At 68.5% G+C, this 53,939-nt stretch carries 49 protein-coding genes; 22 read left to right on the top strand and 27 right to left on the bottom strand.

The features are described from left to right. Positions 1-527: 527 nt before the first annotated feature. Complete coding sequence (locus ABZ412_RS34060; RefSeq protein ID WP_357288857.1) at positions 528-1,061, bottom strand: hypothetical protein; 534 nt, start codon at positions 1,059-1,061, stop codon at positions 528-530. Between the two features lie 204 nt (positions 1,062-1,265). On the opposite strand from ABZ412_RS34060, the gene ABZ412_RS34055 reads away from it, so the two are divergent. After that, on the top strand, positions 1,266-1,565 hold the full coding sequence (locus tag ABZ412_RS34055; protein ID WP_357288854.1) for a hypothetical protein: 300 nt from the start codon (positions 1,266-1,268) through the stop codon (positions 1,563-1,565). Between the two features lie 451 nt (positions 1,566-2,016). Here ABZ412_RS34055 and ABZ412_RS34050 read toward each other — a convergent pair whose 3' ends face one another. Both ABZ412_RS34050 and ABZ412_RS34045 read right to left on the bottom strand, forming a co-directional pair. Beyond that, positions 2,017-3,303 carry a hypothetical protein gene (locus ABZ412_RS34050; RefSeq protein WP_357288851.1) on the bottom strand — a complete coding sequence of 429 codons (1,287 nt, stop codon included), beginning with the start codon at positions 3,301-3,303 and terminating at the stop codon, positions 2,017-2,019. 74 nt (positions 3,304-3,377) lie between these two features. After that, a complete protein-coding gene (locus ABZ412_RS34045; protein ID WP_357288868.1) occupies positions 3,378-4,202 on the bottom strand; it encodes a class I SAM-dependent methyltransferase in 825 nt (274 codons plus the stop codon). 204 nt (positions 4,203-4,406) lie between these two features. Between ABZ412_RS34045 and ABZ412_RS34040 the strand changes: the two genes are divergently transcribed. Next, positions 4,407-5,738 carry a metallopeptidase gene (locus ABZ412_RS34040; protein ID WP_357288848.1) on the top strand — a complete coding sequence of 444 codons (1,332 nt, stop codon included), beginning with the start codon at positions 4,407-4,409 and terminating at the stop codon, positions 5,736-5,738. 27 nt (positions 5,739-5,765) lie between these two features. Here ABZ412_RS34040 and ABZ412_RS34035 read toward each other — a convergent pair whose 3' ends face one another. From ABZ412_RS34035 to ABZ412_RS34025, 3 genes are all read right to left on the bottom strand, one after another. Beyond that, complete coding sequence (locus ABZ412_RS34035; protein WP_357288845.1) at positions 5,766-6,605, bottom strand: lysophospholipase; 840 nt, start codon at positions 6,603-6,605, stop codon at positions 5,766-5,768. Positions 6,606-6,831: 226 nt separating this feature from the next. Then, positions 6,832-8,295, bottom strand: coding sequence for a M20/M25/M40 family metallo-hydrolase (locus tag ABZ412_RS34030; protein WP_357288842.1), 1,464 nt, complete (start codon positions 8,293-8,295; stop codon positions 6,832-6,834). A gap of 3 nt (positions 8,296-8,298) precedes the next feature. Continuing rightward, complete coding sequence (locus tag ABZ412_RS34025; protein WP_357288839.1) at positions 8,299-9,957, bottom strand: CocE/NonD family hydrolase; 1,659 nt, start codon at positions 9,955-9,957, stop codon at positions 8,299-8,301. 262 nt (positions 9,958-10,219) lie between these two features. Here ABZ412_RS34025 and ABZ412_RS34020 point away from each other — a divergent pair, with 262 nt between their 5' ends. Together ABZ412_RS34020 and ABZ412_RS34015 are read left to right on the top strand one after the other, a co-directional pair. Beyond that, a complete protein-coding gene (locus ABZ412_RS34020) occupies positions 10,220-11,203 on the top strand; it encodes an alpha/beta hydrolase (RefSeq protein WP_357288836.1) in 984 nt (327 codons plus the stop codon). Positions 11,204-11,224: 21 nt separating this feature from the next. Then, entirely contained in the window at positions 11,225-12,526 is a 1,302-nt protein-coding gene (locus tag ABZ412_RS34015) for an ABC transporter permease (RefSeq protein WP_357288833.1), read from the top strand. 3 nt (positions 12,527-12,529) lie between these two features. Here the strand turns inward: ABZ412_RS34015 and ABZ412_RS34010 are convergent, their stop codons facing one another. Next, positions 12,530-12,664 (bottom strand): helix-turn-helix domain-containing protein, encoded by a 135-nt coding sequence (locus ABZ412_RS34010; protein WP_357288865.1) that lies wholly within the window; start codon positions 12,662-12,664, stop codon positions 12,530-12,532. A 170-nt stretch (positions 12,665-12,834) separates the two neighbouring features. Between ABZ412_RS34010 and ABZ412_RS34005 the strand changes: the two genes are divergently transcribed. Further along, the gene (locus ABZ412_RS34005; protein WP_357288831.1) at positions 12,835-14,040 is read left to right on the top strand and encodes an MFS transporter; all 1,206 of its coding nucleotides are present in this window, start codon (positions 12,835-12,837) and stop codon (positions 14,038-14,040) included. Here the strand turns inward: ABZ412_RS34005 and ABZ412_RS34000 are convergent. Further along, on the bottom strand, positions 14,021-14,932 hold the full coding sequence (locus ABZ412_RS34000) for an oxygenase MpaB family protein (RefSeq protein WP_357288828.1): 912 nt from the start codon (positions 14,930-14,932) through the stop codon (positions 14,021-14,023). The genes ABZ412_RS34005 and ABZ412_RS34000 overlap by 20 nt on opposite strands. A 316-nt stretch (positions 14,933-15,248) precedes the next feature. Here ABZ412_RS34000 and ABZ412_RS33995 point away from each other — a divergent pair, with 316 nt between their 5' ends. Both ABZ412_RS33995 and ABZ412_RS33990 read left to right on the top strand, forming a co-directional pair. Beyond that, positions 15,249-16,082, top strand: coding sequence for a hypothetical protein (locus tag ABZ412_RS33995; protein ID WP_357288825.1), 834 nt, complete (start codon positions 15,249-15,251; stop codon positions 16,080-16,082). 27 nt (positions 16,083-16,109) lie between these two features. Then, the gene (locus ABZ412_RS33990; protein ID WP_357288822.1) at positions 16,110-17,288 is read left to right on the top strand and encodes a hypothetical protein; all 1,179 of its coding nucleotides are present in this window, start codon (positions 16,110-16,112) and stop codon (positions 17,286-17,288) included. A gap of 140 nt (positions 17,289-17,428) precedes the next feature. On the opposite strand, the gene ABZ412_RS33985 is transcribed toward ABZ412_RS33990, so the two are convergent. The 6 genes from ABZ412_RS33985 to tsaA form a co-directional block, all read right to left on the bottom strand. Next, a complete protein-coding gene (locus ABZ412_RS33985; protein WP_357288819.1) occupies positions 17,429-18,688 on the bottom strand; it encodes a dihydrolipoamide acetyltransferase family protein in 1,260 nt (419 codons plus the stop codon). A gap of 15 nt (positions 18,689-18,703) precedes the next feature. Next, positions 18,704-19,687, bottom strand: coding sequence for an alpha-ketoacid dehydrogenase subunit beta (locus ABZ412_RS33980; protein WP_357288816.1), 984 nt, complete (start codon positions 19,685-19,687; stop codon positions 18,704-18,706). Between the two features lie 19 nt (positions 19,688-19,706). Next, positions 19,707-20,861 carry a pyruvate dehydrogenase (acetyl-transferring) E1 component subunit alpha gene (gene pdhA / locus ABZ412_RS33975; protein WP_357288813.1) on the bottom strand — a complete coding sequence of 385 codons (1,155 nt, stop codon included), beginning with the start codon at positions 20,859-20,861 and terminating at the stop codon, positions 19,707-19,709. An 11-nt stretch (positions 20,862-20,872) separates the two neighbouring features. Next, positions 20,873-22,330 carry a dihydrolipoyl dehydrogenase gene (gene lpdA, locus ABZ412_RS33970; RefSeq protein WP_357288810.1) on the bottom strand — a complete coding sequence of 486 codons (1,458 nt, stop codon included), beginning with the start codon at positions 22,328-22,330 and terminating at the stop codon, positions 20,873-20,875. Positions 22,331-22,505: 175 nt separating this feature from the next. Then, positions 22,506-23,708 (bottom strand): helix-turn-helix domain-containing protein, encoded by a 1,203-nt coding sequence (locus ABZ412_RS33965; RefSeq protein ID WP_357288807.1) that lies wholly within the window; start codon positions 23,706-23,708, stop codon positions 22,506-22,508. A 49-nt stretch (positions 23,709-23,757) separates the two neighbouring features. After that, positions 23,758-24,192, bottom strand: a complete 435-nt coding sequence (gene tsaA / locus ABZ412_RS33960; RefSeq protein ID WP_357288804.1) for a tRNA (N6-threonylcarbamoyladenosine(37)-N6)-methyltransferase TrmO — start codon at positions 24,190-24,192, stop codon at positions 23,758-23,760. A 145-nt stretch (positions 24,193-24,337) separates the two neighbouring features. On the opposite strand from tsaA, the gene ABZ412_RS33955 reads away from it, so the two are divergent. Beyond that, complete coding sequence (locus tag ABZ412_RS33955) at positions 24,338-24,787, top strand: hypothetical protein (RefSeq protein WP_357288802.1); 450 nt, start codon at positions 24,338-24,340, stop codon at positions 24,785-24,787. A 56-nt stretch (positions 24,788-24,843) separates the two neighbouring features. Here ABZ412_RS33955 and ABZ412_RS33950 read toward each other — a convergent pair whose 3' ends face one another. Beyond that, on the bottom strand, positions 24,844-25,716 hold the full coding sequence (locus ABZ412_RS33950) for a tyrosine-protein phosphatase (protein WP_357288799.1): 873 nt from the start codon (positions 25,714-25,716) through the stop codon (positions 24,844-24,846). 645 nt (positions 25,717-26,361) lie between these two features. Between ABZ412_RS33950 and ABZ412_RS33945 the strand changes: the two genes are divergently transcribed. The 7 genes from ABZ412_RS33945 to ABZ412_RS33915 are packed head-to-tail and all read left to right on the top strand — an operon-like array spanning position 26,362 to position 31,591. Continuing rightward, complete coding sequence (locus ABZ412_RS33945; protein WP_357288797.1) at positions 26,362-27,534, top strand: 4Fe-4S dicluster domain-containing protein; 1,173 nt, start codon at positions 26,362-26,364, stop codon at positions 27,532-27,534. Next, positions 27,521-28,030, top strand: coding sequence for a cyclic nucleotide-binding domain-containing protein (locus ABZ412_RS33940; RefSeq protein ID WP_357288794.1), 510 nt, complete (start codon positions 27,521-27,523; stop codon positions 28,028-28,030). Before ABZ412_RS33945 ends, ABZ412_RS33940 begins: the two co-directional genes overlap by 14 nt. Then, positions 28,027-28,875 carry an FAD/NAD(P)-binding protein gene (locus tag ABZ412_RS33935; protein ID WP_357288791.1) on the top strand — a complete coding sequence of 283 codons (849 nt, stop codon included), beginning with the start codon at positions 28,027-28,029 and terminating at the stop codon, positions 28,873-28,875. Before ABZ412_RS33940 ends, ABZ412_RS33935 begins: the two co-directional genes overlap by 4 nt. Continuing rightward, complete coding sequence (locus ABZ412_RS33930) at positions 28,875-29,648, top strand: oxidoreductase (RefSeq protein ID WP_357288788.1); 774 nt, start codon at positions 28,875-28,877, stop codon at positions 29,646-29,648. Before ABZ412_RS33935 ends, ABZ412_RS33930 begins: the two co-directional genes overlap by 1 nt. Continuing rightward, the gene (locus ABZ412_RS33925; protein ID WP_357288785.1) at positions 29,632-30,924 is read left to right on the top strand and encodes a nickel-dependent hydrogenase large subunit; all 1,293 of its coding nucleotides are present in this window, start codon (positions 29,632-29,634) and stop codon (positions 30,922-30,924) included. Before ABZ412_RS33930 ends, ABZ412_RS33925 begins: the two co-directional genes overlap by 17 nt. Next, positions 30,921-31,397 carry a hydrogenase maturation protease gene (locus ABZ412_RS33920; RefSeq protein WP_357288783.1) on the top strand — a complete coding sequence of 159 codons (477 nt, stop codon included), beginning with the start codon at positions 30,921-30,923 and terminating at the stop codon, positions 31,395-31,397. Before ABZ412_RS33925 ends, ABZ412_RS33920 begins: the two co-directional genes overlap by 4 nt. Before the next feature lie 59 nt (positions 31,398-31,456). Continuing rightward, complete coding sequence (locus ABZ412_RS33915; RefSeq protein ID WP_357288780.1) at positions 31,457-31,591, top strand: hypothetical protein; 135 nt, start codon at positions 31,457-31,459, stop codon at positions 31,589-31,591. Between the two features lie 21 nt (positions 31,592-31,612). Here the strand turns inward: ABZ412_RS33915 and glnA are convergent, their stop codons facing one another. Further along, positions 31,613-33,049, bottom strand: a complete 1,437-nt coding sequence (gene glnA, locus ABZ412_RS33910) for a type I glutamate--ammonia ligase (RefSeq protein ID WP_357096934.1) — start codon at positions 33,047-33,049, stop codon at positions 31,613-31,615. 438 nt (positions 33,050-33,487) lie between these two features. On the opposite strand from glnA, the gene ABZ412_RS33905 reads away from it, so the two are divergent. Continuing rightward, a complete protein-coding gene (locus tag ABZ412_RS33905; RefSeq protein ID WP_357288777.1) occupies positions 33,488-34,018 on the top strand; it encodes an RDD family protein in 531 nt (176 codons plus the stop codon). Between the two features lie 272 nt (positions 34,019-34,290). Next, positions 34,291-35,202 (top strand): alpha/beta hydrolase-fold protein, encoded by a 912-nt coding sequence (locus ABZ412_RS33900; RefSeq protein WP_357288774.1) that lies wholly within the window; start codon positions 34,291-34,293, stop codon positions 35,200-35,202. Between the two features lie 122 nt (positions 35,203-35,324). On the opposite strand, the gene ABZ412_RS33895 is transcribed toward ABZ412_RS33900, so the two are convergent. Further along, complete coding sequence (locus ABZ412_RS33895) at positions 35,325-36,068, bottom strand: DUF4191 domain-containing protein (protein ID WP_357288771.1); 744 nt, start codon at positions 36,066-36,068, stop codon at positions 35,325-35,327. Between the two features lie 161 nt (positions 36,069-36,229). After that, complete coding sequence (locus tag ABZ412_RS33890) at positions 36,230-37,666, bottom strand: MFS transporter (protein WP_357288768.1); 1,437 nt, start codon at positions 37,664-37,666, stop codon at positions 36,230-36,232. A gap of 90 nt (positions 37,667-37,756) precedes the next feature. Between ABZ412_RS33890 and ABZ412_RS33885 the strand changes: the two genes are divergently transcribed. After that, on the top strand, positions 37,757-38,446 hold the full coding sequence (locus ABZ412_RS33885; protein WP_357288765.1) for a TetR family transcriptional regulator: 690 nt from the start codon (positions 37,757-37,759) through the stop codon (positions 38,444-38,446). A gap of 3 nt (positions 38,447-38,449) precedes the next feature. On the opposite strand, the gene ABZ412_RS33880 is transcribed toward ABZ412_RS33885, so the two are convergent. The 6 genes from ABZ412_RS33880 to sucB all read right to left on the bottom strand — a co-directional run bounded on the left by ABZ412_RS33880 (position 38,450) and on the right by sucB (position 46,049). Next, positions 38,450-40,648, bottom strand: a complete 2,199-nt coding sequence (locus ABZ412_RS33880; protein ID WP_357288762.1) for an elongation factor G-like protein EF-G2 — start codon at positions 40,646-40,648, stop codon at positions 38,450-38,452. A 213-nt stretch (positions 40,649-40,861) separates the two neighbouring features. Then, a complete protein-coding gene (lipA, locus tag ABZ412_RS33875; RefSeq protein ID WP_357288759.1) occupies positions 40,862-41,902 on the bottom strand; it encodes a lipoyl synthase in 1,041 nt (346 codons plus the stop codon). A 22-nt stretch (positions 41,903-41,924) separates the two neighbouring features. Next, positions 41,925-42,677, bottom strand: a complete 753-nt coding sequence (lipB, locus tag ABZ412_RS33870; protein WP_357288862.1) for a lipoyl(octanoyl) transferase LipB — start codon at positions 42,675-42,677, stop codon at positions 41,925-41,927. A gap of 38 nt (positions 42,678-42,715) precedes the next feature. Further along, entirely contained in the window at positions 42,716-43,228 is a 513-nt protein-coding gene (locus tag ABZ412_RS33865) for an N-acetyltransferase family protein (protein WP_357288860.1), read from the bottom strand. 132 nt (positions 43,229-43,360) lie between these two features. Then, positions 43,361-44,260, bottom strand: coding sequence for a TIGR01777 family oxidoreductase (locus tag ABZ412_RS33860; RefSeq protein ID WP_357288756.1), 900 nt, complete (start codon positions 44,258-44,260; stop codon positions 43,361-43,363). A gap of 34 nt (positions 44,261-44,294) precedes the next feature. Continuing rightward, positions 44,295-46,049 carry a 2-oxoglutarate dehydrogenase, E2 component, dihydrolipoamide succinyltransferase gene (gene sucB / locus ABZ412_RS33855; protein ID WP_357288753.1) on the bottom strand — a complete coding sequence of 585 codons (1,755 nt, stop codon included), beginning with the start codon at positions 46,047-46,049 and terminating at the stop codon, positions 44,295-44,297. 460 nt (positions 46,050-46,509) lie between these two features. Between sucB and ABZ412_RS33850 the strand changes: the two genes are divergently transcribed. After that, positions 46,510-46,845 carry an oxidoreductase gene (locus ABZ412_RS33850; protein ID WP_357288750.1) on the top strand — a complete coding sequence of 112 codons (336 nt, stop codon included), beginning with the start codon at positions 46,510-46,512 and terminating at the stop codon, positions 46,843-46,845. Between the two features lie 324 nt (positions 46,846-47,169). Here the strand turns inward: ABZ412_RS33850 and ABZ412_RS33845 are convergent, their stop codons facing one another. Next, entirely contained in the window at positions 47,170-48,675 is a 1,506-nt protein-coding gene (locus ABZ412_RS33845; protein ID WP_357288747.1) for a leucyl aminopeptidase, read from the bottom strand. 115 nt (positions 48,676-48,790) lie between these two features. On the opposite strand from ABZ412_RS33845, the gene ABZ412_RS33840 reads away from it, so the two are divergent. Then, positions 48,791-49,105, top strand: coding sequence for a hypothetical protein (locus tag ABZ412_RS33840; RefSeq protein WP_357288745.1), 315 nt, complete (start codon positions 48,791-48,793; stop codon positions 49,103-49,105). 139 nt (positions 49,106-49,244) lie between these two features. Beyond that, on the top strand, positions 49,245-50,441 hold the full coding sequence (gene tuf / locus ABZ412_RS33835; protein WP_357288742.1) for an elongation factor Tu: 1,197 nt from the start codon (positions 49,245-49,247) through the stop codon (positions 50,439-50,441). 21 nt (positions 50,442-50,462) lie between these two features. On the opposite strand, the gene ABZ412_RS33830 is transcribed toward tuf, so the two are convergent. After that, entirely contained in the window at positions 50,463-51,890 is a 1,428-nt protein-coding gene (locus ABZ412_RS33830) for a sugar porter family MFS transporter (RefSeq protein ID WP_357288738.1), read from the bottom strand. Positions 51,891-52,163: 273 nt separating this feature from the next. Then, a complete protein-coding gene (locus ABZ412_RS33825; protein WP_357288735.1) occupies positions 52,164-52,370 on the bottom strand; it encodes a hypothetical protein in 207 nt (68 codons plus the stop codon). 124 nt (positions 52,371-52,494) lie between these two features. Here ABZ412_RS33825 and ABZ412_RS33820 point away from each other — a divergent pair, with 124 nt between their 5' ends. Further along, positions 52,495-53,595: an FAD-dependent monooxygenase gene (locus tag ABZ412_RS33820; protein ID WP_357288732.1), complete on the top strand. Its 1,101-nt coding sequence runs from the start codon at positions 52,495-52,497 to the stop codon at positions 53,593-53,595. Positions 53,596-53,939: the final 344 nt, after the last annotated feature.

Raw genomic sequence — 53,939 nt, 5'->3', positions numbered from 1 at the left:
CGCCTGCACGCGAGGAATCTGGGCCGGGAGTAGGGGTCTCGATCGCCGAACGCTGGGATGTGCGCTTGGGACCGGCAGAGTCGAGACACCTACCCCATCATCTCCGGGTGAACCCCCAGCACTCGGAGACGACGACCACTGTAGACGGGAAAGACGGCGTAACAGCGCTGAGAGGTATGACCTTTCGTGCCAGAAGCCCGCGCCTCGGCAACCTCATAGTGAACCTCTACCCGGGCTGGCTCGCGCCGGATGCCGGTCGGCGAACAAGCCCGGGCAGGCGAACTCCCCGTGCCGGTCTTTCACCGGTGATGGCGGGGCGGGGCCGGGTGGATCGGGAGTCGGAGCGATCCCCCGGCGGGCGATCCACCCGGATCGCGTTGTCGCGCGGTGAATCCACCACGCCGCGCGATTCGCGTGCCGTGGCGTTCGGAAAACAATCAGGCGGTCCTCTCGACCGCCTCGGTGCCGCGGGGACCCAGGTTGGCGGGGCGCGCCAGAACGGAATGATTCGACCGCGAGTCCATCGACTAGTTCATCCCGAACGTCACGGTGTGGCCGCCGGTGCTGCCGGTTTGAAAGCCGTTCAGGATCGTTTGGATCGGGTTCGGGGTGAAGGAGGAGCTTCCAGTGGTGCCGTTGGACCTGACGTCGGTGGACTTCTGGCTGATCGTGCCATCCGCAGCCTTCTGCGAGGCGACGATGTGCTGGTCACCGGCTGCCAGGCTGAGTTCGACGGTGACGGTGTACTTGGCGCCGTTGGTTGGCTTCAGCGCAAATGGACTGCCCCCCAGCGTGACTCCATTGACCTCGATCGTCACCGGGGTCGAGGTCGTCGCTTTCACGGAGATGTAGGCACCCTGGAACCCGCCGTTGAGAGTCCGGCTAAACAGCTGGACGGAGACGATGTCGGCCGATGCCGGGGCTGCTCCCGCCATGAGCGCGGCCGCTGCTGCGGCCGGGACGGCGATAGTTCTGAGACCTCTGATGGGCAGTGTCTTGACGTTCATGAATGGAGCGAGGGCTGTCAGTCGGGTCCAGACGGCCCGGTTCTCAGTGTTCACGGGCCGAAGCTATGTGAAATAGGCTTGTTCTAAACGAGATTGAGCGCCCTCTGTTTCTTTGGCGGCATTTCTAGGGGCTGCCGCGTCTGAACCTTAGCGTGCTGCGCCGACAGAACGACTGAGCCCCACCCAGGCTGCGTGGTATGAAGCGCGCCATTTCGGCGCGGAGGCTGTCCGATGCCAGCGCAAGCATAGGCTCGCACCGTGTTCGAGTTCGCGATGCAAGATCTTCGCCATGTCCGCCTTCGGATCGGACGATGGCATTTTCGCACCTGGAGTACCTGGGCGATAAAGCTGCCCAACGGGTACCGCGAACCAGAATCGGTCTACGCCATCGAAATGCTCGACAAGGATGACAGGAGTCTGGGCCAACTGGGCGCGTTCATCTCGAGGGAGACGGCTGAGGCTTGCGTGGCGCAGCTCGAGGCCGAGGGTCGCACGGGCGTGGTTATCAATAGGATCCCGGTCCACTCCCGGCTGGAGGACTGGCAGTTCGATAGGTAGATGCCTGAATGCCCGCGTCGCAGTTCGGTGGCTGTCGGTCATTCGATGATGTCGCAGCGCCTTGTCGGACCGACGGCACAAACGTCCTGAATTGCCGCATACCGCGCTGACCTAACCGGCCGCAGGCTGCGGTCTGCCGCTGGAACTGTGCCGAGTCGGCTCCGATGCGAGCTCGATGTCTTCGAGCGTTTTGCCGAGCAGTTGGCGGGGCCCGCGCCATGCTCGAGGCGTCGAACAGCAACAGTGCCCGAATGCGGTCGCAGCGCATCGGCACGAACAGCTCATTCCACAATGGATCCGGGATCGATCGGCGCCGCCGACTCAAAGAGCGTATTGATGATCGTCTGGCGGCGGGCCCATGGGCGCTCGGTACGAGCGCACGCCTTCCGGGTCGGGCGGCGAAAACCCGTTGGGCGGAGAATTTCGCGGCAGGCACTTCTCGGCCTGCGGGTCACAGGTGGTCGTCCGGCGTGGGTGCGGGGTCGATTCGGGCGGAGGGGAATTCGGCTCCGAGAGTGGGTGGGACGTGCGGGAGTGGGTTGCCGAGTAGCTCGACCTCGCGGTTGCGGATCAGCCAGGGTGGGCAGGTGTGGGCTGATTCGGGCGTGGTCGGGCGGGTGCCCGGAGCGAACATGCCCGGCGGCATGGCGGTGCCGGGAGATTCGGGGCGAAGCTGTGGTGTGAGGGGGCGGGGCTGGGTGGTCGGATCGGGCACGGTCGGGCCGCGGACGCTGTGGGCGAGGTCGGGAAAGGGGTTGGGGGAGTATCGGTTCGATGGGGCGCCGGTGGGGGAGCTGGGCTGGCTTGCACGGGTGGGATCGTCGGTGGGCGTCGTCGAGGTCGGGAGGATCGCCGTGGGGTGGGTTTCGGTGGTGGTCGAGCGGTGATCGGGATCGGTGTCGGGTCGCCACCGATCCGCGCCGGGGTCGGTCGCGCTTCGATGGCGTGCGTCCGGCTCGTCGGTGGCGGCTTGATCCTGGGGGATGTGCTGTTCGAATGGGGAATTGGTCGCCGTGGCGGTCTCCTCACCTGCTTGTGGCCGGTGGGTGTCGAGGTCGGTCGGATTGCGCCACGCGTCCAGGTTCGGAGTGAACCCTGGCGTGGTAATGGCTCGCGCATCGGAGGCGGGGCTCGGATCCTTTGCGCCACTGCTGTTCCCGGAGGCATCGGCAGCGCCCGGTGTGGTGATCGTGAGGAACGCCGGGATTCCTGAGCCTGCGGGCGGGTAGATCGGGGTGTAGTTGGCGTCCAGGGCCGCGAGGGCGAGTTGATATTGCTCGTCTCGGTCGGATTGGGGGCCGTGGGTAACCGGTGGGGGCACGGTTTTGCGGAGGGCTTCGGCCCCGAAGGCGGCGGCGATCATGCGGTGGCCGGTGCTGTGGGTGATCTCGGCGGTGTCGGTGGCGTCCTGGACGAAGCGGCGGGCGGCGGCCGCGGCGGCGTCGGCGAGGTGGCCGGTCATGCTGTCGGCGAGGGCGGTGTGGACGGCGGCGTACAGGGCGGTGACGGCGCCGAAGATGCTGTCGGCGATGGTGACCCAGGTGTCGGCGGCGGCGTGCATGTCGCCGGGGTTCATGGCTTGGACGGCGTCGTGGATCTGCTGGTGGGAGAGCCGGGTGAAGTCTTCGACGTGGTCGATGTAGTCGGGGTCGGTGGTGCGATCGGCGAGGCGGGCCTGGTCGTGTTCGGCGCCCGATTGGCTCAGGCGGGCGCTGCGCCGCAAGGCTTCCGGTTCCATCGGCGTCCCTCCCGTCGTCCAGCTTCCGAGTACTTGGACGCGGGAGGGTCGGTGCGGGTTCCCGCTGCCGCCGCTCAGCCCTTGCGGGCTTGCAGGGTGTAGCTGAGGGGCAGGCGTTCGGGGCGGTCGATCAGACGCCATTCCCAGTGTTCGTCGTGGACCATGCGGCCGGGCAACGGGTTCGACGGGACGCTGTCGTGTTCGATTAGCTGGGTGAGGGTGAGGTCGGCCTGCAGCAGGGCTTCGACGATCTCGCCGAGGCCGTGGTTCCACTCGTGCGTGATGGTGTTGGTCACCGTGGAATCGGTTTCGACATAGGTGGTCTCGTCGTTGAACACCATGGGCTCCGCGGTCTCGAAATACGGGTAGCCGATCGTCAGAGCGTCGGTGCGGGTCTCGTCGATCGACCACAGCACCGGGTGGTACTCCCGCAGGAACAGGCGGCCACCGGGGCGCAGCAGCGCGGCCACGGTCGTGGCCCAGCGGCGGATGTCGGGCAGCCAGCACAGCGCGCCGACCCCGGTGTAGACCAGCCCGAACCGCCTCCCGCCGAGCGCGGACACCGCCTCGTAGATATCGGATTCGACGTACTCGATCGGCGTGGCGGCGGCGTCGGCCAGCTTGCGAGCCTCGGCCAGTGATGCGGGGGAGAAGTCCAGTCCGGTCACGGTCGCGCCGAGCCGGGCCAGTGACAGCGTGTCGGTGCCGATGTGGCATTGCAGGTGCACGGCGTCGACCCCGCGAATGTCGCCGAGCCGTGGCAGATCGAAGCGCACCACATGGCTGAGGAAGGACGGGTCGGTCCGGAAGTCGTCGAAGTGGTAGTCGAGGGAATCGGCGTGCAGTGGGGCGCGATCGTTCCAATTGGCCCGGTTCAGGCCGCGATAGTCGCTCATGATCCTCGACTGTGTCACGAACTGTCGTTGCGGGACCGGGGACTTCGCGCGATATCTCGGTGGATACTGGTCCCGAGTGGTGTGGGAGGCGAGATGGGGACGTCGCGGATTCGACGGGGCCTGGTCGTACTGCTGGCGGTCGCGGGGGTGTCCCTGACCGGCTGATCGACTGTGAAAAGCACCGACTCGCAGCAGGTTTCGGCTCCGGTGACGGACAATCCGTGGGTGGTGGCGGGCCAGACCTCGGCTGCCGGGCCCAGCGGACCCCGCTCCGGGGTGGCGGACGCGACCCTCACCGCCGAGAACGGGGACGGCGGCGCGGTCGACAAACTGGCCCTCAATGCCATCGCGGATATCGCCGACTATTGGAACGGCCAGTACGCCAAGACTTTTCCGGGCGTGTTCAAACCGGTGACCCGGTTCATTTCCTGGGACTCCACCGCCCCGCGCGCCCAGGCCGTCGAATTCTGCCGCGGCAGTACCTTTCAGGAGGTCAACGCCGCCTATTGCAGTGTCGACAAGACCATCGGATTCGACCGCGGCACCCTGCTGCCCGGCTTGGTGAAGAAGTTCGGCCCGATGGCGGTGGTCATGGTCCTCGCCCACGAGTACGGCCATTCGATCCAGGCGCAGGCCAAGCTGAACGGCTTCTTCACCCCGACCGTGGTCCGCGAACAGCAGGCCGACTGCTTCGCCGGCGTCTTCCTGCGTTCGGTGGCCGAAGGCAATTCGCGCCATTTCACCCTCAACACCACCGACGGCCTCAATGGCGTGCTGGCCGCGGTGATCTCCTTCCGCGACCGCGAACCGGGCGCGTCCCCGGACGAGCACGGCACCGCGTTCGAACGGGTCACCGCCGTGCAGATCGGCTACACCGACGGCGCGACCGCCTGCAAGGGCATTACCCGCGCCGAACTGAAGCAGCGCCGCGGCACCCTGCCGACGAGCTTCCAGCCGGGCGACAAGGATCGCCAGCTGCCGGTGGACCAGCCGGATCTGGCGCTGGTGGCGCAGTCGCTGACCCGCGCCTACCCGATCCAGCCCGCACCCGCCTTCGACTACGGCGGCGTCTCCCGCACCTGCCCGAAAGTGACCGTCACCCAGCCGGTTTCGTACTGCCCGACCACCAATGTGATCGGCACCGACGTCCCGAACCTGGCCGCGCGCGCGGCCACCGGCGACAGGGGTGACCTCCTCTCCGCGACCGTCGGCGGCGACTACAACGCCTTCGTGGTCTTCGTCTCGCGCTACATGATCGCCGTGCAGCAGGCCCGCCGGCTCGGCATCTCCGGAGCCGATACCGCCGGGCTGCGCGCCGCCTGCTTCTCCGGGGCGTACAGCACCAAGCTGAGCCGCCCCGGCAGCGATCTGCAGTTGTCCGCGACCGATCTCGACGCCGCCATCTCCGGACTGCTGATGGACGGCCTGGCCGCCGCTGATGTCAACGGCGCCGTGGTGCCCAGTGGTTTCGTCCGGCTGGAGGCGTTCCGGACCGGCGTCCTCGACGGCGAGGACGCCTGCCTGAAGACCTACAAGTGAGCCCGGTCGGGCTCCGGTGAAACCTGGTCAGGCGCTGGGCAGGTGCGCTTCGAGCCAGTTGACCACGTCGGTGAGCACCTTGTCCTGCTCGGGCTCGTTGTAGATCTCGTGGTAGAGACCGTCGTAGCGGATGACCGTCTTGTCCTTGGACGCGGCGTCGCGTTCCACCTTGTCGGTGCCGGTGGGTGAGGCGAGGCCGTCGGCGCTGCCGTGCTGGACCAGCAGCGGCGCGGTCAGCCGATCCAGGTGCGCCTTGACGTACTCCCCGGCGCGCAGCATCTCCCCGGCGGTGCGGGCGGGCACGCCGCCGTGATGCACCAGCGGGTCGTCGTCGTAGGCGCGCACCACCTCGGGGTCGCGGCTGACCAGCTTCGAATCCAGTTTCACGACGGGCACATTCGGCAGATACTTGGCCACCAGCGGCGCGGCCAGCCGCTGCACGGCATTGCCGGCCTCGATGTCGATCGCGGGGGCGGACAGCACCAGGCCGTCGACCTCGGGCTGGTCGCGGGTGGCGAAGTAAGCCGTGGTGAGCCCGCCCATGCTGTGGCCGATGACGAATTTCGGCAGTCCCGGGTGGCGGCCGGTGGCGGTGGCGAGCATGGTGCGCACATTGTCGGCGGCGGTGTCGAGTGAGCCGATATTGGCGCGGGCGCCCTCGGACTTGCCGTGCCCGGTGTGGTCGAGCGCGTAGACGACGAACCCGGATTCGGTGAGCCGCTGCGCGACGTGCGCGTACCGGCCGGAATGCTCGGCGTAGCCGTGCACGATCACCGCCACGGCGCGAGGCTCACCGTCGGGCAGCCACGCCTGCCAGAACACGCGGCCGCCCGCGCCTTGGAATTCACCGGTCTCCGTGCGGGTCATCGCCGCTCCTTCGAGTCGAGGTCGTCACGTACCTACGAGGGCAAGGGTGCCGGGTCGCGGTTTCGGACGCCACCGTATGCGTCCGAAATGTCGCCAACCGGCGGAGCCATTCTCGCTCATCGGACGCGTCATGGGGGCGGGCACCGGTAGCCGCGCGCACGATCGATCATCGGTGCCGGGGCCGATCGCGCGCGGGCGGCCGGTGCACCGGGGACGGCGGCGCCGGTCAGAAGGCGGCGATGCGGTCGATGAGCAGCCGGTTGAACCGGATCAATCGCGCATAGTTGGCGCGGGAGATCCGTTCGCCGGTGCCGTGGATGCGTTCCAGGTCGGCGGCGGACAGCATGATTGGGGCGAAGTTGCAGCGGGTCCGCGCCAGATCGTCGTAGTAGCGGGAGTCGGTGGCGGCGGGAACCACGCCGACGGTGACGGCCAGCCCCGGCACCACCGCGCGCGCGACATCGGCGACGACGTCGAAATCGGGTCCGGCGCTCGGGTCGGCCGACGGTTCGGAGCAGGTGCCGTCGAGTTCGATGGTGACGCCGTTGTCGCGCACCACCTTCCGGCAGTGCGCCAGCACCCCGGCCACCGAATCACCGGGCAGGATACGGAAGTTCACGTACGCCTCGGCCCGCTGCGGGAGCACGTTGGACTTGACCCCGCCGCTGATCACGGTGGGGGCGGTGGTGGTCCGCACCAGCGCCTCGGTCTGCGGCCGGGCGGCCAGCACCCGCGCCGCGATCGGCCCGGCCACATTGACCAGCCCGAGCAGGGTGCGCCGCGGTTCGGTCACGAATTTCCGCACCCGGGTGAGCATGTCGACGGCGACCGGTGTGAGTCGCAGCGGGAACGGGTGGTCCTGGATCCGCGCCACCGCCCGCGCCAGCCGCCCGACCGCGGTCTGCCGCCCCGGCATGGACGAGTGCCCGCCCACGTCGGTAACCGAGAGCCGCACGGTCGCGAAGCCCTTCTCGCCCACCATGATCGTGGCCACCGGCACGTCGATGCCCTCGGCGACGCCGACGGTGATGACACCGCCCTCGTCCACCAGCAGCCGGGCCCGCACTCCCGCGTCCCGCAGCCGCCGCGACATCCGGCCCGCGCCGTCGGCCCCGAAGATCTCCTCGTCGTGGCCGAACGCGAGATACACCGTCTGCGTGGGCGCGACGCCGTCCCGCAGCGCCGCTTCGACCGCCTCGAGAATCGCGATCATCCGGCTCTTGTCGTCGATCGCGCCCCGGCCCCAGATGAATTCGTCGTCCACGACCCCGCCGAACGGCGGATACGGCCAGCCGTCGTGGTCGTCGACGGGCACGACATCCATGTGCGCCAGCAGAATCGCCGCCACGGCCTCGGCCCCCGGCTCTCCGGCGTACGTGCCCTGCCGCGCGCTCCCGGCCGCCCCGGCGGCGGCTGCCTTCGCTTCCGGCCCGGCCGTGCCCGCCAGGTGCTCGGTCGCCGCGCTACCCGCCCAGCGGTACAGGCGGCTGTGGCCGAAGCTCTCCCAGGTGAGGTGGGCGTGGACCAGGGGGAAGCACTTCTCCAGGTGGCCGGCGAGGCGTTCGAATTCGGCCGGGTCGATGCGGCTGTGGTCCTCGTGGGAGACGGTGCGGCAGCGCAGCGCCCCCGCCAGCCGCTCGGCGGTGGCGTCGTCGACGGTGGGCGCGTGGGTCGGCGCGGTGCTGGTCACGGGCTAACCGCCGGTCCGGGGAGGGAAGGTCACGGCCACAGTGGCATTGTTCACCACATCGGCGATCAGGGAGACCGTCTTCTCGTTTCGCCACTTCGGAATCGCCTCGCTGAGGTCGCCGGGCAGGTCCGGGGTGCGGATTCCGGACAGCAGCGGCAGGTGCAGTTGGGCGGCGGTCACGGTGACGGGGGCGTTGGCCGGCTGATGCGCCCACACGTCGTCGACCACGTCGGTGACGCGGATGCCGATGCGATGTCCGGCGGGAATCGGCCAGTCCTGGGCGAGGAGCCGGACCTGTGTGGTCGGTGTGACCGGTGCGATGCCGCGGGTGATCACGGTGGCCCGATTGTCGGGTCCGATGTCGTAGACCTCGACGGTGACGCTGGCCGCGGCGGGACCGTCCAGGGTGAGCGTGGCGGTCGGCGCACCGGACAGCTGCTGATCCTGGGCGAGCGGTGGGGAGACGGTCCATATCTCCCGGTCCGCGCCGGGCAGCAGACCGCGATCGGTATACCGTCCCGTGCGCAGATCGATGTCGACGGCGCGGCTGTCGGCCGGCGGCCACGCCGTCTCCGCCCGCCAGCGGCCGTCGAACTGCCCGACCGTGACGCGCGGGCCGGGCACCGTCACATCCTTGCCCGCCACCTGCCGGTCGAAGAAGGCCAGCAGTTCCGAGGAGAACTGGGTGGCACCGCACTTCTCGCTGCAATCGCGGTGACCCCACTGCCCGAACATGGCCTTGTGCTCGCCGGGGCCGAGCCCGTTCCACAGCTGGAAGACCCGGTCGGCGCGAGTGTTGTAGTCGACGAAACCCTGGCCGAGGAACAGCGGAATGGTGTTGCCGCGCAGCTTCTCCACCAGATCGCGGTCGCGCCAGAACGGCGTGCTCGCGTCGTGGTTGCTGGTCTCGGCCAGATACTGCTGGTAGCAGGCCGGGTCGATGGACGACGCGTTGGCCTTGTACTCGGCCGAGTCATTGGGGTGCGCGGGCGTCGACGCGATCAGCAGGTGCTCGAATCCGGCGATGTCCCCGGGCCGGAAGCCCTGTTCGCTGATCGGTTTCAGCGAGAACTTCCACGCGATGCCCTGCATGTACAGGTACGCGTTGGGGTCGGCGACGACTTCGAACGAGGCCACCGCCGCCAGGCCCGCCGGCTTCTCGGCCAGCCCCATGAGCCCGGTCCACCCCTCGTAGGACACCCCGTACAACCCGACCCGCCCGGTCGACCACGGCTGTGCCGCCGCCCATTCCACCGCGGTCTTCACATCCGAACGCTCACCCGGCCCGCCGAAATCCGGGCACCCGTTGGATCCGCCGAACCCGCGCAGGTCCACGATCACGGAGGTGTATCCGGCGGCCAAGAGCATCGGCACCGGCAGATCCCCGGTCGAGGGCCCGCCGCCGGGCCGCAACTCGGTCAGCCGCGCCTCGTGCGACCGATACGGACTCACCGTCATCACCACCGGTGTCCGCACCTCGTCCCCGAGCCCCACCGGCCGCAGCACGTCGGCGTGCAACCGCGTCCCGTCGGGTGCGGTGATGAACTCCTCCCGCCACTGATACCCCGGATCCGCGCTCGCCTGCCCCGGCGCGACCACCGCTCCCATCACCAACAGCACGCCGACCACCGCGCGCCACACCACCATCCGCATGCTCACCATAGTGACCTTGGTGGTTGTGCGCGCCCCTGACCAGCCCCAGGAACCTGGGTGCACGGCGGTCGGCGGCGCCGGTCATTCAGTGGGTGTCGGCCGCGAGTTTCCGGACCAAGAACCGTTCCTGGGCGGCGATCGTATACCCGTGTAGTAGGTACTGTTCTGTAGGCTCTATCGGCGAGGGGTGGCCGACTGTTGGCGCCCTGGACGCGCTGGCCACAGTGGAGATCGAACGGCTCGCAAACTGCTCTTACATGAGGGGTTTTCGATGAAGCGCAAAACCGGGCGCGACACCCTGTACCACGATCAATCGGCGTGGTGGAAGCTCCAGGAGTTCCTCCCGCCCCGGCTCCGGCTCACGGTCGAAGCGGACCTCCCCACCGAGGACTTCTGGGAGTGGGAGAGCAACAACATCCATCTCGATCAATATCTGAACCCCGAGGCCCCGGCGAAAGTGATCCTGCATCACGGCGTCGGCACCAACGGACGGCAGATGAACCTCATTATCGGTAAACCGTTAGCGGACCAGGGCTGGGAAGTCACCGCCATCGACAATCTCGGCTACGGCATGACGCAGGTACGCCCCGGCGGCACTTACGGGTATGGCCAGTGGATCCAGATGGTCACCGACTATCTCGCCTACGAGAAGTCGCGCGACGATCGCCCGATCGTGCTCTTCGGGCTGTCGGCCGGCGGCATGGTCACCTACCACGTCGCCGCGCACGCACCGCGCGGCGCCGTGCACGGAATCGTCGGCCTGACCTTCCTCGACCAGCGCAATCGGGACGTGTGGATCGCGACCGCGCGCTACAAATTCAGCGCCACCGTGGGCATGAAAGGCGTCGGGGCTTTGGCCCGTTCGCCGATGAAGGGCCTGGAGTTTCCGATGAGCCTCGCCTCGAAGATGAGCGCGCTGTGCAACAACGCGGACGCCATGAAAGTCTTTCTGGCCGACAAGACTTCGGCGGGCAGTGCGGCGTCGATGAAATTCCTCGCCGATTACCGCACCTATGTCCCGGATATCGAACCCGCCGACTTCGACGTCTGCCCGATTCTCCACACCCAGCCCGCCGAGGATCATTGGACGCCGCTGGAATTGAGCAAACCCGCGCTCGACCCGATCAAGAAGGTTCCGGTGACGCTGGTGATGCTCGAGAACGCGGGGCACTATCCGCTCGAGGAACCTGGTCTCACCCAGATGGAGGAGGCCGTCGACGCGTTCGTGCGTGAGGTCACCGGCACCAACCCTTGATCACAGAGAGTCGGGTACCCCATGGCGAATGTAGAGGAAACCGCTCCCGAATCGTTGCCGCGCAAGAGCCCCCGGGTGTGGCTGGCCCCGGCGGTCGTGGTGTCGCTGCTGATGGCCCTGCTGGCCACCATGTACCTGGCGTACGTGGTGGATCCGTCGAAGCATCTGCACGACTTTCCCGTCGCCCTGGTCGATCAGGACTCCGGCGATGTGATCGGCGGGCAGCCCACCAATGTCGGCAAGCAGATCAATGACGCTCTGGTGCAACAGATTCCGGCCGACAAGTTCGATCTGCGGGTGCTGGGCATCAATGAGGCGCAGCAGCAGCTGAACACGGGCAAGGTGTACGGGGCGATCGTCATCCCCAGTGATTTCACCAAGCGGCTGGGCATTTTCGCGGCCGCCAGCGCCGTGCCCGGCGACGTCACCCGCCCGCAGATCACGGTGTTCACCAATCCGCGTACCGGGACTTTCGGATCGCAGGTGATGCAGAACATCGCGGCGACGGCGCTGAAACAGGCCAACGACACTGTTGGCCGACAACTCACCGGCACCCTGAACACCCGGCTGCAACCCTCCGGCGGCGTCGCCACGCTACCGGGGCTGAGCAAGCTCATGCTGGCCGCGCCGATCGAGGTGACGGTCACGCCGTTCCATCCGCTGCCGGGCGGCACCGGCGGAGGTCTCACCGCCTTCTTCTACACGGTGATGATCCTGCTGGCGGGCTTCACCGGCGCCATGGTGATCAATGGAATGGTCGATGCCGCACTGGGTTTCGCACCTACCGAGTTCGGGCCCTGGTATGTGCACAATCCGTCCGTGCCGATTTCTCGTCTGCGCACCCTGTTCCTCAAATGGGCGGTCATGGCCGGGACCGCGCCCGTGGTGGCGGGCATCTTCATGGGAGTCGGCCAGTGGCTGGGCATGCCCATCGACCGGCCGCTGCTGCTGTTCCTCTACAGCACCTTCGCGATCACCGCGGTCGGCGTCACCGCGTTGTCGATCGTGTCCGCGCTGGGCACCATGGGCCTGCTGGTGAACCTGGTGCTGTTCATCGTGCTCGGTCTGCCCTCCTCCGGCGGCACGGTGCCGCTCGAGGCGATTCCGAGGCCGATGGACTGGCTGGCCGCGTTCGAACCGATGCACCAGGTGTACCTCGGCGTGCGCGCCATCCTCTATTTCAACGGCGACGGGTCGGCCGGATTGAGTCACGCGTGCTGGAAGACCCTGTTCGGATTGCTGATCGGTCTGCTGGTGGGCTTGATCGTGACCGGCTATTACGACCGCAAACAACTGCACCGCGCACCCGCCGCGGCCCGATAGCGCTCAGGCCGGTCGCAACTGCCGGAAGGCGCGCGGGCCCATGCCCTTCCAGCGGCGGAACGCCCGCGAGAAGCTCGACACCTCGAGATGGCCTAGGCGCTGGGCGATCTCGGCGACTGGCGGCCGTTGCGCGACCAGCCTTCCTCGGCTCTCTGTGCTGGCTGATGAGTCGGCTCGCCATCGAGTCGCCAGTTCCGGGGTTGGAATCAGCGGCAGGAAAAGGGTGTTCCGCCACGGCGCCGGTTGATTCGATGCGGACGTGGTTGTAGCCGGGATATTGCCGTGGGGTTGTTCGGGGTTCGAGTGCGATGAGCGGTGAAGGCGTCACCGACCTCGCGGCGCCGGTGATGCGGCTGCGGGCATTGACCTGGCAGGTATTCGTTCCGACCGCGGTGTTCGGGATGGGTGGCGGAGCGGCTGCCCCGATGTATCCGCTGCGCGCGCTCGAACTGGGGGCGAGCGCCGGGGCGGCGGGAATCGTGGTGGCGCTCTCGGGGTTCGGGCAGCTGCTCGCGGATCTGCCCGCGGGACAGCTCATCGCCCGGGTCGGGGAGCGGCGGGCGGTCGCCGCGGCGTCGGTGGGCGGCGCGGTCGGTGTGGTGCTGGCCATCGTCGCTCCGAATCTGGGGTGGCTGGCCGCGGGGATGCTGCTCACCGGTGCGGCCTCGGCGCTGTGGGGACTGGCGCGGCAGACCTATCTGGTGGCCGTCGTGCCCGACGGCGACCGCGGGCGGGCACTGTCCCTGCTGGCGGGTTCACAGCGGTTCGGGGTGTTCGCCGGGCCCTTGATCGGCGCGGGCGCCACGCACGCGTTCGGGGTGACCGGCGCGATGTGGCTGCAACTGGCGGCGATCCTCGTCGGCGGGGCCCTGATGATGTCGGTGCGCGATATCGACGACGGACCGGAGCGGATCCGGCGCGGACTGCGGGCGGTGGTGACCGAAAATCGCCGTGTGCTGGGCACACTCGGGTTCGGGGCGCTGGCGACCGGGGCGGCGCGGGCGGCACGTGTGTCGCTGCTGCCGCTGTGGGCGGCGCATATCGGGATGAGCGCCCCGGCCATCGGACTGATCTTCGGCATCGCCGGAGCGGTCGACGTCCTGCTGTCCTATCCGTCCGGTATCTGGCTGGACCGGTACGGGCGACGCGCGACCGGGACACCTTCGCTGCTGTTGTTCGCGCTCGGCTACACCGCGCTGCCCTTGGCCACGACGGCCTCCGGATTGTGTGTGATCGCCGTGATCCTCGGAATCGCCAACGGCCTCAGCAACGGTCTGATCATGACCGTCGGCTCCGATGTCGCCCCACCGTCAGCGCGGGCCGAATTCCTCGGCGCCTGGCGGCTGACCCACGATCTCGGCATGTTCGCGGGCCCGATCGCGGTCGGAATCATCGGTGCGGCAGCCACACTCGGCTCCGCCGGGGTCGCGCTGGGAGCGGTGGCGACCGCGGGTGCGGTCGCCATCCGCCGCTGGTTCCCGGCGCGGGTGACGGTCAGATCGGGCGCAGAGTGATCATCTTGCGCAGGCGGGCGCGGTCGCGTTCGAGGCGGCGGGCCTCGTAGGCGATGGGGAAGTAGCGGACGCGTTCGGGCAGTTTCGGGACGGTTCGGCCGATGGCCCAGCCCAGGAGTCGCAGGGCGCGTTCGTCATTGGCGGTCCACTCCAGGCCGAGTTTCTCGCGAATGATGCCGGGGGTGGTGCCGACGGTGAAGAAGTACTGGAGGCGGCCCACCGGGGCGGTGACGGCGCGCCAGACCGGGTGCAGCGGCGCGGGGATCTGCTGGGGCGGCGCGATCCTGCGGATCACCTTCAGGTAGTCGTAGGCGACATTCGTTGCGGTCAGGTGGTTCTCGACCTGATCCCAGAACCAGGGCTCCCATTCGGTGTACGTGGCCGGGATTTCCTTGGGGGCCACCGAGAAGTTGCGCATGAGCTGCACAGTCTCCTGGTAGTAGGCCTCTTTGTCGGCGGCGGTGAGCTTCTCGCGCGAGAAGTACTTGTTGCCCTCGGTGAAGGCGAAGACGCCGGTGTGCAGGACCCACGCCCACGGGGCCGAGGCCAGTGCCTGGTGTTTGACGCCGGCGGCGTCGGTGGTGTTGAGGGTGGCGTGCATGGCACGCAGGCGGTCGGCTTCGGCGAGGGCCTCGTCGCCGCCGTAGACCCACATCATGACCGAGGCGATGCTGCGCAGGGCGCGGCCCATGGGGTCGGTGCGGAAGGTCGAGTGCTCGTCCACCACCGCGGCGATCGTCGGCTCCATGGTCTGGAGCAGGAAGGCCGAGCCGGCGGTGAGGGAGAAGGTGAGCAGACCGACGTCGTCCCACATGCGGCTACCTGGTTCGAACGGACGGCGTTCGGGGCGAGCTGCTCCGGATCCCTCGGCGAGCGCGACGGCGGCGGTCATGGTGGATCTCCTTTGATCGACCGTTCCTGACGGCTGTCACACGCCGACAGGATGAGAGAGTAACTACCGAATCTTCTCATCATGTCGGTGGAGTGGCAACCGCCACGATCGAACGGGATACGATCGATTCCGGCCCGAGTCTCGGTCCGAAGTCATGAATGACGATGCGATACCCGAATATCCGTACTGACGAATCCATGCGTTAGGAGCGAGATGACCGAGGTGAGCGTGGACTTCCGGCCGTTCGGACCCGGCGGCCGCACCCGATCGACGGTGTTCGAAGGCAGGCCGAACGGCTGAGCCCGTCGTGGACGCGATGCCGAGAACGGCTGCGGCGGTGATCGACACCGCTGCCGGTTGGTTGCGTGGCACACTCTGGGGCCGGACCGCCTGGCGGGTGGTCCAGGGCCTGTTCGAGATCGAGCTCGTCGATCGATCGCTGGCGTTGTCCGCGCAGATCTTCACATCGGTATTGCCGGTCATCATGGCGGCAACGGCCCTCAGTGGCTGGCATTCCGCGTCCGGCGCGATCCGTTTCCAGTTCGGGTTCGATCTCGGGGCACTGCCCGTCGGTGACGCGGCGCAGGTGTCGGATTCGTCGCTGGCCGCGTTCGGTGTGGTCGGGCTGCTGATGGTCGTATTCAGCGGCACGTCGTTCGCCCGCGCGCTCGGACGCGTCTACGGGGCGGTGTGGCAGGTGAATTCGATCGGTCCACGGGATGCGTGGCGGTGGTTCGCGGCACTGTTCGCGGTCGCCTTGGCGGTCGCGCTGGTCGGGCAGACCCAGAACCTCGCGCACGTCAGCTATGTCGGGTGGCCGCTCGTGCTGGCCGGCGAGCTCGTCATCTGGACGTTGGTGTGGGCGTTCACGCCGTTCCTGCTCACGAAGGGCGCGTTGACCGGGCGCGTGGCCTGGGCGACCGGGCTGCTGACCGCGACCGGGCTGACCGCCGTGCATCTGGCCGGGCGGGTCGTGCTGCCGCGGATCACGGCCAACGCCATGCGGCACTTCGGACCCCTGGGGCTCGCTTTCACTTCTGTCAGTTGGCTTTTCGTGATGTCGGTGGTGATCGTCGGCGCTGCCTCGATCATCAAGGCCTTCGCCCAGGACGAGACCGTGATCGGACGGTTTCTGCACGGCTCGAATTGACCATCGCACGATCGAGGCGGGACAGTCATGGCGGCTTCCGAACCCGAACGCCCACGCCGTAGCGCGGGACGGTGGACGGCCGCGGCCGTACTGCTGACACTGTTCGCCGTCCTGGCGATCGCATCGGTGCTCGCTGGATTCGCGCACCGAGAATTGCTCGACACCGACCGCTACGTCCGGACCGTCACGCCGTTGTCCGCCGACCCCGCACTGCGAGAAATGCTGGCCGACCGGGCCACCGACGCGATCATGGATAGCGTCGACGTCCAATCCGTCACCGCCCAGGCCCTGGCGGCGCTGGCCGACAGCAACCCGCGCGTTCCGCGCGCGGTGACGGGGCTGGCTCCCTTGGCCACCCGGCAAGCGCGAGGTCTCGTGCGTGACACGGCCGAATCCGTTCTGGCGTCCGATCAATTCCGAACCGTGTGGATCGAGGCGAATCGGCAGGCGCATCGCGGGCTGGTCGTGGTGCTGACCGGGGAGGCCCCGGCGGCGGTCGGAATGGACCAGAACGGCGCGGTGAGTGTGGCGTTGGGCCCGATCATCGACAGGGTCCGGTCCGAATTGACCGACCGGGGCTTCACGTTCGCCGACCAGGTGCCCGCGATCGACCGCTCGTTCGTGCTCTTCCGGTCTCCCGAACTGGTCGAGGCGCGACGCTGGGTGATGCTCCTCGATCGGGTGGCCGACGTGCTGCCCTGGATCACGGTGCTCGTCGCGGCCGGCGCGGTCTGGGTCGCACCCGCGGGCGCGCGGCGTCGCGCCCTCACCTGGCTGGGTGCGACGCTGGCGCTGGCGATGGCGTTGCTCGCGGTCGCCGTCGGCATCGCACGATCGGCCTACCTGGACGCGGTGCCGGCCGACGTGCTCACCCCGCAAGCCGCCGCGGCGGTGATCGACGCCTTCCTGATACGGCTGGACACCACCGTGCGAGCGATGTTCGCTCTGGCCGTGGTGATCGCGCTGGCCGCGCAGTCGCGCCGAGTCGTGCGCGATCCACAGGCGATCCGATCCGTCGTGGCCCGCAACCGGGGCTCGCTGCGGATCGCCGTTCTCGCCGTCGCGGCGATCACGCTGACGTTCTGGTCGTACCCGACCGGACCGGTGGTCATCTGGACCGTGCTCGCCGCCGTCACCGCATTGGTGGTCGTCGAACTGGCGGCCGGACCCGGACAGTCCCGGCCCGCGCCATCGACCGAAACGTGAAAAGCCGGATGACGGGGACCGGCCGGGTAAAACCGGTCCACGCCATCCGGCGATTCCGCCCGCCACCGGGTGAGTTCGGCTCACGGCGGGCAACGCCGTCCGATCCTGGATCAGAAAATCGGACGACGGTCTCGGGGTGACTAGGTCACGATGCGCAGCGGGTGCTCGATGAGTTCCTTCAGCTGCTGCAGGAACTTCGCCGCGACCGCGCCGTCGATCGAACGGTGATCCGCGGACAGCGTGACGCGCAGGATCTTGCGCGACACCACCTTCTCGCCGTCGAGCTTCAACTCGTCCTGCGCGGCGCCGACCGCGAGGATCGCCGACTCCGGCGGGTTGATCACGGCGGTGAACTGCTCGATACCGAACATGCCCAGGTTGGAGATGGTGAAGGTGCCGCCGGACATGTCCTCGCCCTTCAGCTTCCGGTCGCGGGCGCGACCGGCCTTCTCCCGGCCCTCCGCCGCGATGGCCGACACCGACTTGCGGTCCGCGTCATGGATGACCGGCACGAACAGGCCCGCGTCGGTGGCCACGGCGATGCCGATATTGATCGCCTTGTGTCGCAACAGCTTGTCGCCCGCGAAGGAGACGTTCACCGACGGATCCAGGCGCAGCGCGGTGGCGACCGCCTTCACGAGCAGGTCGTTCACGCTGACCTTGCCGGAACCGGTCTCCTCCAGGGTCTTGTTGATCTGCGCGCGGAAGGCCAGCAGCTCGGTCACGTCGATGGCGCTGGTCAGGTAGATGTGCGGCGCCTGCTGCATGGACTCGGTCAGGCGCTGGGCCGAGACGCGCTGAATGGTGGTCAGCGGGATCTCGTCGTAGTCGCCGGTGGCCGGGGACACGGACGCCGGAGCCGGAGCCACGGCAGGGGCGGCGGGTGCGGCCGCGACGGGAGCGGCTGTACTGCTCGCGGTTTCGACGTCCTGCTTGGTGACGCGGCCGCCGGGGCCGGTGCCGGTCACCGCGGTGATGTCGACGCCGAGCTCCTTGGCGACCTTGCGGGCCAGCGGAGACGACTTCTTGCGCTCGCCGTCGGCGGAAACCGCGGGGGTGCCGCCGTTTCCGTTCACGGCGGCCGGATTGCCCTGCGCGGCAGGAGCGGCGGGGGCCGGAGCGGCGGCGGCGGGCGCGGCCGGGGCCGGGGCGGAGGAGGACCCGCTCCCGTCACCCAGGATCGCGATGGCCTCACCGATCGGCACGCGCGCACCGGCTTCGGCGATGATCCGCTCGAGCACCCCGTCCTCATAGGCCTCGAGCTCCATGAGCGCCTTGTCGGTTTCGATCTCGGCCAGGATCTCGCCGGCCTTGACCTGGTCGCCGACCTGCTTGAGCCAGGCCGCGACGACGCCCTCCTCCATGGTGTCGGAGAGCCGGGGCATGGTTACTTCGGACATGGTTCCTTCCGGATCTCAGCGGCGCTTGCCCACGGCGGCAAGGGTTTCGGTGGCGGCCCGGTACAGCGACTCGGGCGAGGGCAGCGCCAGCTTCTCCAGGGGCTTGGCGTAGGGCAGCGGCACCTCGGCCATGGCGACGCGGCGGACGGGGGCGTCGAGGTAGTCGAACGCGCCGTCGGAGATGGACGCCGCGATCTCCGCGCCGATGCCGTAGGTCAGCCAGTCGTCCTCGCCGATGACGGCGCAGCCGGTCTTCTTGACCGAGGCGATGATGGTGTCGCGGTCCAGCGGGCGCAGGCTGCGCAGGTCGATGACCTCCGCCGAGATGCCGTCGGCGGCAAGCTGTTCGGCGACCTGGGTGCAGACGTTCGCCATGCGGGAGTAGCCGATCAGGGTGATGTCGGTGCCCTCGCGGGTGACCGCGGCCTTGCCGATCTCGACCGGCGGCAGGTCCTCGGGGACCTCGCCCTTGGTGTTGTAGAGCGACAGGTTCTCCAGGAACAGCACCGGATCGTTGTCGGCGATCGCGGCCTTCATCAGCGCCGCCGCGTCGGCGGGCGTCGACGGCGCGACGACCTTCAGGCCGGGCACGAACGCGTAGTACAGCTCGATGTTCTGCGAATGCGTCGCACCTAGCTGCTGGCCGCCGCCCCCGGGGGTGCGGATGACCATGGGCACGGCGGTCTGCCCGCCGAACATGCCGTAGATCTTGGCGGCATGATTGACGATCTGGTCCAGCGCCAGCAGCGAGAAGTTGATCGTCATGATCTCGACGACCGGGCGCAGGCCCAGCATGGCGGCGCCGATGGCCGCGCCGACGAAACCCTCTTCGGCGATCGGGGTGTCGCGCACCCGCTTCTCACCGAACTCGGCCAGCAGGCCGGCGGTGATCTTGTACGAGCCTTCGAAGACGCCGATCTCCTCACCGATGAGGAAGACGTCGTCGTCGCGCCGCATCTCCTCGCGGAGGGTCTCGCGCAGCGCTTCACGGTAGGTCATGACAGCCACGGTGATGTCCTTAGGCGGTGAAGAGCGGATCACCGGGCAGGCGATGGGAATCGCCCGCGACCGGGGTCGCGTAGTTGTAATCGAACAGGGTGGCCGGGTCCGGATGCGGGGACTGGTCGGCGAAATCGACCGCGGCGCGCACGCGTTCCTTCACATCGGCCTCGATGGCGGCGGCCGACTCCTCGCTCAGCACGCCCGCCTCCAGCAGACGGTTGTGCCACAACACGATCGGGTCGTGCGCGACCGCCGTGGAGACGGCGTCCTCGGCGCGGTACTTGGCCGGGTCCACCACCGAATGCCCCTTGAGCCGGTAGGAGACGGCCTCCAGCAGCGCGGGCTTGCCCTCACGGCGCGCGGTCTCGATGAGATCGGCGGCGACCTCGCGCACGGCCAGCACATCGGTGCCGTCCACCCGCTCACCGCGCATGCGGTACGAGGCGGCGCGCTTCCACAGATCCGGTTCGGCCGAGGACTTCTCGACCGTGGTGCCCATACCGGTCTGGTTGTTGATCACCAGGAACACCACGGGCAGATTCCACAGCGCCGCGATGTTCAGCGACTCGTGGAACGCGCCGATGTTCGTGGTGCCCTCACCCATCTGGCACACCACGACGTCATCGCCGCCGCGGTAGTCGATGGCCAGCGCCGCGCCGATGGCGAGCGGCACCTGGCCGCCCACGATGGCGTAACCGCCGAGCAGCCGGGTCTCGGTGTCGTACATGTGCATCGACCCGCCCCAGCCCTTGGAGGTGCCGGTGGAGCGGCCGTACAGCTCAGCCATGACGCGGCCGGGCTCGATGCCCTTGGCGAGCGCGTAGCCGTGCTCGCGGTAGTTGGTGAACAGGTAGTCGGTGGGACGCATGGCCCGCCCGACACCGACGACGGTGGCTTCCTCACCCAGGTTCAGGTGGCAGTAGCCGCCGATCTTGGCCTGCTGATACGCCTGCGCGGTGCGCTCCTCGAAGCGGCGGATGAACAGCATCTCGCTGTACAGCTCGCGCAGGGTCGCGGCGTCGGTGCCGCCGAAATCGGCTCCGCCGAGCAGGGTTTCGGCGCCGGATACGGCTACGTCCGCGGACTGGTCGGCCGGGCGGGTGGCCTTGCGCGCCGGCTTGCGCGGCGCGGCGGTGGTCTGGTTCAGCTCCGCTGCAGTGGTCGTGGTCATGACGGAACTCCTCAACGCTTCCGGGGCGGCGCGACGTGAATCGGCAGGCCCAGCCCGACCAGGGCGGCCTCCATACCGATCTCGCCGAGGGTGGGGTGGGCGTGAATGGTCTCGGCCAGCTCGTCGAGGGTCGCCTCCAGCGAGATCGCCAGGGCCCCTTCGGTGATCAGATCGCTGGCCGACGGGCCGATGATGTGCACGCCCAGCACTTCGCCGTGCTTCTTGCCCGCGACGATCTTCAGGAAGCCCTCCTGATCGCCGAAGGACTTGGCCCGGCCCAGCGCCGCGAACGGGAACTTGGCGGCCACGATGTCGTGGCCCGCGGCCTTGGCGGCGTCCTCGGTGAGGCCGACGCTCGCGATCTCCGGATGCGTGAAGGTGGCGGCCGGGATCACGTTGTAGTCGATGTGGGCGGCGTGACCGGCGATGGTGTCGGCGGCGACCAGGCCCTGATGCGAGGCCACGTGCGCGAGCAGCGCCTTACCGGTGACGTCACCGATGGCGTAGACGTGCTCGACGCCGGTGCGCAGGTGCTCGTCGACCGGGATGAAACCCCGTGCGTCGGTGTCGATTCCGGCGACCTCCAAGCCCAGCCCGGCGGTATTGGGGCGGCGGCCGACGCCGACCAGCACCACGTCCGCGGGCAGCTCCTGCGGCTTCGCTCCGCCGACCGTGACGGTCAGGCCCGCGTCGCCCTCGGCGATGCCGGTGACGGTCGCGCCGGTCAGCACCGTGATGCCGCGCTTGGTGAACGAGCGCACCAGTGCGGCGCCGATCTCCTTGTCCTCCAACGGAACCAGGCGATCCTGCATCTCCACCACGGTGACGTCCGCGCCGAACTCGTGGAACAGGTTGGCCCACTCCGCGCCCACCGCGCTGCCGCCGATGACGACCAGGCGCTTGGGCACCTCGGTGAGACCGAACGCGCCGTCGGAGGTGATGACGCCGGGCAGGTCCGCGCCCGGGATCGGGAGTACGGCCGGGACCGAACCGGTCGCGACGATGACGTCTTTCGCGCTGACGGTGCGCACGGCGTTGGCGGTCGGGGCGGCGGCGTAGCGCGGGCCGCCCTCGAAGATCGGCGACGGACCGGCCTCGACGACCTCGACCGTGGTCGGGCTCGTGAACCGGGCGTGGCCCTCGATGACGGTGACGCCATTGGCCTTGAGCAGGCCCGCGACCCCGTCGGTCAGTTCCTTGACGATGCCGTCCTTGCGCTGCCGCACCGCGGCGTAGTCGAAGCGCAGGTTATCGGCGTAGATGCCGAATTCGGCGGCGTGCGCGATGGTGTGGAAGACCTCCGCCGAGCGCAGCATCGCCTTGGTCGGGATGCAGCCCCAGTTCAGGCAGACGCCGCCCGGGCGTTCCTTCTCGACCAGGCCGACGGTGAGGCCTCGTTGAGCGGCGCGGATGGCGGCGACGTACCCGCCGGGACCGCCACCGATCACCAGAAGATCGAATTCCGGCACTCGTGGTGCTCCTCGTTCTCGATAACTCGACCCGCCATCGGTTGTGATGCGAGTCATTGCGAACGAGTCTGTCGGTCCCCATTTGCACAATCAATGCACTCGAAGCCCATATATGTCAGTGCGTGACTGGGCGGAGAGCACAATTTGTACCCGTGAGTAGCGTGCTTTCGGCGGCTCAGCCGAGGGTGGTCCCGGGCAATTCCAGAGCGGCCAGTGCGAGCGAAAGTTCCAGGTAGGCGCGCTGGCCTTCCAAGGGTCGGCCGAGCAGCATGGTGATGCGCTGCAACCTGTTGATGACCGTGTTCCGATGGCAGTGCAGCTTGGGTGCGGCATTGGCCGCCGAGCAGTTCTCGGCGAGCCAGACGGCCAAAGTCCGCAGCAGAATGTCACGTTCTTTCGGCGGCAATTCCAGGACCGGGCCGAGGGTCCGGGCGACCAGAAGATCGGTCAGATCGGGGGAGCGCAGCAGCAGCGCCTCCGGATAGCGCTCGTCCAGCGAGACCAGCAGCCCGGCCGCGTCCCCGGGTACGGTATCCAGCGCCAGCACCGCCAGCCCGTGCGCGGTATCGATGCCCGCCAGCCCGGCGACCGCGGGGGAGACCCCCGCCCGGCCCCGGATCAACGGCCGAAGCTGTTGCAGCACAACCGAACTGTCCCGATGCTCCAGCGACACCAGCCCGACCGTCGAATCCACCCGCTCGTGCCACACCGAGCGCACCCCCGAAACCCCCAGCGCCGCCTCCGCACCCATGTGCAGCCGCGGCCCGCCCTCACCGCGCGCCACCACCACGAGATACGCGCCGTGCGCGGGCAGATTCAGCTCGCGCCCGGCGCGCGCCGCGAACGTGGCGTCGTGGGCGCGCCCGGCGAGCAGGTCCTCGATCAGCGAATGCCGGCGCCGCTCATCACTGCGCACCCGATCCAGCTCGGTGTTCCGGTACGAGGTGACCAGCGCCGACGACATGCCGTCCACCACCGCCCACATGGCCGACCCGACCTGCCGGGTCTCCGCCGACCCGATGTCATCGGCCTTGTCCAGCAACGCTTCCCACACGATCTGGCCGCCGAGCCGGAACGTCCGCAGCATCGCCTCCAGTGGCACCCCCTGCTCGGCGCGCCGCCTGCCGATCGCCGCGGCCACATCGTCGCCATCCGGATTCCGCGGCAACCCGCCCAGCAGATCCAGAATCCGCGTCAGATACCGGCGACAGCCGTCCCGCAGATCCGCGCGCGGCACCGCCGTGTAATCCGTCCACCCAGGGTTGTCGGTGAAGATCGCCGCCATCAACTGCTTGGTCAACGCGGGCACCTCGGCCTGACACGCCGCGGCCAGCCGCTGAGTGCCGACCGCCGGGATCGGATGCCTGGGTGCCGCCATGGCACTCAACCTACTCCCGAGGGCCGCCCGCCCGTCCCATCCGGGCCGGTCAGCGGGTTTCGACCCCGCCCAGCACCGGCTTGATATCGAGAATCGGCGTCCCGTCGATCGCCTCCAGCCCCGCCACCCCCAGCACGTCCGGCGACACCTCGGTCAGCGTCACCTCGTGCAGGCCGATCGGGTTCGGCCGGTCGGGGGAGCGGGTCGCGAAGACACCGGTCGCCGGACGGGAACGGTCCCCCCGCGGATGCACCGCGAGCACTTCCCGGCTGCCCGCGTGCAACCAGGTCAGCAGGATCACCCGCATACCGGGCTGAAGATCCGCCGCCGCCGCGGCGAATTCGGGCGCCAGTACCACCTCGGCGGGCGGCGCGTCCTCATCGGGCTGGCGCGGCGCCCCGGCGCGGCCGGTGAGCGGGGAGCGGACGTGGCCGACCGGGCGCACCTCGAAATGGTCAGGGCTGCCGGAGAATTCCGAGGACATGGATCTTCTGCTCCTTACACCGTGGCGATGATGGCGATGTCCATGATCGTCTGTGCTGATCGAAGTCGCCAATATTTCCGTGATCGGACTGGGCGGCACGGTAATTCGTCCGGTGGTTGCACTGGACGGCGTATGATCGGCCGGGATGGGCATCCAGGGCCAGCGCGAACGAATAGTCACCACCGACTGGGACGTGTTCGCGCGCAGGCTGGCCACCTTTCTCGCCGGGTTGCCATCCCGCGCCACCCTCACCCTCGTCGCCACTGGCAATCGATACGTGCAATTCCAGCAGTTCGACATCAATCTCTCCGCCGAACTCACCGGTAATTACTATTTGCCCGAACCGATTTCGGAGGCCGCCGCCCAATTACTGCGCGACCTCGGCTGGACCGCTCCCGCCCTGCAACGCGAAATCGAGAACTGGCGGCGCACCCTGCGCTGGCCGATCACCCGCACCGCCTTCGAGGACCTCGCCCGCTCCGCCACCCGCGGCCTGCACGAGGCCCTCGGCGTCGGCGACCCCGGCGACCTGCGCGCCAGCGCCTGGGCGGAGACAACCGCTCTGGACCTGTCCGCCTTGAGTTCCCGGCGATAGCCGGGCACGCGACGGCCCCGCCGCACGCGGTACGACGGGGCCGGAACGAGTGAGGGTCAGCCCACCAGGGTCTTGTGCAGCTTCACGATGGTCGCGGCGTCGATGCCCAGACCCTTGGTGAGGAACTTGCCGAAATCACCGTACTGCGCGTTCATCTTGTCGATCGCGTTGTTCAGGTACTCGTCGCTGACGACCTGCAGCGGGATCAGCAGATCCGGGTTCTGCATGATGCCCGCCTGCTTCAGCTGCGCCCGCTGCGCGGCATCCGCGGCCGACCGGTACTGGTTCGACAGCAGGTAGTCCTGGCGGGCAACGTTTTCCGGCACACCCACGGCGCGCAGCATCACATACGTCATCCACCCGGTGCGGTCCTTGCCCGCGGTGCAGTGGTACAGCGTCGCGCCGCCGGAGGCCGCGATGTCCTTGATCGTCTGCCCGAACTTCGCCATCGAATCCGGCGTCAGGAAGCTTTGATACATATCGCGCATCATCTGCTCGGCCTTACCGTCACCCAGCGCCGCCTGCTGCACCGCCGGATCCTTCGACCCGATGGCCTGCACCATCTTCAGATACATGCCCCCGTCGCTGATCGGCCGTGACACCGCGGCAGCCCCCGGAATCGCCCGATCCGCGCCCTGCGCCCCCACCTCGGCCTGCGTCCGGAAGTCGATCACCGACTTGATCCCCAGCGCCCCCAGCTGCTGCACATCGGCGTCGGTCAGCTTCCCGAGCGCATCCGCCCGAATCACCTTCCCCGACTTGGTCGAATCCCCGGTGTAGGTCGCATACCCCCCGATATCGCGCACATTGACGGCCCCCTGCAACGTGATCCGAGTCGCCTCGGTGTGCATGATCGGCGGCGCGGCCAGAGCCACGGACGGCACCCCGGCCACCCCGCCCCCGAGCAGCGCACCCGCCGCGGCAGTCACAACGAGCATTGAAATACGAAGTCGTGCAAATCGTTTGATGTTCACGGCCGCGACGCTAGGGGTGCTTACGCGCACCCCGCCCGGTTACCCACCGGTCCTCCCACCCACCGGTGCCCCGTCCCCACCCACCGGGACCCCACCTGGACCACCCCGAACGCCTCTGCACCCCAGTAACTCTCGCGCAACCATTCTACTCCCGAAGGTCCTGGAACCGAATCTCGGGGATGTGACCCAGCTTGGTGCGATTGCGGGAGTTTCCCGCAGCTCGAGTGAGCACGCGGAGCCCGCTCGGATCTTTGGCGTCGAAAGAAGTACGTGAGCGCCGATCCCAGGAGCGTTCCGGTGACGGTGATGGTGGCGGCGAATACGGCGGTCATGGGTCCTCGGGACGCGTGAGAGCGGATCGCGATTCCGCTCTCGCCGCCCGGGGCCCGGCCGTGCAAGTCGCACCTTCGGGATGGACCTACCGGCGGTATCCAAGAACTGGAGTGAGTTCGGGACCTTGGATGCGAGGATGTCGGCTCTCGCCACTGACCTGCCGACCCGGGCACTCCGGCCCCGCACCGAGGACCTTCGGCGCTGTTCGCGGCCGCGCCGTGCCGATCAGACTGGAATCGAACGACGTGTGGGAGAACGGAGGCTTCCGTGACCATCGGCGACACCGTGACGATCGACCGCGACGGGCTCGACCGGCTGGTCGCGGTGCTACAGGAGAACTCATATCGGGTCATCGGCCCGACGATGCGTGACAACGCGATCATCCTCGACGAACTCGACACTCCGGCCGCACTGCCCGCCGGGTGGGGCGTGCACACCGAGCCAGGCCGGTATCGCGTGTATCGCCGCTCCGACCAGGCGGTCTTCGCGCATTCGGCCGGGCCGGGGTCGTGGAAACAGTTCCTGCATCCACCGCACCGCCTGATCGCACGACTCGACGCCGACCTGAATCTCGAAGCGGCCGGAGAGGGCCCGACACCGGCGACCGGGCCATCGTCGCAGCCACCGCAACCGGATCGCCCCGCCGCATTCTTCGGTGTGCGCGGCTGCGATATGGCCGCCATCCGCATTCTGGGGCGGGTGCTCGGCGGAGACGCGTACCCGGACTCGGCTTTCGCGGCCCGCTGCGCCGGTCTGTTCATCGTCGCTGTGAACTGCACCGAGCCGGGCGGGGTGTGTTTCTGCGCGTCGATGGGCACCGGGCCGGGCGTCTCCGTCGGATACGATCTCGCGCTCACCGAACGCATCGACGACAGCGGGCATCGGTTCCTGGTAGAGGTGGGCACTGCGGCGGGCGAGCGCATACTCGCAGAGCTCCGCTCGCACCCGGCGACCCAGGCCGAGATCGCGGACGCCCGCGCCGAGGTGGCAGCCGCGGCGGGTCGCATGGGCCGCAGCATGCCGGACGCGGACCTACGCGCGGTGATTCGCGAATCCCACGAATCACCGCAGTGGGAGGACGTGGCGAGCCGCTGCCTGACCTGTGGCAACTGCACCATGGTGTGCCCCACCTGCTTCTGCACCACTACCGAGGACGTCACCGATCTCACCGGCGACCATGCCGAACGCTGGGAGCGCTGGGCGTCGTGCTTCGAATTGGATTTCTCCCATGTGCACGGCGGCAGCGTCCGGCAGTCGGGCGAGAGCCGGTACCGGCAGTGGCTCAGCCACAAACTCGGCACGTGGTACGACCAGTTCGGCAGCTCCGGCTGCGTGGGCTGCGGACGCTGCATCGCATGGTGCCCGGCCGGGATCGATCTGACCGCTGAGATGGGCCGGCTCGTCGAACTGCGCGAGGAGGCCGACGATGGTCACCACTGAGGAACTGTCCGCGTTCACCTCGCTGGCCGCACTCGACCGCGCGAAACTGGAAACGCTGGCCCGGGCCGGGCATGCGGTGCACTATCCGGCCGGGCAGCGCCTGATCGTAGAAGGCCGACGGGCCGACCGCTGCTGGCTCATCAGCGAAGGACGGGTAGTGCTGGACGCGGGGGTGCCGGGGCGCGGCGATGTCGTGGTGCAGACACTCGGTCCGGGCGATCTGCTCGGCTGGTCGTGGCTGGTTCCGCCGTACCGATGGCATTTCGGTGCGATCACCGCCGAACCCGTGCGAGCGATCGAATTCGATTCGACTCGGCTGACCGAATTCGCCGACGCCGACCCGAGTTTCGGCCATGCACTGACACTGCTGCTGTTCGAGGCGCTCCTCGAGCGACTGCAGGCCACCCGCGCCCGGTTGCTGGATCTCTACCGCAATCCCGGCGAAACCTGCACCGCCACACCGATACGCCTGGGCACGTCAGGTGACGATCGATGATCGCCGAGGCCCGCGCCCGCGCGTCCGCGGACACCATGCTCCCGTATCGGGTGACCCGCCGCATCCCGCAGACCAGCGACACCGCGACCCTGGTGCTTGCCCCGGTCGACGCTGCCGCGCAACGGTTCCGGTCCGGGCAGTTCATGATGCTCTACCGCTTCGGCGTGGGCGAGGTCGCCATCTCTGTCAGTGGAAATCCCTGTGCCGCAGTCGATTTCCTCGAGCACACCATCCGCGCGGTCGGCGCGGTGAGCGCGGCCCTGCGCGACGCCCCGGTCGGCGCGGCGATCGGAGTGCGCGGACCGTTCGGGACCGGTTGGGATCTCGGCTCCGCCATCGGGCGCGATCTGGTGATCGTCGGCGGCGGAGTCGGGCTGGCGCCGCTGCGCCCGGTCGTACTGGAGGCGCTGGCGCGGCGCACCGAGTTTCGGAGGATCGTCCTGATCACCGGTGCGCGCACACCCGATGACATCCTTTTCCGGGACGACCAGCAGGTCTGGGCGAGCGACGGCCTGCTCGAACTGCATCAGACTGTCGACCATCCGGCTCCCGGCTGGACGGGACCGATCGGCTTCGTCACCGAACCGCTCGCGAAACTGGTCGTCGATCCGGGCAACACCACGGCATTCCTCTGCGGTCCCGAACCGATGATGCGGTTCTGCGCGAACACCCTGCTGCGCAAGGGCGTCCCGCCCACCGATATCCGGGTCACCCTCGAACGCAATATGCAATGCGGTGTGGCCCGCTGTGGCCATTGCCAGCTCGGTCCGCTGCTGCTGTGCCGCGACGGCCCGGTCGTGGACTACGCGGTAGCCGAACCCCTGCTGTCGGTACGGGAGCTCTGATGACGACGCCCACTCTCGCGGTCTGGAAGTTCACTTCCTGCGACGGCTGCCAGCTCACCCTGCTGGATTGCGAGGACGAACTGCTCGCGCTGGCGGGCCGGGTCCGCATCGCTCATTTCATCGAGGCGAGCAGCGCGGTCGAGCCCGGGCCCTATGACGTTTCGCTGGTCGAGGGTTCGGTCAGCACGCCCGACGAGCAGCGCCGGATCCTCGAGATCCGCTCGCAGTCACGGATTCTCGTGACGATCGGCGCCTGCGCCAGTCACGGCGGCATCCAGGCGCTGCGCAACTTCGCCGACATCACCGAATTCGCGTCGGTGGTATATGCCAGCCCGCAGTACATTTCGACGCTGGACACCGCGACGCCGATCGCGGCGCACGTGCCGGTCGACTACGAGCTGCGCGGCTGCCCGATCGACCGCCGCCAACTGCTGGAAACCCTGTGCGCGCTGCTGGCCGGGCGCGAACCCGACCTGCCGAACACCAGCGTCTGCACCGAATGCAAACGCCGCGGCAATACCTGTGTGATGGTCGCCGACGGCATTCCCTGTCTCGGCCCGGTCACCCAGGCGGGATGCGGCGCCCTGTGCCCGTCCTACCATCGCGGCTGCTACGGCTGCTTCGGCCCGATGGAACGGCCCAATATCGGTGCGCTGCTGCCGATCCTGCGGATCAACGGCATGGATGCCGTCGCTATCGACCGAGTGTTCAGCACGGTCGCGGTCGCCGCGCCGGACTTCGCCGAGAGGAGCCGGGATGAGCCATCGCAGTAGGCAATTGCGGGTCAGCTCGCTGGCGCGCGTGGAGGGCGAGGGCGCGCTGCGGGTTGTCGTCGAGGACGGCCGGGTGGAGCGGGCAGAGCTCAATATCTACGAACCGCCGCGTTTCTTCGAGGCCTTCCTGCGCGGCCGGGCGTACACCGAGCCACCCGATATCACCGCCCGGATCTGCGGCATCTGCCCGGTGGCGTATCAGACCAGCGCCTGCAACGCGCTCGAACAGATCTGCGGCATCGCACTGGATCCGCCACTGACCGCGCTGCGCCGCCTGCTGTACTGCGGCGAGTGGATCTCGAGTCATTCCCTTCACATCCACCTGCTGCACCTGCCCGACTTCCTCGGTTACCCGGACGCCATCGCCCTGGCCGCCGACCATCGCGAACTGGTCGAGCACGGGCTGGCCATCAAGAAGGCGGGCAATACGCTGCTCGAACTGATCGGTGGTCGTCCCATCCACCCGATCAATGTCCGGGTCGGCGGTTTCTATTCGGTGCCCGGCCGCGCCGATCTGGAACCGGTCGCCGAACAGCTGCGCCGGGCCCAGGACTACGCGATCGAAACCGCCTGCCGGGTGGCACAGTTCGACTTCCCGGACCTGGAGCTCGACCACGATCTACTCGCAGCCACCACACCGGACCGTTACGCCATCGAGGACGGCACCGTGTCGACCAGCACCGGACTCGACTTCCCCGCAAGTGAATTCGGCGAGCACGTGGTCGAGGAACAGGTTCCGCATTCCACCGCGCTGCACGCGCGATTGGACGGGCGACGCTACCTGACCGGTCCCCTGGCTCGATACAGTCTCAACTCCCGGCGACTCTCCCCACTCGCCCGCGAGGTCGCCGCCTCGGCCGGACTCGGCCCGGAGTGCCGTAATCCGTTTCGCAGCATCGTGGTTCGCGCCGTCGAGGTGGTGTACGCCATCGATGAGGCGCTACGTCTCATTGCCGACTACGTGCCGCCCGCCCACCCCGCGGTGCCCTGCGCCCCACAGCCTGGCGCCGGCCACGGCATCAGCGAGGCCCCGCGCGGATTGCTCTATCACCGTTACGAAATCGACGCCGCGGGCTCCATCCGGGCGGCCACCATCATTCCGCCGACCTCCCAGAACCAGGCCGCCATCGAGGAAGATCTACGCCAGGTGGTGTCCGAGCACCTCGACCTGGACGACGCGGCGCTGACCACCCTGTGCGAGCGCACCATCCGCAACTACGATCCGTGCATCTCCTGCTCGGCCCACTTCCTCGAGCTCGACGTGGTGCGCCGATGAGCGGTCCGCGAGCCGTTGTCATCGGCGTCGGCAACGAGTACCGGCACGACGACGGCATCGGCCCCGCCGTGGCCACTGAACTCGAAAGGCTGGGCCTGCCCGACGTTCTCGTGGCATCGAGCGACGGCGAGCCGACGGGTCTGCTGGATCTCTGGGCCGACGCGGAGCTGGCGATCGTGGTCGATGCCGTCCTCTGTGAACCTTCCACCCCCGGCCGGGTCTGGCGCACCACCGTCGATGCCCTGCGCGGCCTCACCCACGCGGCCAGCTCCCACGCCATGGGCATCCCCGACGCCCTCCCCCTGGGCCGCGCCCTCGGTAAGGTCCCCGCCGAACTCGTCGTCCTCGCCGTCGAAGCCCACCGCCTCGACCTCGGCGTCGGCCTCTCCGCCCCGGTCGCCGCCGCCCTCCCCGACATCATCGCCGCCGTCCGGACCGAACTTGCCCGTCTCGGCATCCCGACGAATGAATGAACGCTCAACGGTGGGTCCGAAGCCCCGATCCCGATCCCGATTCCGCAGGTGATGGCGACGTGTTGTTGGATTCGGTACAGCGCTGGCCCGATACAGACGAGTCCACCCGCCAAGTGATCACCGAGATGATCGCCCAGCGGGTGGACTCTGATCCGTCTACCGCGTACGCACTGCGCACCGAACGCGGGGATTAGCCGCGTTCGCGCAGGTCAGGATTACACGTCGTAGTACAGCTCGAACTCGTACGGGTGCGGGCGCAGGTTGACCGGGGCGATCTCCTGCTCACGCTTGATGTTGATCCAGGTCTCGATCAGGTCCTCGGTGAACACGCCACCCTCGGTGAGGTAGTCATGGTCCTGCTCGAGGCGGTCGATGACCGACGCCAGCGAGGTGGGGGCCTGCGGGATGTTCTTGGCCTCCTCCGGCGGGAGCTCGTAGAGGTCCTTGTCGACCGGAGCCATCGGCTCGATCTTCTTCTTGATGCCGTCCAGGCCGGCCATCATCATGGCGGCGAAGGCCAGGTACGGGTTACCCGAGGAGTCCGGCGCGCGGAACTCGATGCGCTTGGCCTTCGGGTTCGAGCCGGTGATCGGGATACGGATCGCGGCCGAACGGTTGCGCTGCGAGTACACCAGGTTGATGGGGGCCTCGTAGCCCGGCACCAGACGGTGGTACGAGTTCACGGTCGGGTTGGTGAACGCCAGCAGCGACGGGGCGTGGTGCAGGATGCCGCCGATGTAGTGACGCGCCAGGTCCGACAGGCCCGCGTAGCCGGCCTCGTCGTGGAACAGCGGCTTGCCGTCCTTCCACAGCGACTGGTGGGCGTGCATGCCCGAGCCGTTGTCGCCGAACAGCGGCTTCGGCATGAAGGTAACGGTCTTACCCTCCTGCCACGCGGTGTTCTTCACGATGTACTTGAACAGCTGCAGGTCGTCAGCGGCGCCCAGCAGGGTGTTGAAGCGGTAGTTGATCTCGGCCTGACCGGCGGTGCCGACCTCGTGGTGGCCGCGCTCCAGCTCGAAGCCCGCGTTCTGCAGGTTGGTCGAGATCTTGTCGCGCAGGTCGACGTAGTGGTCGTACGGCGCGACCGGGAAGTAACCACCCTTGTTGCGCACCTTGTAGCCACGGTTCGGGGTGCCGTCGGCGTTGTACTCCGCGCCGGTGTTCCAGGAACCCGACACCGAGTCGATCTCGTAGAACGAGCCGTTCATCGCCGAGTCGTAGCGGATCGAGTCGAAGATGTAGAACTCGGCCTCGGCACCGAAGTAGCAGGTGTCGGCGATGCCAGTCGCGGCCAAGTACTCCTCGGCCTTGCGGGCGACGTTACGCGGGTCGCGGGAGTACGCCTCACGGGTGAACGGGTCGTGCACGAAGAAGTTCATGTTCAGCGTCTTCGCGGCACGGAAGGGGTCGACCCGCGCGGTGCTGTAATCGGGCAGCAGCAGCATGTCCGACTCGTCGATCGACTGGAAGCCGCGGACGGACGAACCGTCGAACGCCAGGCCCTCTTCGGCGAGATCAGCGGTGAACGCCTTCGCCGGGATCGAGAAGTGCTGCTGCACACCGGGGAGGTCGGTGAAGCGAATATCGACGTATTCGAGCTCCTCCTCCTTGATGTACTTGATGACCTCGTCGGCCGTGCTGAACGCCACTTAGTACTCCTTACGGATCGGTTCCCAGCCAGTGGTGACTGCATGGGTTCGTCGCGACCACACGGTATGGATGCGGTGTTTCCCTGCAATCAAGGCTGTGTTTCGCCAGTGTTACACGCACTGCTGGCCGGGGGTTCGGCGGTGCCCCCGGGTTCGCGTGGACGCCGCAGCGGTCGCCGAGCAATGCTCGACCAGCACCGATATCCTGCCACCGACCTGCTCGAACCGGCTGTTAAGACTCTGAAAAGTTAGAGGCCTCACCGCGTCCGACCCGGCGATGGTGACAATCCTCACCGCCGGGCATCCACCTGGCAACCGGGGCCGCCGGACAGTTGCGACAGCCTCCGGAAAGGCGCCGACAACATATACGATTCCCCTCTCGTCCGCCGATCGACGGGCGTCGGCGACCCGCCCGCAGGCGGCGCATAAGCTGAGTCCATGGCACGCATCACCGGCTCATGGCTGTCCGGACCGAACGCCGAATCCGGAGACAACCCGCTCGGTGACTATCAGGGCAAGGAACTCGGCCTCCCGGCCTCCGGCCCCGGCGCGCTCGCCCCTTTCACCCGCCGCGTGCTGGCCGTGCTGGTGGACTGGTTCATCTCCATGGGCCTGGCCGCCATCATCGTGCGGCCCGACGCGGACAAGATCCTGTCGAAGATGACCATCCCGAAGGGACAGCAGCCGCCCTCGCATTTCGAGGTCGTCACCCAGGCGCTGTCGACGCCGACGCTGGTCGTGTGGTTCGTGCTCGGGATCGTCGCGGTCACACTGTTCGGTTTCACGCCGGGGCAGTACTTCCTGAAGATCAAGGTCAGCCGCGTGGACGCTGACGCACCGGTCGGTTTCGTCCGGGCGCTGGGCCGGCAGCTCATCCTGCTGTTCGTCATCCCCGCCCTGTTCACAGACAGTGACGGCCGCGGCATGCACGACCGCGCCACCGGCACCGCCCTCGTCTACAGCCGCTGACCCGCGCGGTCACCGCGTTCGCCGGCCCCGGTCACGGACCCGTCGATTCCGGTCACAATTTGTGCTCGGGGTGATTCGAACACATCACGCCGCGTCGAGTCGGCGCGGATCAGCCGCGTTACCTGCGATGCTGTTGGTGCAGTGTGTTGCAAGGCGTTGCCAAATGTTCACCGCTGTTTGCTTTCGATCGGTATGGTGGCGGCGATTTGCCCTGATGCAGCCACCTGGCCGTTGTCAGGGCGGTAGCTGTTGCTGTGCCGATGGAGGGATCGATGGTCGAGGACTACCGGGCGGCCGCGCGGACCCTGAGCCGCCGGTCTCTGCTCGCGACCACCGGACTCGTTGGTTTGGCCGCAGCGGGTGCGGCCGTCGCCGCGGGCGTCAACGCCGCCACCGAAGACGGCGTCCAGCGCACCCAGCACGCCGAGGACATCGGCCAGACGGCAATGGGTCCCGCCCCGATCATCAGCACCGAACGCGTCTACTCGAAGGCCCGCCGGTGCGAGGTCGACCTGGTCACGATCCTGCCGCCCGGCGTCTCCGCCGACAACATCCCCATCTCGCTGCTGTTGCACGGCCTGCACGGCACCGCCCGCAACGCCGCCGTCGGCAATATCGCCGACCTGCTGGCCGCCGCGGTCGCCACCCGCCTCACCCCGGCCTTCGGTTTCGTGGCCCTCGACGGCGGCGACAACTACTGGCACGACCACGGCACCGGCGACGACCCGATGGCCATGCTGCTCGACGAGGTCCCCGGCTGGCTCGCCCAGCGTCGCCTCGCGGGTAAGGACGGACAGCCCTTCGCCTGCACCGGAACCTCCATGGGCGGCTTCGGCGCTCTGGTCTACGCGCGTCGCCGCGCCGAGCAGAACCGCCCGTTGAGCGCGGTAGCCACCATGTCGCCGGGTCTGCTCACCTCGTGGACCGAAATGGCCAAACGCAACGCGTTCATCAATGCCGACCAGTGGGCGGCCCTCGACCCGCTACGCAACCTCGACAAACTCGGCCCGGTCCCCGTCGGCCTGTGGTGCGGCGACCGCGATCGCTTCATCGAGGGCTGCCGCCGCTTCATCGCGACCGCCCGCCCCGAGGTCGGCCTGATCACCCCCGGCACCCACACCGAGGAGTACTGGCGCACAGTCACCCCCGACGTCATCGGCTTCCTCTCCCGCCACCTCCGCTGACCCTGCCGCCGAGTGGCGCACCCTGGAGGGGATTCGTCTGATTTCCCCGCCACCATGTGCCACTCGGCGAAAAAGTAGAAGGCCCGCATCCTGGGGGATGCGGGCCTTCTGCTTTCGAGTGATCAGCGGCGGCGAATCGAGCGCTGGACGCCGCGCATCTTCGCGCCGTTGGGCAGCGGGCCCTTGGGCAGGGCCGGGCCGCCGCGGGTGGCGAGGGCCGACAGACGTCCCTCGATATTGTCCATGCGCGCCGCGTCGATATTGCGCGGCAGCTTGCGCAGGTGGCGTTCCAGCTCCTTGAGCGGAACCTGCCCCTCCTCGTTGCCGATCACGATGTCGTAGATCGGGGTGTCGCCGACCAGCCGCGACACCTTCTTCTTCTCCTGTGCCAGAAGCGACTTCACCCGCTGCGGCGAGCCCTCGGCGACCAGTACGACACCGGGCAGGCCGACCACGCGGTGCACCGCGTCGAGTTGGGTGGTGGCCGCGACACCCGGGGTGACCCGCCACTTGCCCTGCAGGTTGTCCAGCACCCAGGCGGCCGCACCGGCCTGGCCCTCGGCCTTGGCGTACACGTTCTTCTGCACCCGGCGCCCGAAGATGATGAACGCGGCCAGCACGCCCAGCACCAGACCGATCGGCAGCAGGAACCACTGCAGGCCGAAGATCAGGCCGATCACCAGGAACAGCACGGTCACGCCGACCAGTGCGCCGATCATCAGCGGCAGCAGCAGCTTGTCTTCCTTGCGCTGCATCTGGAACGCCTGCCAGAGCTGCTTGCGACGGTCCTTCGACGCCTGCTTGCGCGCCGCCTTCGCCGCGGCCTTCGCTTCCTTCGACGGATTACCGCCCTTGCCTGCTGCCATGCGGTCCAGCTTAATCGCCGGGTACGCCCGGTTCGCGATGGGATGGACAGTGACGGGACCGGTCGGTGCCCGATGGCCCGAATCGCAGTCGGCGCGAGCGCTTGTCGGCCGGAGCCGCCGCATCGGCCGGAGTTCTTCCGGTCGATGCGGCGCTCGTGGCGTCAGACCGCCGCCCCGACCGGTTCGGTGGCCGCCGCCACGGGTGCTTCGGCGCGCGGGGTCCGCAGGGTGATCAGCGCCAGCGGAATACCCACGGCGACAATGACGCCCGCGACGATGATCGCCAGGCGGTAGCCCTCGAGGAAGGCGTGCATCGGAGCCGCGCCCTGCCCGGCCACGGTCGCCGCGCGAGTGGTGAGGATCGCGCCGACGATGGTGACGCCGAGCAGCGCCGAGATCTCGCGGCTCGCATTGACCACCGCCCCCGCCGCGCCCGCGACGGCGGGCGGCATCCGGTCCATGATCGCCGTGTTCAACGGCGTCATGAGCAGGCCCGAACCGATGCCGAAGCCGATGAACGCGGGCATCAGGTCGAGGATGTGCCCGTGCTCGCCGATCGTCGAAATATCCAGCAGCGCACCGACGATGCCCGCCACACCCAGTGCCACGGTGACGTTCGTGCCCAGCCGGCGCGCGGCCAGCGGGGCGAGCGGCGACACCAGCACCATGGCGACCGCCATCGGAATGAACGCCGCCCCCGCCGCGGTGGGCGAGAAGCCGAGCACATTCTGCAGATACATCGCGGTGAAGAAGTAGATGCCCATCACCCCGAATCCCCACAGCATCATCACGGCGATGCCGCCGCTGAAGGCGCGGGAGCGGAACATCGACATATCCACCATCGGGTCCGGCCGGCGCGATTCGATGACGACGAACGCCGCGAGCGCGGCCGCGCCGACCGCGAAGCAGCCCATGATCACCGACGAGGTCCAGCCCCGGTTGTGTCCTTCGATCAGGGCGTAGGTGACCGCGAACAGCGCGATCGCGGAGGTCACCAGGCCGGGCAGGTCGAGCCGGTGCCGCACCCGTTCGCGGGTTTCGTCGAGGGTCAGCGCGGTGAGCGCGAAGGTGATGACGCCGAAGGGCACATTGATCAGGAAGATCCAGCTCCAGTCCACGTGCTGGCTCAGCACGCCGCCGGTGAACGGCCCGAGGGCCAGGGCCAGTGCGCCGATGGCACTCCATACGCCGACCGCCTTGGCGCGTTCGGCGTTGTCGGGGAACAGTCCGGCGATGATGGCGAGGGTCGGAGGGATCGCGGCGGCAGCGCCGACGCCTTGCAGCACCCGGGCCCCGATGAGCATGGCCGGGCTGTCGGCGAGTCCGGCCAGCAGTGAGGCGAGCGTGAACACGGCCAGTCCGCCGAGGAACATCCGGCGGCGGCCGAACAGGTCCGCGAGTCGTCCACCGGCCAGCATGAGCCCGGCGAAGACCAGGATGTAGCTGCTCACCACCCATTCCAGGCCGGAGATGGACAGCCCCAGGTCGCTCTGGATGGACGGCAGCGCGACGTTGACCACGTTGTTGTCGAGAAATGTCATGAAGGTCGCCAGGGAAACCCCGATCAGGGCCCACCAGCGGCGGGGCAATAGTGGCATCACAACTCCTATGCGTTGTTCCTGTACATAATTCGCATACGTTGTACATGTACGTGGTACAGGAAAGCCTGTACGTTGTATATTTGTCAAGTGGCAAAAGCGGAGAACCGATTGAGCCGGGAGACCGTCGCCGACGGCGCGATCGCGCTGGCCGACGCCGAGGGCCTCGACGCGCTGACCATCCGGCGACTGGCCCAGGAACTGGGCGTCACCCCGATGGCGCTGTACTGGCATTTCAAGAACAAGGACGAACTGCTGGCCGGCGTCGTCGACCGGCTGTGGGAACAGGTCGACACCACCCGCGACCGGTCGCGCCCGCTGCTGGAACAGTTCCGCGCCCTGGCCGAATCGCTGGTGACGGTGCTGCGCCGGCACCGCACCCTGGTGCCGCTGTTCCAGGTGTCCCGTGACAACGACCCGAGTCCCGGATTCCTGGACGCCACCGAGGCCGCGCTCGAGATCCTCACCGAATACGGCGTGGACGTCGACTCCGCCGCCGCGATCTGCGGCAACACCTTGCGTACCGCCGTCATGTTGGTGCTGGGCGAGCCCGGCGCTCCGGCGCCGCAGCAGTCCGCCGACGACAATGCCGAGATGATTCGCCGCAAGCGCCTCCGGCTGGAAACCCTTCCGCGGCAGCGTTATCCGCGGATCGTGCAGGCCGCCGACGCGCTGACCTCCTGCGAGGCCGATCGGCACTACGGCTTCGGCCTCGACTTCTTCATGACGGCCCTGGCCGCGCTGCCGCTGCCCGCGCGGGTCGGCGCGGAGGAGTCCTGATGGTCAGGCGTGGCTGGATTTGGCCTGCTCGCGCAGGCTGTCGGCCAGTTGGTGCGGCATCGGTTCGTGGCGGGCGTAGGCGCGGGTGAAACTCGCCGCGCCATGCGCCAGTGACCGCAGATCCACCGCGTAGCGGCTGAGCTCCAGTTCGGGGACTTCGGCCCGAATCGCGGTGCGGCCCAGCCCCGCCGGCTCGGTGCCGAGGACCCGGCCGCGGCGACTCGACAGGTCGCCGAGCACCGGGCCGACATAGGTGTCCGAAACCACCACCAGCACTTCGGCAATGGGTTCCAGCACGCTGATCCGGGCGGTGGCGGCGGCCTCCCGCAAGGCCAGGCCGCCCGCGGTCTGGAAGGCCGCGTCGGAGGAATCCACCGAGTGCGCCTTGCCGTCGAAGAGCGTCACCCGCACGTCGACCAGCGGATATCCGGACGCCACCCCGCGCAGGGCCTGGGCGCGCACACCCTTCTCCACCGACGGGATGAACTGGCGCGGAACGACTCCGCCCACCACCTTGTCCACGAACTCGATGCCGGAACCCTCCGGCAGCGGTGCCACCTCGATCTCGCAGACCGCGAACTGCCCGTGTCCGCCGGACTGCTTCACATGCCGCCCGCGACCGGCCGCCTGGGTGGCGAAGGTTTCGCGCAAGGCCACCTTGTGGTCGACGACGTCGACCTGCACCCCGAACCGGGACCGCAGCCGTTCGAGGGCCACCTCGCGATGCGCCTCGCCCAGGCACCACAACACCAATTGGTGGGTGTCGGGATTCTGTTCGACCCGGACCGTGGGGTCCTCGGCCACGAGTCGCGACAGCCCCTGGGAGAGCTTGTCCTCATCGGCTTTGCCGTGCGCCTTGATGGCGACCGGCAGCAGCGGATCCGGCATGGACCACGGCTCGATGATGAGCGGGCTGTCCTTGGCGGACAGGGTGTCCCCGGTCTCGGCGTGCGTCAGTTTGCTCACGCACACGATGTCCCCGGCGATGGCCTGTGGCAGCGGCCGCTGCTGTTTCCCGAACGGCGCCGACACCCCGCCGACCCGGTCGTCGGCATCGTGATTTCCGTTCGTGCCGGTGCCGTGCCCGCACACGTGCACGGTGTCGTCGGCGTGCAGGGTGCCGGAGAACACCCGCACCAGCGACAGCCGGCCCACGTACGGGTCGGAGGCGGTGCGGATCACCTCGGCGGCCAGCGGCGCGTCCGGATCGCAGGCCAGTGCCGCGGACTTGCCGCCGCTGCCGGTCGCGGACACCGGATGCTCTGCGGGCGTGGGGAATCCGCGGGTGATGAGGTCCAGGATCTCGACGGTGCCGAGCCCCTGGCGCGCGCCCTCGGGTGGGGGAGCGGCGATCAGCATCGGGTGGAAGCTTCCGCGCGCGACCGCTTTCTCCAGGTCGGCGACCAGTGAGGCGAGGTCGATCTCCTCCCCGCCGATGTAGCGGTCCATGAGGGTCTCGTCCTCGCTCTCGGCGATGATGCCCTCGATGAGCCGGTTGCGGGCCTCCTCCATCTGCTCGCGCTGTTCGGCGGAGGCGGGCGTCTCGACGCGTTCCCCGGTCGCGTAGTCGTAGACGTGCTGGGTGAGCAGTTCGATCAGCCCGGTCACCGGCCGGTGCCCGTCGGGGTTCTTGGGCCCGTACACCGGAAGATGCAGCGGCAGTATGGATTCCGCGCGCCCACCGCCGAGGATCTGGCGGCAGGTCTCGGTCATGTCCTCGAAATCGGCCCGTGCGGTGTCCAGATGGGTGAGCACGATGGCGCGCGGCATGCCGACGCTCGCGCACTCCTCCCACAGCGCCAGCGTGGGCCCGCTGACGCCCTCGACCCCGGCGGCCGCGGAGAGAATGAAAAGGGCCGCGTCCGCTGCTCGCAGACCGGCCCTGAGCTCCCCGACGAAATCGGCGTATCCGGGGGTGTCGAGAAGATTGACCTTGACCTTCTCCCACCCCATCGGCACCACCGACAGCTGCACCGACCGGTGCTGGCGCTGCTCGATGTCGTCGTAGTCGGAGACGCTGGTGCCGTCCTCGACGCGCCCGGCTCTGGGCACCGCCCCGGCGGCCACCGCGAGCGCCTCGACCAGCGTGGTCTTCCCGGACCCGCTGTGCCCGACCAGCACCACATTGCGGATATCGCCGGGCCGTTCGGCCACGACCGCCTTGCCGTTCACACCGTGCGCTGAAATCGTTCGCTCGACCATGGCTCACTCCGTGGGTCGATCATTGCGGTCCTTCGAGCTTCCCACCAGCGGCGCGCTCCCGTCCACGAATCGCGGGATAACTCGTCTACCGGCGTTTCGGCGAAGGCCGCGCGGCATTCACGTCCGCGCCACGGAGCAGCGGTTCCACATATGCGACCGCGCGCCGCGTCCCTCGTGGGTCGCGGCGCGCGGTCTGCGGTGAATCGGGTGCGGCTAGGAGCCGAAGCGGGCCAGCACGCTAGTGGCCTCCTGCGCGGCGCTGCCTTCCTCGGCCAGGTGTGCCATCTCTGGGGAGATCTCGCGGCCGTGGTGGCGCATGGCCTGGGCGTAGAGGCGGCCCGCGCGGTACGAGGACCGGACCAGCGGACCGGCCATGACACCGGCGAAGCCCATCTCCTCGGCGGCCTGGGAGTGCTCGACGAACTCCTCCGGCTTCACCCACCGGTCGACCGGGTGGTGTCGCGGGGAGGGCCGCAGGTACTGGGTGATGGTGATGATGTCGCAGCCCGCCTCGTGCAGGTCGCGCAGGCCCTGGGTGACTTCCTCCGGGGTCTCGCCCATGCCCAGGATCAGGTTGGACTTGGTGACCAGACCGGCCTCGCGGGCCGCGGTGATGACCGCCAGCGACCGCTCGTAACGGAAGGCGGGACGAATGCGCTTGAAGATGCGCGGCACCGTCTCCAGATTGTGGGCCAGCACCTCCGGCCGCGACTCGAACACCTCGGCCAGCTGCTCGGGCACCGCGTTGAAGTCGGGGATCAGCAGTTCGACGCCGGTGTGCGGGTTGAGGCGCTTGATGGCGCGCACGGTCTCGGCGTACAGCCACGAGCCGCCGTCCTCGAGATCGTCGCGCGCGACGCCGGTGACGGTGGAGTAGCGCAGCCCCATGGCCTGCACGCTCTCGGCCACGCGCCGCGGCTCGTCACGATCGAGGGCGGCGGGCTTGCCGGTGTCGATCTGGCAGAAGTCGCAGCGCCGCGTGCACTGCTCGCCGCCGATGAGGAAGGTGGCCTCGCGGTCCTCCCAGCATTCGAAGATGTTGGGACACCCGGCTTCCTCGCAGACCGTGTGCAGCCCTTCGCGTTTCACCAGGCCCTTGAGTTCGGTGTACTCGGGGCCCATGGTGGCGCGGGTGCGGATCCACGAGGGTTTGCGCTCGATCGGGGTCTCGGCGTTGCGGGCCTCGATGCGAAGCAGCTTGCGGCCGTTGGGTGCGGCCGGGTCGTTAGGTGTCGGGGTATCGACGGAGGTCACTTGGTTCACCCTACGCTTGTGGTCATTCGGCCTTGACGGGCGCTTCGTCGCGCGCCGCGGGGATTGGTTCGGGGCATTCGGCGGCGGCTGCGGCGCAACGGGACACGGTGTGGTCGGCCACCGTCAACTCGCCGTCGAGGGCGCGGGCGATCGCGTCGGCGACCAGCGGCCGCACCTCGGCGACGGTGACGTCCCGGCCGAGTTCGCGGCTCAGGGTGGTGACCCCGGCATCGCGGATGCCGCACGGCACGATCGCGTCGAAACCATCCAGGCTGGAATCGCAGTTGAGCGCGATGCCGTGCAGGGCGACGCCACGCTGCACGCGCACGCCGATCGCGGCGACCTTGCGCTCGGGCAGGAACTGGTTCGCCGGGACCCACACGCCCGAACGGCCTTCCACCCGACCGGTTTCCAGCCCGAGCCGCGCGCACACGGCGATCAGCGCCTCCTCGAGGCGGCGCACGTACGCGACGACATCGACCGGTTCGGCCAGCCGCACGATCGGGTAGCCGACCAATTGCCCCGGCCCGTGCCAGGTGATCTTCCCGCCGCGGTCGACCGCGATGACCGGGCTGCCGTCCACGGGCAGATCCCGCGGCTCGGTGCGGCGTCCGGCGGTGTAGACGAAGGGGTGTTCCAGCAGCAGCAGTCGATCCTGCCCGATGCCTTCGGCGCGTTCGTCGGCGATGGACCGCTGCAATTCCCAGGCTCGCTGATAGTCGATCAGGCCCAGATCTTCGACCGCGAGGGGTGTGCTGTCGAAGCGAGCCGACACCGCGCGGGGTAACGCCGCGGTGGCCGTAGTGCTCTCGCTCACGATGGCGACGCTACTCCTTCGGGGAAGGTCCGTTGCATGAGCGTCAGGTCCATCCAGCGCCCGAATTTGTGCCCGACTTCGGGCAGCTGCCCTACGGTGCTGAAGCCGAATTTCTCGTGCAGGGCGATCGACGTGCGGTTACTCGACTCGATCGCCGCGATCATGGCGTGCACCTCGCCGCTCTCGGCGCGTGCCAGTAGCGCCCGCATGAGCGCGGTGGCCACGCCGCGGCGATGGAATATATCTGACACGTACACCGAGTTCTCGACCGAGAACCGGTAGCCCGACTTGGGCCGGAACTGCCCGTAACTCGCGTACCCCGCCAGCGTGCCGCCGATCTCGGCGACCAGCACCGGATGGCCGGCGCCGGTCCGCGCCGCGAACCAGGCCTCGCGCTCGTGGATGTCGGCCGGTTCGGTATCCCAGATGGCCGTGGTCTCGGCGATGGCGTTGTTGTGGATCACCAGGATCTCGGGCAGATCGCTCTCGCGTGCGTCCCGCACCACCACGACGGACGGTTGATTGGTCACGCCCCCACGGTATCCGCGCGGTTGCTGTGACGTGCACCGCGCCCGGCGTCAGCCGAAGGTGTCCCCGCATCAGCCGAAAGTGCCCTGGCCGCAGCCGCCGCCGACCCGTAGTCAGCCCGAGTGGCCGAGCGTCGCGGTCAGCGCCGCGCCGATGGTCGGGTGCTGGAACTGGTACCCGGCTTCCTCCAGCGCGGTGGGAATCGCCCTGGGCCCGTGCAGAATCGCCTCGTCCGCGAACTCGCCGACCGCCAGCTTCAATGCGAACGCGGGCACCATCAACGGCGTCGGCCGATGCATGACCCGCCCCAGCGCCCGCGTGAACTCGGCATTGGTGACCGGCGCGGGACCGCACATATTGACCGGCCCGGAAAGGTTCTCGTGGGTGAGCGCGTACACGATCGCCCCCACCTCGTCGTCGAGCGAGATCCACGGGACGTACTGCCGCCCGCTGCCGAGCCGCCCGCCGAGCCCGAGATAGTAGAGCGGGTACAGCATTCCGAGCATGCCGCCGTGCCGTGCCAGCACCACCGCCGAACGCAGCAGCACCGTGCGCACTCCGGCGTCGGCGGCCTGTTCGGTGGCGGCCTCCCAGTCGGCGCAGAGCCGGGCCAGGAATCCTGTTCCGGCGGGGGAACTCTCGGTGACGACCCGCTCGCCGGTCTCGCCGCCGTAGTAGTGCGCACCGCTGGCGTTGACCAGCGTCGGCACTCCGGCGGCGGCGACCGCGGCGGCCAGGACGTCGGTGGGGACGATGCGGCTGTCGCGCAGCTCCTGTTTGTAGCTGCCGTTCCAGCGCCGCCGCCCGATGCTCGCGCCGCAGAGGTTCACCACGGCGTCCGCACCGCGCAGCGCGCGCTCGTCCAGGTTGGAACGGACCGGATCCCAGGTGAATTCGTCGCGGGCGTGCACGGGACGGCGCACGAGGCGGGTGACCTCGTGCCCGTCGCGGCGCAGAGCCGCGACGAGTGCCGTCCCGATCAGTCCGGACGAACCGGCGACCACGATCTTCATCCGATCCAACCCCCGACCCGTCTCCGTTCCGGCCTCAGAGGCCCAGGTCACCCTCGAACGCGGCCTCTTCCAGACGGTGCTTGATCGTGGTCACGAAGCGACCCGCGTCGGCGCCGTCGATGAGGCGGTGGTCGTAGGTGAGCGGCAGATAGGCCATCGACCGGATGCCGATGAACTCGTTGCCGTCGTCGCTGATCACCATGGGGCGCTTGACGATCGCGCCGGTGCCCAGCTCGGCGGCCTGCGGCGGCACCAGAATCGGGGTGTCGAACAGCGCGCCGTTCGAGCCGATGTTGGTGATGGTGAAAGTGCCGTTGGCCAGCTCGTCCGGCTTGAGGCCGCCGGTGCGGGCGCGGTTGGCGATATCGGCGATGGCGCGCGCCAGTCCGGCCAGCGACAGGTCGTTGGCGTTGTGGATGATCGGCGAGAGCAGACCCTGCTCGGTGTCGACCGCGATACCCAGGTTGACCACCGAGTGGTAGGTGATCTCCTTGGTCTCCGAGTTGTAGGAGGCGTTGATGTTCGGGTGCACGGCCAGCGCCTCGATGACGGCCTTGGCGTAGAACGGCAGGAACGTGAGGTTCACGCCCTCGCGCTGCTTGAACGAGGCCTTGGCGCGGTTGCGCAGGGACGCGATCTTGGTCATGTCGACCTCGTGCACCTGGGTGAGCTGCGCGGTGGTCTGCAACGACTCGAGCGTCTTGGCCGCAGTGATCTGCCGGATGCGGCTGGCCTTCTGGACCGTGCCGGTGAGGTGCGACAGCGACGGACGCGGCGCGGCGGCGGCAGCGGCCGGGGCGGCCGGAGCAGCGGCGGCGGGCGCGGCGGCAGCGGGCGCCGGAGCCTTCTTGGCCTCGGCGGCGGCGAGCACATCCTGCTTGCGGATGCGGCCGCCGACTCCGGAGCCGGTCACGGCGGAGAGGTCAACGTTGTTCTCCGCGGCCAGCTTTCGCACCAGCGGGGTGACGTAGGGGCCACCGTTGCTGGAGGGCTCGTCGGCCGGGGTCGCCGCGGCCGGAACCGGGGCGGTCTTCGGCGCGGGAGCCGGGGCCGGAGCGGCCGGGGCGGGCGCGGGAGCGGCGGCGGCCGGAGCCGGAGCGGGGGCGGGCGCAGGCGCGGGCGCCGGGGCCGGGGCCGGGGCCGGGGCGGCCGCGGGGGCGCCGCTGCCGATGACGCCCAGCTGTCCGCCGACCTCGATGACGTCGTCTTCCTGCGCGGAGATCTCCAGCAGGGTGCCCGCGACCGGGGACGGGATCTCGGTGTCGACCTTGTCGGTGGAGACCTCGAGCAACGGCTCGTCCACGGCGACCTGGTCGCCGACCTGCTTCAGCCAGCGGGTGACGGTGCCCTCGGTGACGGACTCACCGAGCTCCGGCATCTTGACCGGGGTGCCGGAGGCGGCAGCGGCGGGGGCGGGCGCGGCGGCCGGAGCCGGGGCGGGTGCGGCGGCGACCGGCTGCGGGGCCGGGGCGGGAGCCGCCGGCGCGGGGGCGGGGGCGGGGGCAGGGGCTGCGGCGGGAGCCGGGGCGGCGGCCGGGGCCGGAGCGGAACCGGCCTCGCCGATCACGCCGAGTTCGCCGCCGACCTCGATGACATCGTCTTCCTGGGCGACGATCTTCACGAGAACGCCGGCGACCGGGGACGGGATCTCGGTGTCGACCTTGTCGGTGGAGACCTCGAGCAACGGCTCGTCGACCTCGACCGTGTCTCCCTCCTTCTTCAGCCACCTGGTGACGGTGCCCTCGGTGACGCTCTCACCAAGAGCTGGCATCTGGACGGAGAAGGTCATGTCCGTTGACTCCTCTGACTGCTCGTCGGGTTAAACAGTTCGTCTCTCCGCGGGCGTGGCACCGCGGGTCGCGGTGTCGTCCCGGACGGCCACCGCAGGGTGATGGCACCGGAGATCCGTGTTGGTTCTTGTTCCAGCCACCCATCCTTGCACTCGTCCGGGTGCGGCGTGTCACAGGGCGGCGGTTGTGCCGACCTCTCTTCGCCACATTTCCCGGCGTGAGCGTCGAACGCCACGGCGCGCGGGTGAAATAGCGGGATGCCATGACACGTATCACGTTTGCGCCGTCCTGGCCTTTCCGGCGTGCCGCTGACCGGACCGCGCACCCCCGCTGAGTCGATTCTGAAGGGATTCTGTGCAGCTGCTATGGAAATGGCCGATGGTCTGGCGAAGTGGCCGTGAGCTGCGCACTATCGAAGTATCCGGCGGTTTTCCGAAGCCGGGGAGGAGGTTGACGGGAATGGGTTTCCTGGATCTGTTCGGGCACAGCGGTACCGCGCGCCGAGGCGAGGCCGATCCGGCCGACATGGGCCATCTCGTGGCCTGGACGCGAAACCATTACGGCGTGGAGGCTTTCGTCGAGCCGCGCACCACGGTCACCGATGTCACGGTGCTGCTCGTCGCGCATGACGGCGAATGGACCCGTCGCGTGGTCGGCGAACGCGGAGCGCAGCGCCTCTCGGGCGCCCTCGGCATTCCGGTCTACGACGCCCGTCGCGTCGGCTACCCGCAGCGCATGCGCGACTACGACGCCCGTCGCCGCATCCTGGAACGCCGCACCGCCCAATGGGCCTGAGCCCCGTGGACACCCTGGGCCGCAAGCTGTTCGGGGGCGCGTGCTCGATCAGCACCGCCGCCAACACGATCGAGGCCGGCGGCGACATGTCGGTGCCGCGAACATTCCCCGGGTGTTGACGCTGGTCTGCAGACCTGCATGGCCGAGCAGGGGTCTCCTGCTGGTCCGGAGCCGATGCTGGATCTGCGGCTGTTCCGACCGGGCAGCGTCGGGGCCGCGCTGTTGCTGTGCACCCCGCGCCGAGCGCTGACGCGAACGCCCGCCCCGCTGTGCAAGCGGGGCGGGCGTTTTGTCACAGGACTCGTGTCACGACCAAGGACGCGATTACTCCGCGGCGATGTCCTCGAGCGTGGCGATCAGCGTGCGGACCGGAACGCCGGTGCCGCCCTTGCCGATGTAGCCGAACGGTCCGCCGGTGTTGTAGGCGGGCCCGGCGACATCCAGGTGCGCCCACTGCACGCTCTCGGACACGAACTCCTTGAGGAACAGTCCCGCCGACAGCATGCCGCCCCAGCGGTGCGGTGCGACGTTCTGCAGATCCGCGATCTTGGAGTTCAGGTCGGCGCGCAGCTCCGCGGGAAGCGGCATGGCCCAGGCGTTCTCGCCGACGGCCTGCGAGATGCGCGCCACCCGGTCGCGGAAGGCGTCGGTGCCCATGACGCCCGGGGTGCGGGTGCCCAGCGCCACCATCTGCGCACCGGTGAGGGTGGCGACGTCGATGACGTAGTCCGGCTCGTCCTCGGCCGCGCGCACCAGCGCGTCGGCCAGGATGAGTCGTCCCTCGGCGTCGGTGTTGATCACCTCGACGGTGGTGCCGCCGTACTGGGTGAGCACGTCACCGGGCCGCTGCGCGGTGGCCGAGGGCATGTTCTCGGCCATGGGCACGGTGGCGATGACGGTGAGCGGCAGGCTCAGTCGCGCCGCCAGCAGCGTGGTGGCGATGACCGCCGCCGCGCCGCCCATGTCGGAGGTCATGTTCTCCATGGACTGCGCGGGCTTGATCGAGATGCCGCCGGTGTCGAAGGTGATGCCCTTGCCGATCAGCGCGACCTTGGGGTCGCCGCCCGCGTAGGTGATGCGGATCAGGCGCGGCGGCCGCGAGGAGCCCTTGCCGACGCCGAGAATGCCGCCGTAGCCATGGGATTCGAGTTCGGTCTCGTCGAGAACCTCGACCTGGAGACCGGCCGCCTTGCCCAGTTCGGCCGCGCGGTTGGCGAATTCGGCCGGGAACAGGTCGCTCGGCGGGGTGTTCACGAAATCGCGTGCGGTGGTGACGGCTTCGGCGATGGCCTGCGCCCGGAACAGCTCCTCCTCGCCGAATCCCGGTGCGGGCACCAGGAATTCGACCCGCTGCACCGGCTGTTCTTCGGGCTTGGGCGCGCTCTTGGCGGACTTGAACGCGGTGAACTGGTACGCACCCAGGTAGAACCCCTCGGCTGCGGCGCCCAGATCCAGGCCCGACAGCGTGGTGACCGCGGTGGCGACCCCGGTGAGCGCCCGTCCGGCCGCGCCGGCCGACTTGCGCACCTGCTCGGCGTCGAGCTTGTCCACTGCCCCGAGCCCGACCGCCAGCACGAAGTCCACGCCCAGCCCGGCGGGCGCGGGCACCTTGGTGACCTCTTCGCCCTTGCCCTTGGCCCCGACCGCCCGCAGCGCGCTCACCAGGGCGTCGCGGGTGTCGCCGTCGAGCACATCCTCGAAGGCGTCGGCGGGCGCGATGACCGGCCCGTCCTCCGACGAGGTGAGTCCGATGACCAGGACATCGGCCTCCCCGATGCCCTCGGTGCGAGCGAGTTCCGGCCCGAGCGAACGATCTGCAACAGCTGTCATAGTTGCCCACGTTACTGCGCCGCTCCGGCCGCAGCCGGTTGGGCGCGGACCGCACGATAGATTGCTCTGTGATTGCTGTTTGCCCTGAATCGTCTCGGCACGAAAGGGTCGTCATATGGCGTCACCGCTGAAGACGCGTATGGCCGGGTCGGCTGTCGCCCTGGTCGCGGCCGTGTTCGCCGGCTGCGTGCTGACGAGTTGCTCCGGCACCAGTCCGGCCCCGACGCCGACCACCGTCACCACGCTGGCGTCGATACCGCCGACTTCCGTCCAGCCCGAGCACAATGTCGGCGACGACTGCTCCGACGGCCGCATCGTCGCGCAATGGGGTCTGACCGCCGACGGCCGGTGGGTCTGTGTCCCGAAGGAACAGGCCACCTCGACCGAGCCCACCCCGCCGACATCCGCCGGTGAGCCAGGCGGCCGCTGACCGCTCGGCGAATTCGCGGAAAACCTCTGTTCGGGACGGGTTTTCGTCAACGGTCCTCGACGTCTGTTTCGCCCGATTTCCAGCTCTTCCGGCCCCCGTCCTCCCTACCCTGGAATCGACGGGCGCGCAGGAGGTTCCAGTGGCGAAGGCGAGATTCCAGCGGACGAAGCCGCATGTCAATGTCGGCACCATCGGCCATATCGACCACGGCAAGACCACGCTCACCGCGGCCATCACCCGGGTCCTGCACGACCGATATCCGGACCTGAATCCCTTCACCCCCTTCGAGGCCATCGACAAGGCCCCCGAGGAACGCCAGCGCGGCATCACCATCTCCATCGCGCACGTCGAATACCAAACGGAGAACCGGCATTACGCGCACGTCGACTGCCCCGGACACGCCGACTACATCAAGAACATGATCACCGGCGCCGCCCAGATGGACGGCGCGATCCTGGTGGTCGCCGCCACCGACGGCCCGATGCCGCAGACCAAGGAGCACGTCATCCTGGCCCGGCAGGTCGGCGTCCCGAAAATCGTGGTGGCGCTGAACAAGTGCGACATGGTGGAGGACGAGGAGATCCTGGAGCTGGTCGAACTCGAGGTGAGTGAACTGCTCAGCGAATACGAGTTCGACGGCGACAACAGCCCCATCGTGCGGGTCTCCGCCTTCCAGGCGTTGTCCGATCCGACGGGGGAGTGGGGCGCGACGATCACCGAACTGCTGGCCGCCGTGGACGACTGGATCGACACCCCCGCCCGCGAGGTGGAGAAACCGTTCCTCATGCCCATCGAGGACGTCTTCACCATCACCGGCCGCGGCACTGTCGTCACCGGCCGCATCGAGCGCGGCGTGCTCAAGGTCAATGCCGAGGTCGAGATCGTCGGCATCCGCCCGAAAACCACCAAGACCACCGTCACCGGCATCGAGATGTTCCGGAAACTCCTGGATGAGGGCCAGGCGGGGGAGAACGTGGGCCTGCTGCTGCGCGGCGTCCGCCGCGAGGACGTGGAACGCGGCCAATGCGTCATCAAGCCCGGTTCGGTCACCCCGCACACACAGTTCGAGGGTCAGGCGTACATCCTGTCGAAGGAGGAGGGCGGCCGCCACACCCCCTTCTTCAACAACTACCGCCCCCAGTTCTACTTCCGCACAACCGATGTCACCGGCGTCGTGACCCTGCCGACGGCAGTGGAGATGGTGCTGCCCGGCGACAATGTCTCCATGGAAGTCGTGCTGATCCAGCCGATCGCCATGGAGGTGGGCCTCAAATTCGCCATTCGTGAGGGCGGCCGGACCGTCGGCGCGGGCCAGATCACCAAGATCCTGAAATAGCCCGGCCGCCGCGCGCGGGTGTCAGCCCATCTCCTCCAGCGCCTTGCCCTTGGTCTCGGGAACGAACCTGAGCACGAACGGAATCGAGAGCAGCGCGAACAGCGTGTAGATGACGTACGTCCCCGACAGGTTCCAATCCGCGAGGCTGGGGAAGCTGGCGGTGATGACCCAGTTGGCGATCCACTGCGCCGACGCCGCCACACCCAGCGCGGCCGCGCGCAGCTTGTTCGGGAACATCTCACCCAGCAGCACCCACACCACCACACCCCACGACAGCGCGAAGAACAGCACGAAGCAGTGCGCCGCGATCAGCGCGACAATGCCCTGCGCGTGCGGCAGCGACACGTCGTCGCCGGACCCGGTCTTGGCCGAGAACGCCCACGCCTCCAGCCCCAGCGCGACGACCATGCCCGTGGAGCCGATGAGCGCCAGCGGTTTCCGCCCGATCCGGTCGACCAGCATCATGGCGATCACGGTGCCGACGATATTGATGATCGAGGTGGTGAACGAATAGAAGAACGAACTGGACGGATCGATGCCGACCGACTGCCACAGCGTCGCCGAGTAGTAGAAGACCACATTGATGCCGACCAGCTGCTGGAACATCGACAGCCCGATACCGATCCACACCACCGGCAGGAACCCGAACCCCCCGCCCAGCAGATCCTTGAACGTCGACCGGTGCTCGCTGTACATGGCCTGCTCGATCTGCGCGACCCGGGCGTCCAGATCGCCCGTGCCGCGCTCGACCTCGGCCAGCACCTGCTTCGCCTTCTCGATCTTGCCGACCGAGATCAGATACCGCGGCGACTCCGGAATCGTGAAGGAGAACAGCCCGTACAGCCCGGCCGGAATCACCATCACGCCGAGCATCCACTGCCAGGCCTCCAGCCCCGCGATACTCCCGCGCTGCTCACCGCCCGCCATCTTCAGGATCGCGAAGTTCACCAGCTGCGAGGTCGCGATGCCGATCACGATGGCCGCCTGCTGGAACGAGGCCAGCCGCCCGCGATACGCCGGCGGCGACACCTCGGCGATGTAGGCGGGCCCGATCACCGAGGCCATCCCGATCCCGATACCGCCGATGACGCGCCACATGGCCAGATCCCACAGCGCGAACGGCAGCGCCGACCCGATCGCGCTGGCCGTGAACAGCGTCGCCGCGATCCGCATCACCCAGATGCGCCCGATCCGGTCCGCGATCCGCCCGGCGATGGCCGCGCCCACCGCGCAGCCGATCAACGCGATCGCCACCACCTGCGCCAGCGTCGCCGACCCGATGTCGTACCGATCGCGGATGGCCTCGACCGCGCCATTGATGACGGAACTGTCGTATCCGAACAGGAATCCGCCCATCGCGGCCGCCGCGGTGATGAACACGACGTAGACCAGGCTGTCGGCCCCGCGCTCCTGATCGTCCGAGGTTCGCGACCCCACCGATGAATTCACGCCGACTCCTTCGTCCGGACCCGGGTCGTGAAACCCGAGCCATCCTCTCTGGGCTCGGCCGAGATGACGCACAATCCCCGTCAGACGGCGCGCTTCGACCATTCTTGCTGGGGGAATGCCCGTGAATGCTCAACGCAACGCCGAACTGGTCGTCCGGTTCTCCGGTGGTTCATTCGGTTCCGTGGTCGGCCAACGCCCACCCTCGGCCGGGGCCATGCGTGTCCCCATCGGAGGGCGGACCAATCGGGCGGAAGGGCCTCGGTCCACGCCCTCTCAGCGCCGCGGCAGCCCCGGTATCCGCGGAACCCGCAGCCGCCCCAGCCGATTCGCCCGCGCCGTCTCGCGCGCGAGCGCCTCGGCCGCCAACTGGTCGGCCAGCGCCAGCAACTGCCGAGCCGCGATCACGTCACCCCGCTTGGCCGCCTCCACCGCCGCCTCCACCGCCCGCGACACCCCGGTGCGATCCGCCTGTCCACCCATACCGCTTGCCCTCCACTCGATTTCCGGTCGGGAGGTATTCGGTGCCGCGATCCAGCGCACTCCTACGACTTCGGGATGAATCGGAGATTTACGATCGCGCCACGCCTACGTTCAGGAAGGGATCATGGCCGAAGCCAAGGGCAGGGCCGGGATTGTCGGGGGCGGAATCGGCGGCCTGGCCGCCGCGATCGCACTGCGCGCGGCGGGCTGGGAGGTCGTCGTCTACGAGTGCGCGCCCCAGTTCACCGAGGTGGGCGCGGGAATCGTCCTCGCGGCCAATGCCTTGAATGCCTTGGACCTGCTCGGGGTGGGTGAGGCGGTGAGAGCGGGGACCCTGCCGGATCGACGTGGCTTCGCGCGGAACGATCGCGGGCGGGTCCTCGTGGACGCACGCATCAGCGACTTCACCGGCGGGGTGGTCGCCCTGCACCGCGCCGACCTGATCGCGATCCTCGCCGCCGCGGTGCCCGCGGACTGCGTCCGCACAGGTACCCGGGTTATCGACGTCCACGCGGACGGGCGGGTCGAAACCGCCACCGGAGCCGACCCATATGACCTGGTCGTCGGTGCTGATGGCGTCAACAGCGTGGTCCGAAGCCGGCTGTGGCCGCGGGAGCGCCCAGTGCAGCGGACCGGAATCGCTGCGTGGCGATGGGTCCTCGACCTTCCCGCGCCCGACCCCGTGGGCGTGATCCTGGGCCGGCATGGCGAAGCCGGAGTGGTGCCGATCGCGGGCGACCGCACCTATGTCTTCACCGCGGGCCGCCCCGGCATCTCGGACCTGGACTACTTCACCGACTGGCCCGATCCGCTACCGGAACTCATCGCCGTCACCGACCGCTCGACCGTGGTGACCGATGAACTGCTCGAAATCGATGTCCCGCGCCACCTGTGGAATGGCCGCGTGGCCCTGATCGGGGACGCGGCCCACGCGATGCGCCCAACCCTGGGCCAGGGAGCGGGCATGGCGTTGGAGGACGCCGTCACCCTGGCGGCCTGCGCACCGGATCTCGCCCACTATTCCGCCGCCCGCCGGAGCCGAGTCGCCCGGATGAGCTTCCTGTCCAAACACGGAACCCGCATGACCTCCCCGGGCTCGGCCACTCTCGCCGCCTTGCGCGACGCCGCATTCCTCGCGATCCCGAACAAAGTCTCGGTAGCGATGTTCCGTTCCCACAGCCGCCGCATCCTCGAAGGCTGGAAGCCCCCGCAGTCCGCCGCGTAGTCGCCGGAAAACCGCAGGTAGAGAGGCGATTTGACTTTGCTTCGACGCACCACGTAACTTATTCCAGGTCAGAGCGACACGGACACCGACCCGGAGCCCCAAGGGCCTGGGAAACGAGGTTGGACGAGGAGCGCCTGATGATCACACTAGTTCCACCTGACCAGCGGATTTGGTTCTGCTGCATGGCCGGGGCTAAGCTTGAAAAGTTGCCTAGCTAGTCGAACGGGCTTACCGCTCGGATTGATGGCTTGTGCGTGTGTTCTTTGAGAACTCAATAGTGTGTCGATGAATGTCAGTGCCAAATTTTGAAATTTGGTTCCGGCCTCACACCCCCCGTGTGTTGG

This window comes from Nocardia sp. NPDC005746, assembly GCF_040630785.1.
GTDB lineage: Bacteria > Actinomycetota > Actinomycetes > Mycobacteriales > Mycobacteriaceae > Nocardia.
This window is presented reverse-complemented; position numbering and strand designations above follow the sequence as displayed.

Bases quoted from the DNA above. Each gene is read 5' to 3' on its own strand.
- ABZ412_RS34050 (WP_357288851.1), bottom strand. From the start codon at position 3,303: ATGGAACCGGAAGCCTTGCGGCGCAGCGCCCGCCTGAGCCAATCGGGC.
- ABZ412_RS34035 (WP_357288845.1), bottom strand. From the start codon at position 6,605: ATGACCCGCACGGAGACCGGTGAATTCCAAGGCGCGGGCGGCCGCGTG.
- ABZ412_RS34025 (WP_357288839.1), bottom strand. From the start codon at position 9,957: ATGGTGAGCATGCGGATGGTGGTGTGGCGCGCGGTGGTCGGCGTGCTG.
- ABZ412_RS34020 (WP_357288836.1), top strand. From the start codon at position 10,220: ATGAAGCGCAAAACCGGGCGCGACACCCTGTACCACGATCAATCGGCG.
- ABZ412_RS34015 (WP_357288833.1), top strand. From the start codon at position 11,225: ATGGCGAATGTAGAGGAAACCGCTCCCGAATCGTTGCCGCGCAAGAGC.
- ABZ412_RS34005 (WP_357288831.1), top strand. From the start codon at position 12,835: ATGAGCGGTGAAGGCGTCACCGACCTCGCGGCGCCGGTGATGCGGCTG.
- ABZ412_RS34000 (WP_357288828.1), bottom strand. From the start codon at position 14,932: ATGACCGCCGCCGTCGCGCTCGCCGAGGGATCCGGAGCAGCTCGCCCC.
- ABZ412_RS33995 (WP_357288825.1), top strand. From the start codon at position 15,249: ATGCCGAGAACGGCTGCGGCGGTGATCGACACCGCTGCCGGTTGGTTG.
- ABZ412_RS33990 (WP_357288822.1), top strand. From the start codon at position 16,110: ATGGCGGCTTCCGAACCCGAACGCCCACGCCGTAGCGCGGGACGGTGG.
- ABZ412_RS33985 (WP_357288819.1), bottom strand. From the start codon at position 18,688: ATGTCCGAAGTAACCATGCCCCGGCTCTCCGACACCATGGAGGAGGGC.
- ABZ412_RS33980 (WP_357288816.1), bottom strand. From the start codon at position 19,687: ATGACCTACCGTGAAGCGCTGCGCGAGACCCTCCGCGAGGAGATGCGG.
- pdhA (WP_357288813.1), bottom strand. From the start codon at position 20,861: ATGACCACGACCACTGCAGCGGAGCTGAACCAGACCACCGCCGCGCCG.
- ABZ412_RS33965 (WP_357288807.1), bottom strand. From the start codon at position 23,708: ATGGCGGCACCCAGGCATCCGATCCCGGCGGTCGGCACTCAGCGGCTG.
- tsaA (WP_357288804.1), bottom strand. From the start codon at position 24,192: ATGTCCTCGGAATTCTCCGGCAGCCCTGACCATTTCGAGGTGCGCCCG.
- ABZ412_RS33955 (WP_357288802.1), top strand. From the start codon at position 24,338: ATGGGCATCCAGGGCCAGCGCGAACGAATAGTCACCACCGACTGGGAC.
- ABZ412_RS33940 (WP_357288794.1), top strand. From the start codon at position 27,521: ATGGTCACCACTGAGGAACTGTCCGCGTTCACCTCGCTGGCCGCACTC.
- ABZ412_RS33935 (WP_357288791.1), top strand. From the start codon at position 28,027: ATGATCGCCGAGGCCCGCGCCCGCGCGTCCGCGGACACCATGCTCCCG.
- ABZ412_RS33930 (WP_357288788.1), top strand. From the start codon at position 28,875: ATGACGACGCCCACTCTCGCGGTCTGGAAGTTCACTTCCTGCGACGGC.
- ABZ412_RS33925 (WP_357288785.1), top strand. From the start codon at position 29,632: ATGAGCCATCGCAGTAGGCAATTGCGGGTCAGCTCGCTGGCGCGCGTG.
- ABZ412_RS33920 (WP_357288783.1), top strand. From the start codon at position 30,921: ATGAGCGGTCCGCGAGCCGTTGTCATCGGCGTCGGCAACGAGTACCGG.
- ABZ412_RS33905 (WP_357288777.1), top strand. From the start codon at position 33,488: ATGGCACGCATCACCGGCTCATGGCTGTCCGGACCGAACGCCGAATCC.
- ABZ412_RS33900 (WP_357288774.1), top strand. From the start codon at position 34,291: ATGGTCGAGGACTACCGGGCGGCCGCGCGGACCCTGAGCCGCCGGTCT.
- ABZ412_RS33895 (WP_357288771.1), bottom strand. From the start codon at position 36,068: ATGGCAGCAGGCAAGGGCGGTAATCCGTCGAAGGAAGCGAAGGCCGCG.
- ABZ412_RS33890 (WP_357288768.1), bottom strand. From the start codon at position 37,666: ATGCCACTATTGCCCCGCCGCTGGTGGGCCCTGATCGGGGTTTCCCTG.
- ABZ412_RS33880 (WP_357288762.1), bottom strand. From the start codon at position 40,648: ATGGTCGAGCGAACGATTTCAGCGCACGGTGTGAACGGCAAGGCGGTC.
- ABZ412_RS33860 (WP_357288756.1), bottom strand. From the start codon at position 44,260: ATGAAGATCGTGGTCGCCGGTTCGTCCGGACTGATCGGGACGGCACTC.
- sucB (WP_357288753.1), bottom strand. From the start codon at position 46,049: ATGACCTTCTCCGTCCAGATGCCAGCTCTTGGTGAGAGCGTCACCGAG.
- ABZ412_RS33850 (WP_357288750.1), top strand. From the start codon at position 46,510: ATGGGTTTCCTGGATCTGTTCGGGCACAGCGGTACCGCGCGCCGAGGC.
- ABZ412_RS33845 (WP_357288747.1), bottom strand. From the start codon at position 48,675: ATGACAGCTGTTGCAGATCGTTCGCTCGGGCCGGAACTCGCTCGCACC.
- ABZ412_RS33840 (WP_357288745.1), top strand. From the start codon at position 48,791: ATGGCGTCACCGCTGAAGACGCGTATGGCCGGGTCGGCTGTCGCCCTG.
- ABZ412_RS33825 (WP_357288735.1), bottom strand. From the start codon at position 52,370: ATGGGTGGACAGGCGGATCGCACCGGGGTGTCGCGGGCGGTGGAGGCG.
- ABZ412_RS33820 (WP_357288732.1), top strand. From the start codon at position 52,495: ATGGCCGAAGCCAAGGGCAGGGCCGGGATTGTCGGGGGCGGAATCGGC.